Source organism: Anabaena sp. WFMT (assembly GCF_051781005.1).
Lineage (GTDB): Bacteria > Cyanobacteriota > Cyanobacteriia > Cyanobacteriales > Nostocaceae > Anabaena.
Window position 1 is genome coordinate 57,672 of record NZ_JBPWOA010000037.1, and the last position, 57,671, is coordinate 115,342.

The 57,671-nt window shown below is 38.4% G+C and carries 59 protein-coding genes and 1 tRNA gene (2 of these 60 cut by a window edge); 34 read left to right on the plus strand and 26 right to left on the minus strand.

The window, feature by feature from the left end; translation table 11 throughout:
• The 6 genes from ACSQ6I_RS23800 to glyA all read right to left on the minus strand — a co-directional run.
• A protein-coding gene (locus ACSQ6I_RS23800; RefSeq protein WP_438892716.1) for an ABC transporter permease crosses the window boundary here: on the minus strand, positions 1-490 show its 5' portion. 347 nt of this gene lie to the left of the window's left edge; the window shows 490 of its 837 coding nt (coding positions 1-490); it begins with the start codon at positions 488-490; the stop codon falls past the left edge of the window.
• Between the two features lie 54 nt (positions 491-544).
• On the minus strand, positions 545-970 hold the full coding sequence (locus ACSQ6I_RS23805) for a hypothetical protein (RefSeq protein ID WP_438892717.1): 426 nt from the start codon (positions 968-970) through the stop codon (positions 545-547).
• A gap of 191 nt (positions 971-1,161) precedes the next feature.
• Complete coding sequence (locus tag ACSQ6I_RS23810) at positions 1,162-2,589, minus strand: glycosyltransferase family 4 protein (RefSeq protein ID WP_438892718.1); 1,428 nt, start codon at positions 2,587-2,589, stop codon at positions 1,162-1,164.
• Between the two features lie 539 nt (positions 2,590-3,128).
• On the minus strand, positions 3,129-4,379 hold the full coding sequence (locus tag ACSQ6I_RS23815) for a competence/damage-inducible protein A (protein WP_438892720.1): 1,251 nt from the start codon (positions 4,377-4,379) through the stop codon (positions 3,129-3,131).
• 47 nt (positions 4,380-4,426) lie between these two features.
• Positions 4,427-5,473, minus strand: a complete 1,047-nt coding sequence (locus ACSQ6I_RS23820) for a glycosyltransferase family 4 protein (protein WP_438892721.1) — start codon at positions 5,471-5,473, stop codon at positions 4,427-4,429.
• 156 nt (positions 5,474-5,629) lie between these two features.
• Entirely contained in the window at positions 5,630-6,913 is a 1,284-nt protein-coding gene (gene glyA / locus ACSQ6I_RS23825) for a serine hydroxymethyltransferase (RefSeq protein ID WP_438892722.1), read from the minus strand.
• A gap of 325 nt (positions 6,914-7,238) precedes the next feature.
• Here glyA and ACSQ6I_RS23830 point away from each other — a divergent pair, with 325 nt between their 5' ends.
• Positions 7,239-7,436 (plus strand): hypothetical protein, encoded by a 198-nt coding sequence (locus tag ACSQ6I_RS23830; protein WP_438892723.1) that lies wholly within the window; start codon positions 7,239-7,241, stop codon positions 7,434-7,436.
• An 82-nt stretch (positions 7,437-7,518) separates the two neighbouring features.
• On the plus strand, positions 7,519-7,995 hold the full coding sequence (locus ACSQ6I_RS23835; protein ID WP_438892724.1) for a Tic20 family protein: 477 nt from the start codon (positions 7,519-7,521) through the stop codon (positions 7,993-7,995).
• A 90-nt stretch (positions 7,996-8,085) separates the two neighbouring features.
• Here the strand turns inward: ACSQ6I_RS23835 and ACSQ6I_RS23840 are convergent, their stop codons facing one another.
• Complete coding sequence (locus ACSQ6I_RS23840) at positions 8,086-8,859, minus strand: fumarylacetoacetate hydrolase family protein (protein WP_438892725.1); 774 nt, start codon at positions 8,857-8,859, stop codon at positions 8,086-8,088.
• 358 nt (positions 8,860-9,217) lie between these two features.
• On the opposite strand from ACSQ6I_RS23840, the gene rpsF reads away from it, so the two are divergent.
• Together rpsF and ACSQ6I_RS23850 are read left to right on the plus strand one after the other, a co-directional pair.
• Positions 9,218-9,544, plus strand: a complete 327-nt coding sequence (rpsF, locus tag ACSQ6I_RS23845; RefSeq protein ID WP_015215804.1) for a 30S ribosomal protein S6 — start codon at positions 9,218-9,220, stop codon at positions 9,542-9,544.
• A gap of 523 nt (positions 9,545-10,067) precedes the next feature.
• Positions 10,068-10,628, plus strand: coding sequence for an Npun_F5560 family protein (locus ACSQ6I_RS23850; protein ID WP_438892726.1), 561 nt, complete (start codon positions 10,068-10,070; stop codon positions 10,626-10,628).
• 188 nt (positions 10,629-10,816) lie between these two features.
• Here ACSQ6I_RS23850 and ACSQ6I_RS23855 read toward each other — a convergent pair whose 3' ends face one another.
• Positions 10,817-11,170 (minus strand): STAS domain-containing protein, encoded by a 354-nt coding sequence (locus tag ACSQ6I_RS23855; protein ID WP_438892727.1) that lies wholly within the window; start codon positions 11,168-11,170, stop codon positions 10,817-10,819.
• Positions 11,171-11,583: 413 nt separating this feature from the next.
• Here ACSQ6I_RS23855 and ACSQ6I_RS23860 point away from each other — a divergent pair, with 413 nt between their 5' ends.
• Positions 11,584-12,213 carry a DedA family protein gene (locus ACSQ6I_RS23860; protein ID WP_438892728.1) on the plus strand — a complete coding sequence of 210 codons (630 nt, stop codon included), beginning with the start codon at positions 11,584-11,586 and terminating at the stop codon, positions 12,211-12,213.
• Between the two features lie 65 nt (positions 12,214-12,278).
• Here the strand turns inward: ACSQ6I_RS23860 and ACSQ6I_RS23865 are convergent, their stop codons facing one another.
• The 4 genes from ACSQ6I_RS23865 to ACSQ6I_RS23880 all read right to left on the minus strand — a co-directional run bounded on the left by ACSQ6I_RS23865 (position 12,279) and on the right by ACSQ6I_RS23880 (position 19,615).
• A complete protein-coding gene (locus ACSQ6I_RS23865; RefSeq protein WP_438892729.1) occupies positions 12,279-13,478 on the minus strand; it encodes an argininosuccinate synthase in 1,200 nt (399 codons plus the stop codon).
• A 68-nt stretch (positions 13,479-13,546) separates the two neighbouring features.
• Complete coding sequence (locus ACSQ6I_RS23870; RefSeq protein ID WP_438892730.1) at positions 13,547-15,985, minus strand: hypothetical protein; 2,439 nt, start codon at positions 15,983-15,985, stop codon at positions 13,547-13,549.
• A gap of 329 nt (positions 15,986-16,314) precedes the next feature.
• On the minus strand, positions 16,315-16,737 hold the full coding sequence (locus tag ACSQ6I_RS23875; protein ID WP_438892731.1) for a hypothetical protein: 423 nt from the start codon (positions 16,735-16,737) through the stop codon (positions 16,315-16,317).
• Positions 16,738-17,413: 676 nt separating this feature from the next.
• The gene (locus ACSQ6I_RS23880; RefSeq protein WP_438892732.1) at positions 17,414-19,615 is read right to left on the minus strand and encodes a PhoX family protein; all 2,202 of its coding nucleotides are present in this window, start codon (positions 19,613-19,615) and stop codon (positions 17,414-17,416) included.
• Between the two features lie 1,037 nt (positions 19,616-20,652).
• Here ACSQ6I_RS23880 and ACSQ6I_RS23885 point away from each other — a divergent pair.
• The 12 genes from ACSQ6I_RS23885 (at position 20,653) to ACSQ6I_RS23940 (ending at position 34,931) form a co-directional block, all read left to right on the plus strand.
• The gene (locus ACSQ6I_RS23885) at positions 20,653-21,618 is read left to right on the plus strand and encodes a glycosyltransferase family 2 protein (RefSeq protein WP_438892733.1); all 966 of its coding nucleotides are present in this window, start codon (positions 20,653-20,655) and stop codon (positions 21,616-21,618) included.
• A gap of 95 nt (positions 21,619-21,713) precedes the next feature.
• The gene (locus ACSQ6I_RS23890; protein ID WP_438892734.1) at positions 21,714-23,096 is read left to right on the plus strand and encodes an AAA family ATPase; all 1,383 of its coding nucleotides are present in this window, start codon (positions 21,714-21,716) and stop codon (positions 23,094-23,096) included.
• Positions 23,086-23,643: a hypothetical protein gene (locus ACSQ6I_RS23895; protein WP_438892735.1), complete on the plus strand. Its 558-nt coding sequence runs from the start codon at positions 23,086-23,088 to the stop codon at positions 23,641-23,643. The genes ACSQ6I_RS23890 and ACSQ6I_RS23895 overlap by 11 nt, the downstream gene beginning before the upstream one ends.
• Positions 23,644-23,819: 176 nt before the next feature.
• Positions 23,820-24,614 carry a 30S ribosomal protein S2 gene (gene rpsB / locus ACSQ6I_RS23900; RefSeq protein WP_015215818.1) on the plus strand — a complete coding sequence of 265 codons (795 nt, stop codon included), beginning with the start codon at positions 23,820-23,822 and terminating at the stop codon, positions 24,612-24,614.
• A 788-nt stretch (positions 24,615-25,402) separates the two neighbouring features.
• The gene (tsf, locus tag ACSQ6I_RS23905; RefSeq protein WP_438892736.1) at positions 25,403-26,347 is read left to right on the plus strand and encodes a translation elongation factor Ts; all 945 of its coding nucleotides are present in this window, start codon (positions 25,403-25,405) and stop codon (positions 26,345-26,347) included.
• A gap of 165 nt (positions 26,348-26,512) precedes the next feature.
• Positions 26,513-27,364 (plus strand): hypothetical protein, encoded by an 852-nt coding sequence (locus ACSQ6I_RS23910; protein WP_438892737.1) that lies wholly within the window; start codon positions 26,513-26,515, stop codon positions 27,362-27,364.
• A gap of 82 nt (positions 27,365-27,446) precedes the next feature.
• Positions 27,447-29,936 (plus strand): ATP-dependent DNA helicase RecG, encoded by a 2,490-nt coding sequence (gene recG / locus ACSQ6I_RS23915; protein ID WP_438892738.1) that lies wholly within the window; start codon positions 27,447-27,449, stop codon positions 29,934-29,936.
• 115 nt (positions 29,937-30,051) lie between these two features.
• Complete coding sequence (locus tag ACSQ6I_RS23920; protein ID WP_438892739.1) at positions 30,052-30,681, plus strand: Uma2 family endonuclease; 630 nt, start codon at positions 30,052-30,054, stop codon at positions 30,679-30,681.
• A 106-nt stretch (positions 30,682-30,787) separates the two neighbouring features.
• The gene (locus tag ACSQ6I_RS23925) at positions 30,788-31,894 is read left to right on the plus strand and encodes an AAA family ATPase (protein WP_438892740.1); all 1,107 of its coding nucleotides are present in this window, start codon (positions 30,788-30,790) and stop codon (positions 31,892-31,894) included.
• Entirely contained in the window at positions 31,894-32,595 is a 702-nt protein-coding gene (locus tag ACSQ6I_RS23930; RefSeq protein ID WP_438892741.1) for a DUF4276 family protein, read from the plus strand. The genes ACSQ6I_RS23925 and ACSQ6I_RS23930 overlap by 1 nt, the downstream gene beginning before the upstream one ends.
• A gap of 46 nt (positions 32,596-32,641) precedes the next feature.
• The gene (locus tag ACSQ6I_RS23935) at positions 32,642-33,658 is read left to right on the plus strand and encodes a glycosyltransferase family 2 protein (protein WP_438892742.1); all 1,017 of its coding nucleotides are present in this window, start codon (positions 32,642-32,644) and stop codon (positions 33,656-33,658) included.
• A gap of 46 nt (positions 33,659-33,704) precedes the next feature.
• Positions 33,705-34,931 carry an MFS transporter gene (locus ACSQ6I_RS23940; protein ID WP_438892743.1) on the plus strand — a complete coding sequence of 409 codons (1,227 nt, stop codon included), beginning with the start codon at positions 33,705-33,707 and terminating at the stop codon, positions 34,929-34,931.
• A gap of 47 nt (positions 34,932-34,978) precedes the next feature.
• Here the strand turns inward: ACSQ6I_RS23940 and ACSQ6I_RS23945 are convergent.
• Positions 34,979-35,052, minus strand: a tRNA-Arg gene (locus ACSQ6I_RS23945).
• Between the two features lie 40 nt (positions 35,053-35,092).
• Between ACSQ6I_RS23945 and moaC the strand changes: the two genes are divergently transcribed.
• A complete protein-coding gene (gene moaC / locus ACSQ6I_RS23950) occupies positions 35,093-35,596 on the plus strand; it encodes a cyclic pyranopterin monophosphate synthase MoaC (RefSeq protein WP_438892744.1) in 504 nt (167 codons plus the stop codon).
• A gap of 51 nt (positions 35,597-35,647) precedes the next feature.
• Here the strand turns inward: moaC and ACSQ6I_RS23955 are convergent, their stop codons facing one another.
• Entirely contained in the window at positions 35,648-35,845 is a 198-nt protein-coding gene (locus ACSQ6I_RS23955) for a DUF2795 domain-containing protein (RefSeq protein WP_438892745.1), read from the minus strand.
• Positions 35,846-36,497: 652 nt separating this feature from the next.
• On the opposite strand from ACSQ6I_RS23955, the gene ACSQ6I_RS23960 reads away from it, so the two are divergent.
• The 3 genes from ACSQ6I_RS23960 to ACSQ6I_RS23970 all read left to right on the plus strand — a co-directional run bounded on the left by ACSQ6I_RS23960 (position 36,498) and on the right by ACSQ6I_RS23970 (position 37,502).
• Positions 36,498-36,755: a hypothetical protein gene (locus ACSQ6I_RS23960; RefSeq protein ID WP_438892746.1), complete on the plus strand. Its 258-nt coding sequence runs from the start codon at positions 36,498-36,500 to the stop codon at positions 36,753-36,755.
• Between the two features lie 121 nt (positions 36,756-36,876).
• A complete protein-coding gene (locus tag ACSQ6I_RS23965) occupies positions 36,877-37,185 on the plus strand; it encodes a DUF3181 family protein (RefSeq protein WP_438892747.1) in 309 nt (102 codons plus the stop codon).
• 98 nt (positions 37,186-37,283) lie between these two features.
• Entirely contained in the window at positions 37,284-37,502 is a 219-nt protein-coding gene (locus ACSQ6I_RS23970; RefSeq protein ID WP_438892748.1) for an acetyltransferase, read from the plus strand.
• 407 nt (positions 37,503-37,909) lie between these two features.
• Here the strand turns inward: ACSQ6I_RS23970 and ACSQ6I_RS23975 are convergent, their stop codons facing one another.
• The 5 genes from ACSQ6I_RS23975 to ACSQ6I_RS23995 all read right to left on the minus strand — a co-directional run bounded on the left by ACSQ6I_RS23975 (position 37,910) and on the right by ACSQ6I_RS23995 (position 41,398).
• On the minus strand, positions 37,910-38,374 hold the full coding sequence (locus ACSQ6I_RS23975) for an ABA4-like family protein (RefSeq protein WP_438892749.1): 465 nt from the start codon (positions 38,372-38,374) through the stop codon (positions 37,910-37,912).
• 1 nt (position 38,375) lies between these two features.
• A complete protein-coding gene (gene cobW, locus ACSQ6I_RS23980; protein ID WP_438892750.1) occupies positions 38,376-39,437 on the minus strand; it encodes a cobalamin biosynthesis protein CobW in 1,062 nt (353 codons plus the stop codon).
• Positions 39,438-39,579: 142 nt separating this feature from the next.
• On the minus strand, positions 39,580-40,566 hold the full coding sequence (locus tag ACSQ6I_RS23985) for a pentapeptide repeat-containing protein (RefSeq protein ID WP_438892751.1): 987 nt from the start codon (positions 40,564-40,566) through the stop codon (positions 39,580-39,582).
• 192 nt (positions 40,567-40,758) lie between these two features.
• Positions 40,759-41,160 carry a type II toxin-antitoxin system HicB family antitoxin gene (locus tag ACSQ6I_RS23990; RefSeq protein WP_438892752.1) on the minus strand — a complete coding sequence of 134 codons (402 nt, stop codon included), beginning with the start codon at positions 41,158-41,160 and terminating at the stop codon, positions 40,759-40,761.
• Between the two features lies 1 nt (position 41,161).
• A complete protein-coding gene (locus tag ACSQ6I_RS23995; protein WP_438892753.1) occupies positions 41,162-41,398 on the minus strand; it encodes a type II toxin-antitoxin system HicA family toxin in 237 nt (78 codons plus the stop codon).
• Between the two features lie 248 nt (positions 41,399-41,646).
• Here ACSQ6I_RS23995 and ACSQ6I_RS24000 point away from each other — a divergent pair, with 248 nt between their 5' ends.
• Complete coding sequence (locus ACSQ6I_RS24000) at positions 41,647-41,985, plus strand: XisI protein (protein ID WP_438892754.1); 339 nt, start codon at positions 41,647-41,649, stop codon at positions 41,983-41,985.
• Positions 41,986-42,112: 127 nt separating this feature from the next.
• On the opposite strand, the gene ACSQ6I_RS24005 is transcribed toward ACSQ6I_RS24000, so the two are convergent.
• From ACSQ6I_RS24005 to ACSQ6I_RS24015, 3 genes are all read right to left on the minus strand, one after another.
• On the minus strand, positions 42,113-42,514 hold the full coding sequence (locus tag ACSQ6I_RS24005) for a fasciclin domain-containing protein (protein ID WP_438892755.1): 402 nt from the start codon (positions 42,512-42,514) through the stop codon (positions 42,113-42,115).
• A gap of 343 nt (positions 42,515-42,857) precedes the next feature.
• Positions 42,858-43,166 (minus strand): hypothetical protein, encoded by a 309-nt coding sequence (locus ACSQ6I_RS24010; protein WP_438892756.1) that lies wholly within the window; start codon positions 43,164-43,166, stop codon positions 42,858-42,860.
• Positions 43,167-43,468: 302 nt separating this feature from the next.
• Positions 43,469-44,185 (minus strand): heme oxygenase (biliverdin-producing), encoded by a 717-nt coding sequence (locus ACSQ6I_RS24015; protein ID WP_438892757.1) that lies wholly within the window; start codon positions 44,183-44,185, stop codon positions 43,469-43,471.
• Between the two features lie 617 nt (positions 44,186-44,802).
• Here ACSQ6I_RS24015 and glmM point away from each other — a divergent pair.
• From glmM to ACSQ6I_RS24060, 9 genes are all read left to right on the plus strand, one after another.
• Positions 44,803-46,254, plus strand: a complete 1,452-nt coding sequence (glmM, locus tag ACSQ6I_RS24020; protein ID WP_438892758.1) for a phosphoglucosamine mutase — start codon at positions 44,803-44,805, stop codon at positions 46,252-46,254.
• Positions 46,255-46,331: 77 nt separating this feature from the next.
• Complete coding sequence (gene hpsL, locus ACSQ6I_RS24025; protein WP_438892759.1) at positions 46,332-48,005, plus strand: hormogonium polysaccharide biosynthesis protein HpsL; 1,674 nt, start codon at positions 46,332-46,334, stop codon at positions 48,003-48,005.
• A 200-nt stretch (positions 48,006-48,205) separates the two neighbouring features.
• A complete protein-coding gene (gene hpsN / locus ACSQ6I_RS24030; protein ID WP_438892760.1) occupies positions 48,206-49,186 on the plus strand; it encodes a hormogonium polysaccharide biosynthesis glycosyltransferase HpsN in 981 nt (326 codons plus the stop codon).
• Positions 49,187-49,363: 177 nt separating this feature from the next.
• Positions 49,364-50,536, plus strand: a complete 1,173-nt coding sequence (gene hpsO / locus ACSQ6I_RS24035) for a hormogonium polysaccharide biosynthesis glycosyltransferase HpsO (RefSeq protein ID WP_438892761.1) — start codon at positions 49,364-49,366, stop codon at positions 50,534-50,536.
• A gap of 55 nt (positions 50,537-50,591) precedes the next feature.
• Entirely contained in the window at positions 50,592-51,773 is a 1,182-nt protein-coding gene (gene hpsP / locus ACSQ6I_RS24040) for a hormogonium polysaccharide biosynthesis glycosyltransferase HpsP (protein WP_438892762.1), read from the plus strand.
• A 107-nt stretch (positions 51,774-51,880) separates the two neighbouring features.
• Positions 51,881-52,519: a peroxiredoxin gene (locus ACSQ6I_RS24045; RefSeq protein ID WP_190904880.1), complete on the plus strand. Its 639-nt coding sequence runs from the start codon at positions 51,881-51,883 to the stop codon at positions 52,517-52,519.
• A gap of 131 nt (positions 52,520-52,650) precedes the next feature.
• On the plus strand, positions 52,651-53,235 hold the full coding sequence (locus ACSQ6I_RS24050) for a Uma2 family endonuclease (protein WP_438892763.1): 585 nt from the start codon (positions 52,651-52,653) through the stop codon (positions 53,233-53,235).
• 25 nt (positions 53,236-53,260) lie between these two features.
• On the plus strand, positions 53,261-53,839 hold the full coding sequence (locus tag ACSQ6I_RS24055) for a Uma2 family endonuclease (RefSeq protein WP_438892764.1): 579 nt from the start codon (positions 53,261-53,263) through the stop codon (positions 53,837-53,839).
• Positions 53,840-53,864: 25 nt separating this feature from the next.
• Positions 53,865-54,131 (plus strand): hypothetical protein, encoded by a 267-nt coding sequence (locus ACSQ6I_RS24060; RefSeq protein ID WP_438892765.1) that lies wholly within the window; start codon positions 53,865-53,867, stop codon positions 54,129-54,131.
• A 17-nt stretch (positions 54,132-54,148) separates the two neighbouring features.
• Here the strand turns inward: ACSQ6I_RS24060 and ACSQ6I_RS24065 are convergent, their stop codons facing one another.
• Positions 54,149-55,726 (minus strand): tetratricopeptide repeat protein, encoded by a 1,578-nt coding sequence (locus ACSQ6I_RS24065; RefSeq protein WP_438892766.1) that lies wholly within the window; start codon positions 55,724-55,726, stop codon positions 54,149-54,151.
• Positions 55,727-55,957: 231 nt separating this feature from the next.
• Between ACSQ6I_RS24065 and ACSQ6I_RS24070 the strand changes: the two genes are divergently transcribed.
• The 3 genes from ACSQ6I_RS24070 (at position 55,958) to ACSQ6I_RS24080 (ending at position 56,976) form a co-directional block, all read left to right on the plus strand.
• Complete coding sequence (locus ACSQ6I_RS24070) at positions 55,958-56,131, plus strand: hypothetical protein (protein WP_438892767.1); 174 nt, start codon at positions 55,958-55,960, stop codon at positions 56,129-56,131.
• Between the two features lie 264 nt (positions 56,132-56,395).
• A complete protein-coding gene (locus ACSQ6I_RS24075) occupies positions 56,396-56,680 on the plus strand; it encodes a hypothetical protein (protein WP_438892768.1) in 285 nt (94 codons plus the stop codon).
• Between the two features lie 5 nt (positions 56,681-56,685).
• Positions 56,686-56,976, plus strand: coding sequence for a type II toxin-antitoxin system RelE/ParE family toxin (locus ACSQ6I_RS24080; protein WP_438892769.1), 291 nt, complete (start codon positions 56,686-56,688; stop codon positions 56,974-56,976).
• On the opposite strand, the gene ACSQ6I_RS24085 is transcribed toward ACSQ6I_RS24080, so the two are convergent.
• The 3 genes from ACSQ6I_RS24085 to ACSQ6I_RS24095 form a co-directional block, all read right to left on the minus strand.
• The gene (locus ACSQ6I_RS24085) at positions 56,969-57,151 is read right to left on the minus strand and encodes a type II toxin-antitoxin system RelE family toxin (protein ID WP_438892770.1); all 183 of its coding nucleotides are present in this window, start codon (positions 57,149-57,151) and stop codon (positions 56,969-56,971) included. The genes ACSQ6I_RS24080 and ACSQ6I_RS24085 overlap by 8 nt on opposite strands.
• The gene (locus tag ACSQ6I_RS24090; protein WP_438892771.1) at positions 57,135-57,368 is read right to left on the minus strand and encodes a type II toxin-antitoxin system RelN family antitoxin; all 234 of its coding nucleotides are present in this window, start codon (positions 57,366-57,368) and stop codon (positions 57,135-57,137) included. Before ACSQ6I_RS24090 ends, ACSQ6I_RS24085 begins: the two co-directional genes overlap by 17 nt.
• 141 nt (positions 57,369-57,509) lie before the next feature.
• Positions 57,510-57,671, minus strand: partial view of a dynamin family protein gene (locus tag ACSQ6I_RS24095; protein ID WP_438892772.1) — the end only. Its footprint extends 2,046 nt past the window's final position; only the last 162 of its 2,208 coding nucleotides appear in the window; its start codon lies off the right edge, out of view; it ends in the stop codon at positions 57,510-57,512.

Genomic DNA, 57,671 nt, shown 5'->3' on the forward strand with positions numbered 1-57,671 from the left:
ATAAGGGTAGGGTCAAAATTCTCCAACTGGGTACGAAGTTGTACCATGCCATTAATGCTAATAAAATCATTCCCGAAATCATGAAGTCTACAAAGCTCACTACTACAGCACTTGTAGGTACTACTAATCTGGGAAAATAGACTTTGGAAATTAGGTTAGAATTGGTAGTCAGACTGGTGCTGCATTCTGAGAGTGAATTGGCGAAAAACTGCCAAGGTAACATTGCAGAAAAAACAAGGATGGGATAAGGCACACCCTGAGATGGCAATTTTGCTAATCGCCCAAACACGACTGTAAACACCACCATTGTTAAAAAAGGACGAATTAAAGCCCAAGCAATACCAATGCTTGTTTGCTTGTACCGAACTAAAATATCTCGCCATGCCAGGAAATAAAATAATTCCCGATAGAGCCAGAGGTCTTTCCAGTATTGTCCTTCGCTTCTTCCGGCTTCAATTATTAATTCTGGCTGAGAAGTGGTGTCTTTCATATCATAAATTTATTTACGCATATCTCAATCTACAGGTGCAAATGCAAACAGTTTTTAGCTGATCACCCAAAAATCTTTTATATTGTTGCCACCAACGATGTGGGAATTCCTGAATGTAAATTCTCCTACTGAAGGATTTCTATGGGGATTAATTACTCCTGTTGCTTGTTGCCAAAGTTCTGCTGGTGCTAATGACAAGTGATATACAGATTCACATTTATGGACGTGATACCATTTGGTATCCTGGCAATGCTCACACCAAAATGCTTCTAACCACTCCCCTTCTAGAGAAACTGTGGTTTTGGCAGCTACTAACATTAGAGCCTCTTTTCGTCTCATTCCTCTCTGCTGTAGTTGTCCTGCGTGTTCAGCAAACAGTCCGTATTTTTGACTGACGCTATCCATGTAAGAGCCATGTAATGGACAATAGATAGCTCGACGTTTAGAACGATTCCGATTTCGGTCACACCTTCTCTGCACTTCGGCCTCCTATATCAATTTTATACAAATAGATCACAAGAAGGTTGCGTTGGCAGGACTGAGATCAAAAAGACCATCAAAGCCCAACTCCTAATTTTAAAGTTTAGTTATTCGGTTTTTGAATCTAAGTTTTGTAAACCCGTTGGATATGTTGGCAGATTTGTGATCATTGGTATAGTGCAACCAAGATACTACAAATGGGACTTTTTCAGAACTCTAAGATATTGTTCAGCTATGATTTGCGGCGTAAAATTTGACTGTAAATACTGGCGAGAGGCTTTGCCCATAAGTTCTGCTAATTTGCGATCGCTATTTAGCAGGCGAATAAATTCAGCTAAAGCAGTACTATCTCCATTTTCCACACTCACCCCACACTTGCCATCAGCAATTAGCTGTCGTAAATAAGAATACTTTGAACAAATCACTGCTACTGGTCGTCCGGTGGCTAAAGCTGGGTAAAGCTTACTAGGAGCCACAAGACTTTCCATACCAGCTTCTACACTCACTAGAGATAGATCACAAGCTGTCAAGGAGTAAGGAAGTACTTGCTTATCTTGGTAAGGGAGAAATAGAAAATTTGTTAATCCTAGTTTATTCACCGCCTCAATAAAACGCTCTCTTTTTGCTCCACTACCAATGCAAACAAATTGAATAGGTTCGTCTTGTAGTTGTTTGGCAGTTTCTAAAATAGTTTCTATATCATGGCACCTGCCCATATTACCAGAATAGAGGACGGTGAATTTATTAACTAAGTTATGTTTTTTAGCAAACCAATTATTTTCTTTGTTAATTGGCACAATCAAGTTAGGGTCTCCCCAACTATGAATTACTGATACCTTATCGGCTATCTCTGGACAGATGGCGATGATTCTCTTTTTCATATCAGGACTAAGTACAACTAGTCCTTGAGACCTCCGCCAAATCATTTTGTTCAGTTCTCTCCACAACCCTGCCAGCCAATGATTTTTGGAGACTACTCCTAGTGCGATCGCAATATCTGGATAAAGGTCATAGATTAAGCAAACGTAAGAAACTCGAAAACACAGATGCGCTAGATATGCTGCTATGGGCAAAAAGGGAGGAGCAGAAGTTACCAAAAATACATTATGCTGACGGAAATTTCTGATAATATGTAGAAAAGCACGCAATGTAAATAGGACACCATTTACGGCTTTGCCTCGAATCCGCCCTGACCAAGCTTGTGTTGAACGCGATCGCTGAATACGAATACCACCTAATTGTTCAACAGCAGGTGCATTAGCTGTTGAAAATGCATATGCTGGCTGTCCTGTAAATACCTCAATATTTACTCCTTGTTTCTCCAAGTGTTTTACCAGTTCTTCAATCAACTGTCCTGTAGCAGCATAATCAGGTGGGAAAAATTCTGTGAGTATAGATACTTTTAATAAGTTCTCATACAAATTATCATCCGCTTGAAAAGTATCTGCTAAGTCTAGGGAAGATAGTGCTGGTGTGGTAAAATTTGTATTTTTATAAAATGGCTTACTCTCCGTACTTGATTGATTCGATATATTCAGTACGTCTGTATTTTTTGTAAAATCCTGATTCTGAAATGTTGTTGGATTAGAAGTGGTTGACTTTTTCGGCCAGAATGCCATGAGTATAGTTCCCTGTAGAAAAATTTGCGGCTTACAGGCAAGATCCACAGCGATTATCCGGTAAATATTTTTTCTTAATCGCTAATTGTTCTTGATCGAGTTGGTAGTAAGTTTTATCAAATGATAATACTTTACAAGACAACAGAGTTAATACCAGTTCCGGAAAAAAAATTGGCTATTAAAAAACTAAGCAGAATCACTGTCTTAAAATTAAAGCGCAAATTTTTAAACCCACTGGAGTAGGATAGCGTAAAAGTGGTTCTTTGGTGCATTTATTTTAGTAGGCAAGATAAAAAACATGGTCAAAAAATATCTTGTGTAATCGAAATAACATAGCAAACAACTTCATTAAATTTTCATAAATTTGTTATCCATATATAACAGAACTAATACTGTTTGAGAAAGTTCCCGTGTGATTTTTGTAGAGTATCGGATGTTAATGCGAAATAAACCGTAATTTTCCTGCTACTTGTCAGTACAAATAGATAAAGTAACCCTTTAAACAAATAGCATTGCCATAAATCACAATTAATTCAAAACTAACGCATTAATAAACTACGCCGCAAATTATCTAAAGCCGCGCATACACTCAGATGACGAATAAAAGATCGATTCCGTATCGTCCCAAACTTACACTCATAACTTTTTACCTCATTTCCTGGGCCGGCTAATCCAATATATACTAACCCTACTGGTTTTGTATCAGTTCCTCCAGTGGGACCGGCAATCCCTGTCACACTTAATCCCCAAGTAGTTCCCAGACGAGTTTTCACACCAAAAGCCATTTGTTCGGCTACAGTAGCACTCACCGCCCCAAATCGATCTAAATCTTCTGGGTTAACCCCTAACAAGCCGATTTTTACCGAATTGTCATAAGAAATTACCCCGCCCCAAAAATAATTAGAACTGCCAGAAATTTCTGTCAACATTTGTCCCAGCCCTCCACCTGTACAAGATTCGGCAACTGAAAGCGTTTCTCCTGATAAATGCAACAACTTACCAACAACAGAAGCTAAAGTGTCATCATCAGCACCGTAATAATCTAAACCAGCAATTTCCCTCAGTTGTTTTTCAATTGGTGCAATTAAATCCTCTGCTGTTGTTGCATTAGATGCTTTAGCAGAAATTCGTAGCCTGACTTCTCCCTTGCCAGCGTAGGGTGCTACTGTCGGGTTAGGTAAATTCAGATAAGCAGATACTTTTTCTGCCAAAGCAGATTCACCAATACCCCAAAATTTTAAACTCCGACTGTAAATAATTTCCTTGCCCCAACCTTGGCTTTTGAGAAAAGGTACTGCTGTTTCTGACCACATTCGGTGCATTTCACTAGGAACACCAGGAAAAGTAAAAATTGTTAACCCAGGACGGGGTTGCCAAATAATACCTGGTGCTGTTCCTGTAGGGTTGGGTAAAATTTCAGCACCTTGGGGAATTAAGGCTTGTTTGCGGTTACTGTGAGACATCACCCGACTGCGTTGGGAAAATTTCTGAGTAATGTCTTCAATAATATCGACATTTTCTACCAAAGGAACGCCAAAAAAATCAGCAATGGTTTCACAGGTAAGATCATCCGGTGTAGGACCAAGCCCACCAGTGAAAATTATAATTTGCACTCTGGAAGCAGCAATTTCTATAACTTGCTTTAGTCTTTCTGGGTTATCCCCCACTACAGTTTGATAGTAATGCGGAATGCCTAGCTGTGCTAACTGCTGGGCTAGAAATTGAGCATTGCTATTGAGGATATCTCCTAGCAGCAATTCAGTACCAACACAAATAATTTCTGCACTCATGAAATTTTAGATTTTAGATTTTAGATTTTAGATTGCATCCAGAATCCTTAAGATTGTCGAGACAATTTCCACACTCGCCAAATAGCATAACTCAATAAAGAGGTAGATGCACAGGCATAAGTCATCCCACTAGGAATGCCGACAATAGCTAAGGCTAAACTACCAACCCATAGAGTTAAAGAATAAATAAACAAAACTGTTAATCTGTGGGATAAGCCAGCATTTAATAGACGGTGATGCAAATGGCGTTTATCTGCTAAAAAAGGAGATTTACCGTGTCTTAATCGCGCTAAAATAACAGCTGACATATCAACAATTGGCACTGCTAAAATCAAATAAGGCAATAATACAGCCGTGAAAACGGGAATTTTTACTAACCCAATGACACCAACAGCCGCTATAGTGAATCCCATAAAATAAGATCCGCCATCACCCATAAATATTTGTGCTGGATTGAAGTTATAACGAAGAAATCCTAATGCTGCACCAGCTAAAGCTGCTGCTATTAAGGCTGCTGCTGGTTGGTGCATAAATAGAGATACTAACAGCATGACTACGGCAGCAATTCCTGTGACACCAGCAGCTAGTCCATCTAAACCATCAATCCAGTTAATAGCATTTACCATTCCCACCAGCCAAATAACTGTAATTGGAAAACTCAGCCAATCTAGATTAACTATGCCAATGGTGGGAATGGTAATAAAATCTATACTTACACCAACTTTCCATGCAGCAGCAGCGACGATTACTTGTATCAGCAGGCGTACTAAGGGGGATAGGTTGAATAAATCGTCTGCTAAACCGATCAGAAAAAAGCCTAGACCGCCTAAAGTGACACCCCAAATTTGCCATTCTTTTTCTGGTGGCAGATTCGCAAATCCTCCCAACCACCAGACAATTAATAGGGAGATAATAGTACCTGCGAAGATAGAAACTCCTCCCAGACGTACCATAGGATGTTGATGAACTTTTCGACTATCCGGTTTATCTAAGCGTCCACTTTTGATGCCAATATTTTTGACATCTGGTGTAGTCCAGAGAACGACTACTGCGGCGATCAGAAAGGCAATCAGATGATAAATCTGAGCAGGCATCAGTATTTTTAAGAAGAGGTTGGGATGACCAAAATTGTGTGAGGGTTTTGCCCGCAATTGTTATGCAAGATTTACTATGCTTGGGGGATTGATTAAATATGAGATTTTAAATTTGAGTTGGTGATCCCAAATCTAAAATCTAGAATCTAGAATCCCTTAAGCTAGAACTGGTAAGGGAATTTCTAGGTGAGGATATAAGGGAAAGCGATCGCACAATACTGCTACTCGTCGCAGACAATCTGCGGCTACTGTCTCAGAATCAGGGGAAAGTAAGCGATCGCTAATAATATCACCAATTTCCGTAAATTCTGCCACACCCAAGCCCCTTGTCGTCATTGCCGGTGAACCCAATCTCAAACCACTAGTAACAAAAGGTGATTCTGGATCAAATGGCACTGTATTCTTATTAGCGGTAATATTTACCCCACTAACAAGCTGATCTCCTTTCTTCCCCGTCATGCCGATAGAACGTAAATCTACTAGCATTAAATGATTTTCTGTGCCATTTGAAACTAATTTAAATCCCCGTTTTTGCAATTGGGTAGCCAAAGCACGAGCATTTTCAATCACTTGCGCTGAATAAGTGGCAAATTCTGGCTTCAGTGCTTCACCAAAAGCTACAGCCTTACCAGCAATTACGTGTTCTAATGGTCCACCTTGAGTACCAGGGAAAACTGATTTATCCAGCTTTTTACCAAGTTCTGCATTGCGGGTTAAAATCAAACCACCTCTTGGTCCGCGTAAGGTTTTGTGTGTTGTTGTTGTCACCACATCACAATAGGGAAGCGGGTTGGGATGATGACCAGTAGCGACTAATCCAGCAATGTGAGCAATATCTGCCAATAAGTAAGCACCAACTTCATCAGCAATGCTGCGAAACTTTTCAAAGTCAATCACACGAGGATATGCGGAATAACCACAAATCAGCAGTTTAGGACGTTCTTTCAAAGCCAACTCGCGGATTTGGTCATAGTCAAGTTGTTCTGTTTCTTGACTAACTCCATAGTGACGCACTTGAAACCACTTACCCGACACATTCACTGGTGAACCGTGGGTGAGGTGTCCTCCGTGAGACAAATCCATCCCCATAATTGTGTCCCCTGGTTCTAAGAGGGTCAGGAACACTGCAAAATTAGCCTGTGCGCCAGAATGGGGTTGGACGTTCGCATGAGCAGCACCAAATAACTGTTTGGCGCGGTCGATCGCTATTTGCTCGATTTTGTCAACAAACTCACAACCGCCATAGTAGCGTTTACCTGGTAATCCTTCAGCGTATTTATTGGTCAGTACAGAACCTTGAGCCGCCAATACAGCCGCAGAAGTAAAGTTTTCACTCGCAATTAACTCTAAGTGATCACGCTGACGCTGTAATTCTTGGTTAATTAACTCGCTAATAGCAGGATCGGCAGATTTAAGTAAGTCTGAGCTAGTCTTATTCACGTTTACTATCCTCTTGAAAATTGGTAAAATCTCAGCTTTTGTTTTCAGTACAGCACGGTATTAATAGTGTTATAGCTGTTCATTTAATATGCTTTGAGTGTTGACTTCTTTATTATTCAATGTCTAAACAATAAATGCTTTCGCGTATTAGCTTTGATCTTCTGCCTGTAATTCACTAACCATGAAAATATATGTATTATTTTTTACCATCAAAAATAAATATCTAAAATATATAACATACAATGAATTAAGGCGCAGTTACCAAAAATTTGTTATTTTCTGAATTTATGCCTTGATGCCAAAAGGAGCGATGGAGGTATTTGTGATGTTAGTCATTTTAACGGATGATCAAATCTTTGCCCCTGAACAGGTTTGCCAATCTTGTTGGCTTGCTAATAGTAGCGGAAAACCACGCTGGGGTGGGGGTAAACTGGTTTGTGGTCAAGCAATTCGCTCATTTACTGAGCAGCAGCCTGAACAGTATGAGTGCGTGATGGGCTTCCGCATTGCCCATATAAAATAATCTAATTTTCTAGCAATATCAAGCAACTGCGTTATCCTAAGCTCAAATAGCTCTTAAAATTTCATTCACAGGAGAACGCAATATGTCTTTGCGCGGGTCTACAACGGTTCCCGACCGAATTTTCGCTTCTTTACCTTATTTGCTGCCTTTGATTGAGGTATTTGCCTTTGGTCAGTTTTTGCTGAATGATTTTCCATTTTTAGGAATTATCTTTTTACCTCTACTGCCGTTGTTAAGGATTTACTATGGTGTCCGCTATGCTGGGCTGATTATTTTCTTTGCTTTATGGTTGTTAGTAGTGAGAAATGACAAAATCAGCCATTTTATTCGTTTCAACACTATGCAAGCAATCATTTTGGATATTGTTATATTTTTATGCAGCATCTTGACTGATATTGTGAAATTAGTCCCTGGTAGTGGATTTGCCATGCAAACACTGTACACAACTATTTTTATGGGAATAGTTGCCACAGTTATTTATTCTGTTGTCCAGTCTCTGATGGGTCGCTATGCAGAAATACCAGCAATTTCTGATGCTGTTTATATGCAAGTGCGCTAGGTGTAATAGCAATTTGGGATTTTTGCTGAACAGTTTTGACAATAAGCAGTTCCTCAAGTCTTAAAAAATAGTAACTATTCCAATATGGTGTTAACGGGCTGTAACTGTATTTTCAAGGCGACCAATACCTTCGATTTCTATCCGGATGCGATCGCCTAAATTTAAGGGGCCTACCCCAAAGGGTGTGCCTGTTAGCACTATATCCCCAGGTAAAAGTGTCATCACTTGACTAATGTAAGACACTAAAAAATCTGGGGGAAAAACCATCTGATCAATACAAGCAGATTGAACTGGGTGGGGATCATCATTCAAAAAGGTCTGCAATCTCGCTCCTGGATTTAATTCTCGGACAATCCAAGGGCCTAAGGGGCAGAATGTATCAAACCCTTTGGCTCTTGTCCATTGGGAATCTTTTTTTTGTAAATCCCTGGCTGTGACATCATTGGCAATGGTATAACCCCAAATTTTGCTTTGGGCTTGTTCTGGGGTACAGTCACAAGTGCGATCGCCTATCACTAATGCCAACTCACCTTCGTAATCTACCCTCTGTGACTGTTGAGGATACTTAATTTCTCTTTCCGAGGCGATCACAGATGTAGATGGTTTAAAGAAAATTAGCGGTTCATCTGGTACGGGAGTTCCCATTTCTGCTGCATGATCTGCATAATTCTTACCTACAGCCACAATCTTAGAAGGAGAACAGGGAGCCAGAATCTCGTATTTGTCTGATTCCAAAATTAAATCAGTGGGTTGTCCATCCAACCAAGGTGGAGCATCCAGCACTTCCACATTGAGGGATAGTTGCAGCAACCCGTAGTAAATTTGTCCTTCTTGACTTTTAACTCGCACATAGCGTTGCGCCATAACAATTGATTAATATCCTTAGAGATCCAAATTCAGGCAGATTTGGCTAATGGTTTATAGCAGTCAGCAGTTAGCTTGTAAGAACGCTTGTATTATCAGGAGTCGAGAATTTGGGCTTTTCCTCATTACCCTGGCAATTGCTATAAATTGAAAACTGGTAAGATTATAGGATAAATGCTGAAAATGCCGTGACTTTGCTCCGGGAATTACCACCAGCATCAAAACTTATCTGGCTCTATGTTGTGTTATTATTAGGATTCCTTGTTGCTTCAGATGTTAATTTGTATCAGCAACGTTGAAATTTACTAGTATAAAGTAACATCAGCAGCCGTTTTGTCCATAAGGTAACTAAAGATAAATGACCACAGTTTACGAGACAATGTACATCCTGCGTCCTGACTTGGGAGATGAGCAGGTAGAGCAAGCAGTTGCCAAATATCAGAATTTGTTCATTGAACAAGGTGCTGAAAATATTGAAATTCAAAATCGTGGCAAGCGTCGTCTTGCTTATGAAATCAATAGGCATCGTGATGGTATCTACATTCAATTGAACTACACTGCACCTCCAACTGCGATCGCACCAGTCGAACGCGCCATGAGATTGAGTGAAGAAGTGATTCGCTACATGACCATTAAGCAGCAGATCCGTAAAGAAAAATCAGAACCAGAGGCTGTAACTGCCTAAAAAGATGGCTCAGTGAGGAATTTTCCACAAATTCCCCATAAAAAGATCCTAGTCATATTTTCTGTCAGGCAGGCTATATGCTTAACCTACAGAAAATTTTTTTATTGAATTACTCATTAATCAGAACTTTATAGATTAAATTGCGTATTTTAACAGTTGTCAAATTCTCTTAAATGCGATATTTTTTTCATGAAATCATACCGCACATTTTTTCCCATAACATAATTAAGGTATAGGAAAAAACATAATAGGCGAGAATGCAACTTTTTTTAAACCATGACTTCTAAGGATGGTGAGAAATAAAATTTTATACAAAAAAGCTTAAACACCTTGTTTTCTAGTATTAAAATTGCACCTCCCATCAAACAAGGCTATGAAAAAAGGCGTACAGCCTCTCAAATATATCCTTTGTTGTTTGTATTTTGCCTCGCCATAAGATAGCAAAATTCAGTATGTGATTACTTCCCCAAGTACTTGCCAAAGGTAGTATCATCGCAGTTATACCTAAGAGATGTAAGCCACTGTGAGCCAATCAGACACCCCCGACATCCAAACTCTTTCTACTGAAGTATCGCAGTTGCATCAAGAATTGCAACTTCGAGATCAATTAGTGCAACAGCTATCTCAAGAACTGTTCCGGCTTGTAAAGGGTAATACTAGTTTTATCCCTCAACGATCTGAACCTGAGTGCGATTTGAGTCAATTAGAGGCTTTAAGAGAACAACTTCAAGCTGTCGAACAGCAAGTAACGTTCTACCAAGAGCAAATTACATCTCGTGATCAAGAAATACACCAATTGCGACAATCAGTCCAAGAACTAACTGATCGTAGTCGGATGTTGGAGCAGGTAGTACAAGAATTACCCCAAATTTATCGTCGTAAATTTGAGGAAAGAATGACTCCTGTCAGAGATAAGGTCGCAATGCTACAACGAGAAAATCGTCAATTACAAGCAGAGCTACAAAGTGTAAGTTATCGGTTAGCACTAAAAACTCGCCACGCAAGTCATAGCGGTATTGATCTACCAAATTTTTCTAGTCCCATATCCGGACAAAGTAATATATCCACTCCTCAAAATGCCTAAGCTTATTAAGCTATAACTTGGTAGGGACTATTAAAGAGGGGCAATAACACCTAGAAAAGCATATTGACAGTTTGTAATTTTATAGACAAGTTTACAAAGTTAATTTTCCAGGTGTGAAACTGAATGAGATGACCACTAACCCCTCTATCCCCTCGTTTTGCTATTTTTCCCCTGAGCAAAATCGAGATTTAAGCTGCTGTCGATAGACTTTGCTCATTGACGCTAGAAAATATATCTTCGTAATTATTAACTATTTCAAACACTGAATCCAACTTAGTAAGTTCCAAAATTAACCTTACAGGTGCTTTCACGTTGCAAAGAACCAAGCGACAACCACTTTGACGTACGGCTTTTAGACCTTGCACTAGAGGGACTAAACCAGAACTATCCATAAAGTCAACTTCTGCTAGATCAATAACCCAGAGTTGGTCAGCTGAGGGGGTTACTCCAGCCATTTGTTCGCTCAAGTCAGTACCAACCTCTAGGTCTATGCTTCCTTGGGGTTTGAACAAAATTACTTGGCTTTCTTGTGTAAGAGTCATGAATTTAACCGGGTATTTGAACTGGGTTTGAAATGTTGATAATGCTGGCTTTATATCAAAATTGATTAATTCTCAACAGTGGAATTACTGTTTTTAACCGATTATTTGGGACTTAATACAATTATAGCTCATCCGAGTTGCTACAGTAATCATGTCATATAATTTTTGATACATGAGTCTAGTATAGGCATAAATGCTTGGGGATTTCAGTAGCGAACTTAACAGTTACAAAATTCTTATAATCCGTATGTAGTTTTATAACTTTTTTATAAGTAAATATTAATTTAAGTAAATATTAATTATTTATGTAAAATACAAAGCAATTGATTTCTTGTCGCGTCTTGATTGACACCCTCACCAAAAACAAGCCAATATATATTAAAAGTAAAAATTTGTAAAGTCGGCGGTGCTGGATGTCTTTTGAGCTAATTTCACTAGAAAACATCCAAGAATTTGCTCAATCTTACGGTTATTGGGCAATTTTTTTAGGAATTTTGCTCGAGAATTTGGGTCTTCCTCTTCCCGGTGAAACCGTAACTCTAGTAGGTGGTTTCTTAGCTGGCAGTGATGAACTAAATTACTGGCTAGTTCTGGGTGATGCAGTTGCAGGTGCTGTCATTGGCGGTAATTGTGGCTATTGGATTGGTAGGGTTGGTGGTTGGCCGTTCCTGCTACAAGTGGGCAAGATATTCCGCATATCTGAAGTGAGATTGCTAAGTATTAAAGAGCAATTTAGTGAAAATGCGGCTAAAGCTGTATTTTTTGGTCGCTTTTTCGCCTTATTGAGAATTTTTGCTGCACCACTTGCTGGTATCGCTGAAATGCCTTTCGGTAAATTCTTGGTATACAACTTGGCTGGGGCAACTACTTGGGCTAGTGCAATGGTGACTTTAGCTTTTTTTGCAGGCAAAATTGTTTCCCTAGAGCAATTAGTTGCTTGGGTAAGTCAGTTTGCAATTTTGGCATTACTGATTTTGGTGGCTGTGATTGTTGTTCCTATTTGGTGGGAATCTCGTCAAGTTAAACATCAGACTGGGGATTAGGGATTAGGGAATAGGTAATGGGTAATTACGTTTTATCACCTATTACCTATCACCCATTACTTTTGTTATCGGTTGCTTTGCGCCCAGATGCGAGTGGGGAGTCCCCAGACGTAGATAAAGCCTTCTGCTGCTTTATGATCAAACTTGTCATCAGCACCGTAGGTCGCTAAGTCTGGAGTGTAGAGAGAGTTATCACTCCAACGACCAACTATAGTGGCATTACCTTTGAACAATTTTAAGCGCACAACACCAGAAACTCGTTCTTGTGTTTGTTGAATAAAAGCATCTAATGCGGCTTTAAGTGGGCTGTACCACAAGCCGTTGTATACCAATTTGGTGTAGGTTTCTTCAATACCCCGTTTGTATTGACTGACATCGGCCGTTAATGTGAGGCTTTCTAAATCACGATGGGCATTAATTAACACTATCATCGCTGGTGATTCGTAGATTTCCCGCGATTTGATGCCTACTAAGCGGTTTTCAATCATATCAATCCGCCCAATACCGTGATTTCCTACTATCTGATTGAGTTGTTCGATTAACTCAACTGGGTTTTTAGATGTACCGTTGATTGTGGTAGGAAGACCTTTTTGGAAACCAATTTCTAGATATTCTGGCTCGTTAGGAGTGTCTACTATGGCTTTGGTCATTTCATAGATTTCTTCTGGTGGTTCAACAGTTGGATCTTCCAACGTACCAGCTTCAATACTGCGACCAAGCAAATTTTTGTCAATACTGTAGGGAGAAGATTTTTTTACTGGTGTAGGAATGCCAAATTGCTCACCATAGGCGATGGTTTGCTCACGGCTCATTCCCCATTCTCTCGCTGGTGCGAGTATCTTTAAATTGGGATTTAGGGCTGTACAGGAGACATCAAAACGTACTTGATCGTTACCTTTGCCAGTACAACCGTGAGCGATCGCATCAGCACCATATTTTGCAGCCGCTTCTACTAAGATTTTAGCAATCAGTGGACGAGCAAGGGCTGTTCCCAGAGGATAGCGATTTTCATAGAGGGCGTTGGCTTGAATAGCGGGAAATGCGTACTCTTTCACGAAGCTATCTTTGACATCCGCTACAAGGGATTCACTTGCACCCGATTTCAGCGCTTTTTCTCGAACTGGCTCTAATTCATCTCCCTGGCCTAAATCTGCTGCTAGGGTAATTACCTCTTCCACTCCCCACTCTTGCTTCAGGTAGGGAATGCAAACAGAAGTATCTACTCCACCAGAATATGCCAGAACAACCTTTTTGGCGCGACCCATTAGTTTCTCCACTTAGGAAAACAAACAATGAGTCATTATTATAAGATATGTAGGTGAAAAACCCCTCTTCAAAAATTACTTCTCAAAAATACGGTAAATATATTCTCGTTTATTTTCAATTCATTACCAGCCCGATCTGTTCCATAGTCATACTCATTATTTCTCCAGGATAGGTTGAGTGTAGGACTATTCTGATTTGTGCCGAGTCTCAATCGCGCTCCAGCACCATAGACAGAACGAGCAGCATTTTCATTCACAGGATTATAATATGCAGATAATGAAAAATTATTGCTAAATTGAATACCAGCACTTGTTACCAAAGTATTCTTAAGTGAATCGGGCAAAACATCCCCAAAATAGTTAGTTAAACCAAACCAAACATTACCTAAATTCACTCTAGCTCTGACTGTAATTGAATTTACAAAGTCATTGGGGCGAGTTTCTCGATCAAAAGCATAATTAACTCCAGTGGATAGCACTAAATTACTATTTCGACTGAAGGGTATACGTTTACCAACACTACTTGTTACTTGACTGTAGTAATCAACATCTGGATTAATATAACCAATCACACCCCCAGAAAAATTCCATCCATTTAAAGTATTTTTAGTAAAATCTACTCCACCATAAGCCTTAATTTCGTCTGCACCTATTACACCTGTATAATATCTCAATGCTTCCTGTGTCCCTGTGATATTTCCTGTGAAACTCAGATGTGGAGCATATTTTGTTTCTTCTCTATATCTGTTAGATGTGACATTATTAACTTCTTGATTGAGAATTGTGACATAAACCTGAGTATGGAAATCTTGTAAGTCGAGTGTAGAAACCACTTGATTGTTAATATTAGCAACAAAACTTACATTAGAACCATATCCCCCCTCCCCACCACCAGAAGATAAAACTGTCTGGGTTCCAGTTTGTTCAAAACGAGTAGTGATATCAGACCTGCGTTTGATCACAGGTGATGCACCTAACCAAATACCATTAAACGTCGCAGCAGGTACTTGTCTCAAATTTTCTGCTTTTGGTGGCACACTCTGCGCTCTACCAATTCCCCCATGATAAGCAGTAAAACTATTGGCAGGAAGTCTGACATTATTCGCAGCTAAAAACAGATTATTGTTGACATTTGAGTTAACTTTATTTTCTGAACTAGAAATATTAGGAACAATATCAGGCAACAAAATATATCCCAATTGTAAAGCCGTATTTAATAAAGTATTCTCATCATCTAAAATGAAACTAAACCCCCGTATCGTCCGACCCACTACAGCTTCACGGTCATTAGCTTTAACAATCTGTCTAACTCTAGAATAAGTTGCTACGGGTGTATTATCTATTTCTTCTCTTCTGGTTATAGACAGTTGATCTCCAGTACTATTACCAGCAAATGAACCTGTGTTAGGCATATACAAGTTTATACCAATTTCTTGACCATTAGCCCCAGATTGAAACCCCGGTTGGCGAAGTGCAAGTACTGTTTCTGGTTCTACCACATCACCGAATTTTGAAGTTTGAAAAATTCGCCTTGGCATTAAGGTATCAGGGTTAATATCAGCAGATTTTAAACCAGGAATATATGTGCATACTTGGTCTGGATGACTACCAGGTAAGATACATGAACCTGTCATGCTGAATTGGAGGTGTGTACCCAATACAGTGAGTGGTTCTTGGAAATTCACAGTAATTTCTCGGCTTCTTCTTACCGTTTGTAATTGTAAATATTCTCCTGTTTGATCTACAGTAAAAATATTATCCTTCGTCATATTTTCTTGAACTTGTCCACCGAGTTTGACAAGTCCATTAACATCAAAGATAGTATTTTGGGTATTACCGAAACTAGAACCGACGTTGAATTGTCTCGCAGTTAAATGATTTATAAAAGTTCCATTTAGTGGAATAGTAGTTGTCCGGGGATGAATTTTTTGATCATTTGCCGTTCTAGGGTGAATGATATATTCTTCTTCAGCTTGGGGTGTTGTTTCTGTTGGTAATTTTTGATCAATGTCCAATTCATCAACTCGAGGTTGAGGATCTACAGGAGGATCTATTGGCTCTAGTTGCTTGTTCCTAGATTCTGCTTGACTAATTCTATTGGGAGTACAAAACTTAACTTGATAGTTAGTTTTTGCTAAATCTGTGACTGCGGTAAATTCTGTTTGTTTAGCATTGCTAGGAATACAAGATGGAACTAGAGAATTAGTATTGATTAAATCTGTTACTTGTGTCTGCTGCATCGAATTAGATAAAGATGCTTGCAATTGATTTTCTGAATCCGACGAAATTATAAAAGATTCCAAATTAGCAATTAAGGCAGAAGTATTTTCAGATTTAGAGGTTGTTGATAATTCTGATTTATGATTGATATTATTAATTTTCTCTAGTTCTAATGTGCTTGTGGATACATCTGCATGAACTGTTTTAGTAAAGCATATTGTTACTGAACTAAATAATAATACAAGCGCGAGCTTTAAATTTTTGCGCCACAAAACTAGCATATGCATGGGTAATATACCTGCAATAAACACCCGGTCTTATTAGATTTTTTAAAATTGCTGTTCTTTATCTTAAATTCAACCCACAAATAAATCTGGGGGCTTCTAGCATCAAAGAATTATTGACCATAATTTTTGATTTCAAGGTAACGAAAGAATGTTCCAACAATTGTGGATGGTAATTCTATTGATTGACAGAATAAGGTAGAGACACGCACAAATCATGCCTCTAACAAATTAAGGAAGTGGTTAAATTCTAGATGACTGAGCTAAACACTACTAGAATTGGTTGAGAGATCATGCTCTCTATCCAATAAATGATTTAGGAGTTTGACAAACTAGAAACCAGTTTCAACAGATCCGATGGGGGTTTCTGTGAAGGTAGCGATAGAGTTAGCTTGGCTGCTTCCTAGAGCAGTATCTACACTACCTTTAAGAGTAATGTTGTTGTAAGTTTCGACTTCAGAAGCTCCATTGTCTGAGAAGGAAAAATAACCATTGTCACTGATTAATTCGATTACGCCGGCGCTTCCCAACGCAGATGCTGAGACAACGCCAAAGTTACCGGTAGCTGTAGCAGCCGCATCATTTTTACCAACAGCACCAGCAGCAGCCATTTCAGTTACTAAGCCATTAGCGTCAAGTGTAGCTGCTACTGCTCCAGCAGCACCGCCTTCACCAGCAGAAGCTACGGAACCAAAGCCAAATACACTAGCGGAAACAGCAACTAATGCGATCGCTACTTTTTTGTTCAATTTCATTGATTTATATTCCTATTATTGAAACTTTAACGTACTTACAATTTACGCTTCCTAATATCTGTGCTGCCAATAATTTCACTCTTTTTAGTTACTGTTAAAGCAAGTGACTTTATCAACACAAAATGTTGAATTCAAGATGTGATTACCATTCAGTATCTAAAGTGAAAAACGTTATGTTTCAGCACAATTAAGGTTAAGTTTAAGTTAAACTTTGTAGTGCGTAAATCTTATAACAGAGTCATATTACTTAAAACTCAATATTTAGTCAAGCCGTTAAAAACAATTTTCAGTAATTGTTTTCTTTAACTAAAATATATAAAATTTCTATTTCTGTTTTGTAACTACTTAAAATTAAGCTAAGACTAACAAAAGATAAAATTTTAGTTTTTATAGCGGTATCACTTGAATTAAATATACTCAAAATGGCTTAATTATTTGATGTTATTAGTAGGGGTTGATCATCGCGCTTTACCCCTACACGTCTAGGTTTTTTCGTAATCTTATAAAAGTTTAATGCACCAAAAAAATAGGGTACATTTTTATTCATGCACCCTAATACTTAAAATGGTTTACTTACAATTCCTGTAGAGAAATTATATAAAACCTCTCTACAATCTTTCTTGGAGATGTCTATTTATATTTAGTGACTAGTTTTAACTAGCAGTGCATCAATAGATTAAGTACCAATGATGCCACCGTCATTTTTTGTGATTACTACTGTTGCAGAACGGGGACGACCTTGTGGTCCATAACCTTGGCTATTTGGCCAGTTGCTATGAGTTGTAGGATTAGCAACAGTTCCGCTATCGCCTGGGTGCTGAATGTTAACGAACATAGTTCTGTGATCAGGTGTAGTGATCACACCAGTCACTTCACAATCTGTAGGAGCAGTTAAGAATCGTTTAATCTCTCTTGGGTCATTAGGGTTGGCACAAACCATTGAGTTACTGCCGATGTTGGCATAAGTCCCTGTACCATCACCTGCCTGATCAGTTTGAATCCACAGACGACCGTAGGAGTCGAACCAAAGACCATCTGGTGAGCCAAAGTCGTCACCATTGATATTGCCTTGACGAATTGGATCGGGGTCTTTCTTGTCGCCAGCCAAAACGTAAATATCCCAATTGAAAGTGGTAGCGGCAACACTACGTCCAGCTTCGCGCCAACGGATAACATGACCGTAAGAGTTATTAGGACGTGGGTTAGCAGCATCAACAGGGGGACGTGCAGCACCTCCTGAGGTTGTGCCGTCTGGGTTGTTCACAGAGACAGGTTGTGTTCCGCGACGAGAGTTGTTGGTCAATGTGCAGTAAACTTCAACTTCATTGAATCCACGAATGCGGGGGCGGACACCAACCCACTCTGGGCGATCCATCATTGTCGCGCCAACTCTATCCGCAGCCTGTCTGGTTTTAACCAATACTTCAGCTTGGCTGTCAAATCCATTTGCTGGTGTCAAACCACCTTGACCCCATACCAAAGGTAACCATTGACCGGTACCGTTGTCATTGAACTTAGCAACGTAGAGAGTACCGTGGTCAAGTAAATCCCGGTTAGCAGTCCGAACATTGGGATTGTATTGTCTAGAGCAAACGAACTTGTAGATATACTCGTTGACGTTGTCGTCACCCATGTAGAAAGCCAGAACATTGTTGTCGTCAACAACATATTGGGCGCTCTCGTGTCTGAAACGACCCATAGATGTGCGCTTAACTGGCATACTATCAGGATCATAAGGATCAATTTCGACCATCCAACCGAACAAATGAGGTTCCAGGGGATTGTTGTAAGCATCAAAACGTGGATCAACCACAGGCCAGCGATAACTAGACGCTGAAGGAATACCGTGCCGTCTTTGTCCGTTGAGAATATCAGCCTTTTTACTAGTTAGACCAACACTTGCGAGAGCATCGTTATTTACATCAGCAGATTGGCCAGAAGCAAATGTCTGGTTAGCAAAATAGCCTTGGAAGTTCTCTTCCGCAGTCAGGTAAGTACCCCAGGGAGTTACACCGTGAGCGCAGTTATTGAGAGTACCATAAGCGGTGTAGCCATCGTTGATGCCAATTTCAAAAGATCCATTGGGTTGAATGGAAAACTTCTTGGATTTCATCAAAGGATGACCCGCAGCAGGACCAGAAACTCGCATCTCTGTGTTACCTGTAATACGGCGACCATAGCGAGAATTGCGATCAACACTCCAGCTATTGCCAAATCTGTCTTTAGATATTTCTTGAACAGATACACCATGGGCTGCTTGAGATTTTCTTGCTTTCTCAATCGTCATGGTCTCGTTGCTTGTATTACCATCGACATGAAGGAATTGCTCTTGGGTATATTCGTGGTTAACACACAGTAGCCCACTATTATTGTAAGCATTACCTTCAACAGCTACTGGCAAACCTGCTGTCCGGTTGAGAAAGCTTCGTCCGGGTAAGGGGAAAAAGTGCATACCATCATGGTTTTCCCCGACTTGCTTTTCCTGTGCCGCAGCATTTTGGGAAGCATCTGGTAACCAGTTTGGCGCACCGGGCATAATGGGATCACCCCAAGCAGATAAAACTCTGGCTGTGTAGCCTTTAGGAACAGTAACGAGATCCTTTTGTAACAGTCCTGTTACTGGGTTGCGGAGATTTGGCTCGATGCTCTCGAAGCCAATACCAGCAAAGCCAAGTCCAGCCGGAACTGGCGCTGCTTCTACGGTTTGGAGAAAACCACCGAGGGTCATATCACCTAGCACGGTCATTACTGAAGCACCTACAGCCGTAGTGATGAAACGTCTGCGTTTGATGCTGACACGATCAATCACATCAAGGATTGATTCGTTACTAGATGGGTTAATGGTTATATCGTTTTTCGGGTGCTGATGGCCTTTCATTCTCGATTCTCTACTTTAAAGTTTACACGGTTGCGATCGCAATCCAAATCGAAACGTGAGAAAATACGGTGATAAAAAGTGTGTATTTACAAGACTTTCAGCCATTTTCTTGCTCACGAATGATTGAGGATTGCTATATTTAGTTAATTTCTCACTAGCAGGATTCAGTCTAGTAAAGAAAAACTCTACAGATTTACAGAAATTTTGCTGATATTTTCTTGACTTTTAACAGCCAGGAACCTTTAGTTAATAACAGGTTAAAATTGATAGTGAGCTTTAGTTAATAACAGGTTAAAATTGATTTTTGCTGCTCACACACGCAAAAATTATCAAGTCCATCTCAATTTAAGTAACAAGCATTAATATCAGGTTATATATTGATTAATTCTAATTTATCAATCAGTATTTTCTCAGTTGAAATACCATTTATTGTCCAACATATTATTTCTAATATACGTGTATTTTGCTGTATAAAGATTAGAGAAAATCTTTCTAACACAACTTTAGTAAGTTTCTCAGTCTGAATTTTTCTACTTAAGAAGTATTATCAATAAAAATATTTTTCAATAATAAGTTTGTTCAATAATTCCTAGAAGACTGCATATAATTTATCTAACTGTGAATTAATTCTTTCAAAAAATCTATCTTTACTTCGATGCTTTAGCGAAAATTTTAAGCTTTCATTTATCAGCAACTTAAAATTAATGAAACTAAATTTGACTCTTTGACTCTATAGTTAAGTTTAAAATTTTCATGAATGTTGTGTATTTGCTTTCTGATACAAGACTTGCGTAAAAGTCACGGAAAAACTATCCATAGAGGATACAGAGAAGTCAGTGCTATGCGAGAGTTCTCCCCGTTGTAGCAACTGACGCGATAGTTATAAATAGGAGTTTGAGCAGTTTTTCACGTAAGTCCTAATTCCAGTTACATTTGAAACCAAAGGATTTCATACTATTTTGTTACAAATCCCCTGCTCCCTATTACCAAATTTAGATCAGGAACAGTGAAAAGTACTCTGTTGTCCTATCCTGGAAATGGATAATTTTGTTGTGGGTGAAACTGTGTTTTTCAGCGTTGTTATACCAACTTACAATCGTCTGCCTATTTTAGAAAAGTGCCTCCGCGCTTTGGAGGTGCAAGATTTGAGTACATCAAGTTCTGTCACAGGTTATGAAATTGTCTTAGTAGATGATGGTTCTACTGATGGCACTTTAGAATGGTTAGCAGCACACAAAGAAGAATTTCTTCATGTACGATGTTTTCAACAAAACCACGCTGGGCCTGCTGCTGCTCGTAATTTGGGGGTAGAAAAAGCACTGGGAGATACAATTATCTTTATTGATAGCGATTTAGTGGTTTTATCTAATTTCCTACAAGCTCATACAGATGCTTTAGTGCAGGGAAGGGAGAAACTAGGAAACGACAGCTTTTTTACCTATGGTGCAGTAATTAACACTTGCAATTTTGATAACCCCACCGCAGAACCTTATAAAATCACAGATTTTTCTGCTGCTTTTTTCGCTACAGGTAATGTGGCAATTCCTAAACATTGGTTAGAGAAAGCAGGTTTATTTGATACTGGCTTTCAACTTTATGGTTGGGAAGATTTAGAGTTAGGGGTAAGGTTGAAAAATTTAGGTTTACAACTAATTAAATGTCCTGAAGCAGTTGGTTATCATTGGCATCCACCTTTTAGTTTACAGCAAATTCCTAAATTAATTGATCAGGAAATTCAACGCGGACGCATGGGAGTTTTGTTTTATCAAAAACATCCTACATGGGAAGTAAAAATGATGATTCAAATGACTTGGTTTCATCGTTTGTTATGGGGAATACTTTCTTTAAATGGTGCGTTAAATGAAAGAACGATGGCTCCGTTTTTGCAATGGTTAATTGATTTGGGTAAACCGCAGTTGGCTTTGGAAATTGCGCGGATTTTCTTGAATTGGTATAATGTTAAGGGTGTTTATGCTGCTTATGCTGAAATGCAGGGTAAATAATTTTATCACGCAGAGACGCAGAGGCGCGGAGAGAGAAATGCAAGAGGTCTAATGAGAATGTTGAGATGATCAACTAAAATTATGAGAGTGAAATTATGAATCAGTCTAATTCTAATAATGGTAATAATAAGCAAAGTCTAAAAGGAATTACAAGAATTTCTGTCAGTGGTTATAAGTCACTTTATGATGAGTGCAGTATTGAAGTACGTCCTTTAACAATTTTGGCTGGTGCTAATAGTTCGGGTAAATCAAGTATTATGCAGCCTTTATTGTTGATGAAACAAACTCTAGAAGCAACTTATGATCCTGGTGCTTTGTTACTCAGTGGAGCTAATGTTAAGTTTACCTCAGTGGAACAATTCATTTCTAAAGTACCTGGTAGAGAACGTAACGATGAGTTTACAGTTCAGATGGAAATAGATAATAATCAATCTGTAAAAAATATATTCAAAAAATTCCCTCAACAAACAGTTCAATTAATGAGAACAATAGTTAAACAAGATGAGAAAACAACTTCTCTTTCAGAGAGTATGTTACCAGAAAATGTAGTTAATATATTGCCGGAAAAATATCATGATATTTATGAACTTATTAAAGAAACAGATTCATTTAAAGATGAATTATTTTTTATAATTGATAGGAATAGATGTTTTTTTGAATTTGCACTATATGATTTAATTAACCAAAAGAAATTTACCAAGGGCAATGCCTTTTTTATTCCTACATATCCTAATAACACTGAAATTTTTGGTGGATATATTAGAGAAATAATACACCTGCCAGGACTCAGAGGTAATCCTGAACGTAACTATCAGACGACAGCTATAGGTAGCGCCTTTCCTGGTACATTTGAAAATTACGTTGCTAGTATTATCAATCACTGGCAGAAACCTAGAGATAAAAGTCTTCAAGAGTTGGCTGATGCACTGGAAACTCTTGGGCTAACTTGTAAAGTTCAGGCTAAACAACTTAATGATACACAAGTTGAGCTTCGAGTTGGTCGTCTACCACGAAACGCTGATGCTAAAGATGATATGGTCAATATTGCTGATGTTGGTTTTGGTGTTTCCCAAACTTTGCCTGTTTTAGTCGCTTTGTTAGTAGCAAAACCAGGACAGTTAGTTTACATTGAACAACCAGAAATACATTTACATCCCCGCGCTCAAGTTGCTATGGCGGAAATATTAGCTAATGCAGCAAAACGTGGAGTAAAAGTTGTTATAGAAACTCATAGTGATAGATTAATTTTAGCAATTCAATCTTTAGTTGCTGAGGGTAATTTATCGCCAGATTTAGTGAAACTTCATTGGTTTACACGCCAAGAAGATGGTATAACAAGAATCAATAGTGCTGATTTAGATGAAACTGGCGCTTTTGGTGATTGGCCAGAAGATTTTGGTGATATATCTCTACAACTAGAAAATCGTTATTTAAGTGCTGCCGAAGCTCGTTTAATGCAAGGTATACATGGGAGCTAAAGTAAATTCTAAACGTTTGGTTATTGATGCTTCCGTGGCTCGTTCTGCTGGTGATGAGGGAGCTACTTATCCAAAATCAGTTCACTGCCGTCAATTTCTCTTAGCAGTTTTAGATATCTGCCACCAAGTTGTGATGACACCAGCTATAAAAGAAGAATGGGATAAACATCAATCAAAATTTGCTCTAACTTGGCGACGACAAATGGTAGCGAAGAAAAAGTGTCACTATTTGAAAGTATCAATAAATGATAGTTTATGGACTCAAGTAGAAAGTATGGCTGCCAATGTGAGTAATAAAAGAATTGCAGAAATGACTAAAGATTTATGTTTAATTGAAGCAGCACTAGCAACAGAGAAAATTGTTATATCATTAGATGATAATACAGCTAGAAAGTTTTTTAGTGAGGCGGCTGTTAAAATCGACGAACTCAAAGATATTATATGGGTTAATCCCGATAAAATTGAAGCAGAGCAGCCGATTGAATGGCTAAGAAATGGGGCTGAAGCAGAAAGCGATCGCTTACTAATCAACTATAACCACGATTAGTAAGGTGCGTCAGTTGTGTAGATTATGATAGAAAAATCGAGGCATCCCTTCAACATACGCCACGATTGTGCTACCCTAGTAAAGTTAATTAAAAATTCCGCACATCCGGGGATTCGGGTGTTTCCGTTATGGAAATGCGCCTGGGTGGAGGTTTAACCCGAATAGGAGTTACAAAAATGCCTGTTGTTTCATTGGCTCAAATGATGGAGTCGGGGGTTCACTTTGGACACCAAACACGACGTTGGAACCCAAAGATGTCTCCCTACATCTACACTTCTCGCAATGGTGTACATATCATTGACTTGGTACAAACTGCCCAGTTGATGGATAATGCCTACAACTATATGCGATCGCAGTCTGAGCAAGGGAAGAAATTCCTGTTTGTGGGTACAAAGCGCCAAGCAGCAGGAATTATTGCTCAAGAAGCTGCTCGTTGCGGTTCTCACTACATTAACCAACGTTGGTTAGGTGGAATGCTCACCAACTGGGCGACAATCAAAACCAGAGCAGATAGGCTCAAAGATTTAGAACGTCGAGAAGAAAATGGCGCACTAGATTTATTACCCAAGAAAGAAGCTTCAATGCTGCGTCGGGAAATGACCAAGCTGCAAAAGTACTTGGGTGGGATTAAAAATATGCGGAAAGTACCTGATGTTGTGATCATTGTTGACCAACGACGGGAGTATAACGCAGTTCAAGAATGCGAAAAATTGGGTATTCCTATTGTCTCCATGTTGGATACAAACTGTGACCCAGATGTAGTAGACATTCCTATCCCAGCTAATGATGACGCGATTAGATCAATTAAGTTGATTGTCGGCAAATTAGCAGATGCTATCTATGAAGGTCGTCACGGTCAGCTAGAAGCGGAAGGCGATTATGACGATTATGAAGGCGCTGAGGGCGATTACGACTATGACGAAAGTGAGTACACTGACGCAGTAATTCCCGACGAAGAAGAGGAAGAATAAGCCAATGAAGGATGAGATGAAAACTAAAAAAATTAATTTCATCCTTCATAACTCATCTTTAATCCTTTGAATTGTCATAAAATATTTACTAGCGAGCGATAAACTAGACAAAGCTAGTCAATAACCTTATAAAAAAAATTGACTACTCTTGATCTTCTCTTGGCATACCCTCAATTACATCACTCAAGCTATTAGCTTTCAACTCTATCTGCTTTTTTCTAACCACAAAATATCTGTTTGGAGTCAGCGTCATCGTGAATCTACGTTTCTCTTCTGAGTAAATTTTCTTTTTACTTATGTAAAAAAACTACGAAAAAATAGTAGCAGAAGATTTAAGCGTTTCTGGGATGCTAAAAACGAAAAACTAGCTAAAGTAATAGCTGACTGTGGATTTAATGAGTTTAAACGTCAGTTAGAATATAAAGCTGAAAAAGTTTGGTAGTGAAATAATAATTGCCGATAGATAGTATCTCTCTAGTAAAACTTGTTCTAAATTGTGGATACAAGCAAGAAAAACTTTCTTGATTCCAAAGGACTTACTAGCGTGAGAACTGCGGTTTTGAAATAGATAGGGTTTTTTCCAGTAATTAACCTTATGACTCCTACATCTTCACGCTACGTTATTGCGTCTAGATAAGGCGTAAAAGCTTAATGTAGCTTGCTTACCGCAGGGTGGGATAACCGTTCCCATGCTAGGCTCCTGTTAAAGTAAGAAGTAAAGTCTAGATTTATCTAGGTTTTACATAGCAACAAATACAACTCAAGGTCAAGTTAGGAATTGAGGCAACATGGCGGAAATATCTGCAAAACTCGTCCAAGAGCTACGCCAAAAAACCGGTGCTGGCATGATGGACTGCAAAAAGGCTTTGAAAGAAACTGAAGGCAATATAGAAGAAGCCGTAGACTGGCTCCGTAAAAAAGGTATTGCGTCAGCGGGTAAAAAAAGCGATCGCATTGCTGCTGAAGGTCTAGTAGACACCTACATTCAGTCCGGTGGTCAGGTTGGTGTACTTATAGAAGTCAACTGCCAAACAGACTTTGTTGCCCGTAACGATGCTTTTAAATCTTTAGTTAAAACCCTGGCCAAACAAGCAGCAACTGCTGATAGTGTGGAGTCCTTGCTGGCTCAACCCTATCTGGAAAAATCCAGTGTTAGCGTTGACGAATTCATTAAAGAAACAATTGCTACCTTGGGTGAAAATATCCAAGTACGGCGCTTTGTCAATTTTGCCCTACCAGCAGGCACACCAGGTGTAGTAGATAGCTACATTCACACTGGAGGCCGAGTTGGGGTGTTAGTTGAACTGAACGCCCAAACTGAGTCAGCAGCTGGTAATGAAGATTTCCAAAACTTGGCTAAGAATGCGGCAATGCAAGTTGCGGCTTGTCCTAATGTCGAGTATGTCACCATAGACCAAATCCCTGCCGAATTTGTCCAAAAAGAAAAAGACATCGAAATGGGCAAGGATGACTTGGGTAACAAACCAGAGAACATCAAAGAAAAGATTGTTCAAGGACGGATTGACAAACGCCTGAAAGAAATCACTTTGCTAGATCAACCTTACATCCGTGACCAAAGTATCTCGGTAGAAGAATTGGTGAAGCAAGTTAAGTCTAAAGTAGGTGAAGAGATTAAAGTCAATCGCTTTGTCCGCTATGTTCTAGGTGAAGGCATTGACAAGCAAGAAATGAGCTTTGCTGACGAAGTAGCGGCTCAAATGGGCGCTAAGTAACTTAGTCATTAGTTAGTTGTTTATTTGCTTAATAACTACTGAAAATACAGGTCTAGCAAACTTTGCTGACCTGTATTTTATTGGAATTCAGTACACTGGAGGTAGTAGAAAAGCTCAAATCCTGTGTTTGTGAATTTGTTAGAAAATGGAAAATAACGAGAAGATATGGCCAGAGCAATTGAGCGAATAGAACAAGATATGACGATGCTAAAAGAGGCGATTAGAGCGATCGCAACAGAACTCCATAGCAGTTATGTTAGTTATTTAACTATTTTGGGGGCAGCTTTACAAAAACAGTTAATTTTGGCTGTTTATCACCTTTGCACCCAGGGATATTCTGACAACTTTCTCCAATTGTCCCTAAATCAGCGGCAACAATTGCAACAAGGTATCCGCAAATTGGGTCAAAAAGCAGCTGTGCAGCTACTCGATTATCTTAAAGCTGAAGAATCTGGAGTTGCAGAGGTTGAAGAAGCTGAAGAAGTTGAAGAATCTGAGGAATCTGAGGAAGTTGAAAAAAATGAAAGCAATTCCCAATCGCAAATCCCAAATACAAAATACTTAGACCCTTCCAACCCGATAGAACTGGTTCAATGGCATGAGGATATAGAGGAAGCGATTCAGGATACGCTGAAAAAAGTCTCCCATGATGCTAACTTTTTGATTCAAAAAGCTGGGATTTTACCCAAAAAACTACCAGAACCGATTTTAGCTGCCGCAGCGGCAGCATCAGAAGCATCTGCTGAAGTTATACCTGGGCCACCCAACCTATTAAACTTAGTAATTGAAATAGGTAATGAGGAAGAACCAGAGGATTCTAGTGTGACGCAGCTAATAACTATTAACTTGCGACTAGGAGAAATTGAATTTGCTGATACCACACTGTTGTCAGGGCGCAAACAAATTCGTAATATTTTAGTACAGCTAAATAAGGCAGGGAGAGAGTATCAAAAAAAGCAACGGGAACTCAAAATTTCTGAAGCTGAAGCTGCATGGCGTGCTAGTTGGTTTGAATAGAGTACCGGGTACTGAGTACCTAGTACAGAGTGTGGATAGGAATCAATTTCAATTAACTTCAATGACCAATGATCAATGACCAATGACTAATGACATACCCGATTGGATAAGATTGCATAAAGCCTTGGCAGTAGAGGCCGAACATGGTTTTACGGATTTGGTGGGTAAGCAATACCGCTTCAGTGAATTTCTCAGTTTGACTTTTGGAAAATTCCCCCAAGCTTTACCACCAAAAGAGCGATCGCGCTGGCATCAAATAGCCATGCAATTTGCTGAATATCCAACTTGGGGTGTACAAGTCAGACAGCATTTAGTAGCAGAAGTCAGAAGATACCTCTACCAATTACAGCAAGAACTGGAAGAGGGGGAACAGGGGAGCAAGGGAGCAGAGGAGCAGGGGAGAATATATCCAAACAAAACTCTCAATCCTACAACCCCAATTGTGGCCGAAGTCAGTCGGGGATTAGCACCAAAAATTGACCAAAAACTCAGTGAATTACCAGAAATTGGCCTGAGAAAAGCTGAAAATTTGGCGCGTTTAGATTTGTATACTGTGCGTGATTTGCTGTTTTATTATCCCCGTGATCATATTGATTATGCGCGTCAAGTGAATATTCAAGAATTACAGGGGGGTGAAACAGTAACGATAATAGCGACTGTGAAGCGTTGTAATTGTTTTACTAGCCCTAAAAATAAGAAATTATCAATTTTAGAATTGATGCTCAAAGATAATACAGGGCAAATTAAAGTTGGGCGCTTTTATGCTGGGGCGCGGTTTAGTAGTCGTGCTTGGCAGGAAACTTTAAAACGCCGTTATGCTGTGGGTAGTGTGTTGGCAGCTTGTGGGTTGGTAAAAGCTGGTAAATATGGTGTAACGCTGGATAACCCAGAACTGGAAGTTTTAGCAAATCCCGGAGATGCGATTGATTCGCTGACTATTGGCAGGGTTGTGCCTATTTATGCTTTAACTGAAGGAGTTGTAGCGAATACGGTACGTCAAGCAGTAATTACAGCCTTACCTGCTACAGTGAATTTGAAAGACCCCTTACCTAGTGGTTTGCGGCAAAAATATGGTTTGATGGAATTGAAAGATGCGATCGCAAATATTCATTTCCCTGAAGATAGCGATACCTTAAAAATAGCCCGTCGCCGTCTAGTATTTGATGAATTTTTCTACCTCCAATTAGGCTTGCTACAACGTCAGAAAAAAGCTAAAGAAATTCAAACTAGCGCCATTCTTGCCCCCAAAGGACAACTATTAGAAAATTTTCACAAAATACTACCTTTTCAACTCACCGGCGCACAACAAAGAGTTATTAACGATATTCTCAACGACTTGCAAAAATCTACACCCATGAATCGGTTAGTTCAGGGTGATGTCGGTTCAGGTAAAACAGTGGTTGCAGTTGTGGCTATTGTGGCAGCAATTCAATCAGGTTATCAAGCGGCTTTGATGGCTCCGACAGAAGTATTAGCAGAACAACATTATCGCAAATTAGTTAGTTGGTTTAACTTGCTACATTTGCCAGTTGAATTATTAACAGGTTCGACGAAAATAGCCAAAAGGAGAGAAATTCATTCTCAATTAGAAACAGGTGAATTACCTTTATTAGTAGGAACTCATGCCTTAATTCAAGATAAAGTCAATTTTCAACGTTTAGGTTTAGTTGTAATTGATGAACAGCATCGTTTTGGGGTAGAACAACGAGCGAGATTACAACAAAAAGGCGAACAACCCCACGTATTAACCATGACTGCAACTCCTATCCCCCGGACTTTGGCACTAACAGTACATGGAGATTTAGATGTTAGTCAAATTGATGAATTACCACCGGGAAGACAACAAATTAAAACCACAATGTTAAGTGGTCAACAACGACAACAAGCTTATGATTTGATGCGTCGAGAAGTTGCCCAAGGTAGACAAATATATGTGGTTTTACCGTTGGTAGAAGAATCAGAAAAATTAGATTTGCGTTCTGCTGTAGATGAACATCAAAAGTTACAAGAAAGCATTTTTCCTGACTTTCAAGTGGGACTTTTACATGGTCGTATGACTTCAGCAGAAAAAGACGAAGCTATTACCAAATTCCGCGATAATGAAACGCAGATTTTAGTTTCTACCACTGTGGTTGAAGTGGGTGTAGACGTGCCTAATGCCACGGTGATGCTCATTGAACACGCGGAAAGATTTGGTTTATCACAGTTGCATCAATTACGGGGACGCGTTGGACGGGGTGCAGCGCAGTCTTATTGTTTATTAATGAGTAGTTCGAGAAGTCCTGATGCTCAACAACGCTTGAAGGTGTTGGAACAGTCTCAAGATGGGTTTTTTATCTCGGAAATGGATATGCGTTTTCGAGGCCCTGGGGAAGTGATGGGAACTCGTCAATCAGGTGTAGCAGATTTTACTTTAGCTAGTTTAGTGGAAGATGAGGAAGTTTTGTTGTTAGCGCGACAAGCAGCAGAGAAAGTAATTGATATGGATGTGGATTTAGAGCGTTGGCCGTTAATGAAGGATGAGTTGAAATATAGGTATGCGCGGTTAATGGGTGGGGCGATTTTGACGTAATAATACTTAGTTTCTTAGCTTTTTTTGGTACTAGCGATCGCCTTTCGGTTGGGTTAATCTTCTGTATTTAGGTGATAATCGTCTCAGGTCTAATTATTCTAGGAGGTGCGATCGCATGGTTATTGCTCAAACCAACCCGCCAAATGCCCCAGAGGTGACAAAAACTGAATTTACTCCAGATGAGTATAGAGCAATGGAGGAAACCGCCACAGAGCGCCACGAATACCGCAATGGAGAGATTATTGCTATGCCTGGAGGTTCAGAAGTTCATAGTGCGATAGCTTTGCTCGCCGCAGGCATCGCTAGTAATATATTAATTTACTTGGGATTTTTACTCAGAGATACTGATTTTCGTTTTTATGGTAGTGATTTGCGGGTTTGGATTCCTGATTTTAATCATGGAACTTATGCAGATGTTCTGGTGATTAATAGTGAACCCGAATTTAACGGCAGTCGGACTGATGAAGTTCTCAATCCTTTATTGATTATTGAAGTTCTTTCAACTTCTACTGAAGGTTATGATAGAGGAGAAAAATTTAGAAAATATCGCTCTCTTTCTAGCTTTTGTGAATATGTACTCGTGAGTCAAACTGAACCTTATATTGAGCATTATTATAAACGGGAAGATCAAAATAATAATCTGTGGCAATTGCAAGCTTATGAGCAGATTGAAAAGTCAGTTTTTCTGCACAGTTTAAATGTAGAACTTCCTATGAATGAAATTTATCGCCGGATTAAATTTTAAAACAATCTTCTTACAATTGCTTGTTTGAATAATGAACATCTATATAATAAATAGCTAGACATAGACGTTATATAGAAAAATACTGCATTAATACTAATTCTTGACCATGCTGCAACGAGTAATTCTCAACGGTTTCAAGTCCATTAAAACAATGGATATTGAGTTGCGTCCCTTAAATATCTTGATTGGCGCTAATGGAGCAGGTAAAAGCAATTTCATCTCTTTTTTCAAGATGCTGAATGAGATGATGGCTGGACGGCTTCAACAATATATTGGCATATCCGGTTACGCTCAATCTCTGTTACATTTTGGAGCGAAGATAACACCACAAATAGAGGCAGAACTAGAGTTTGAGTTTGAGAGTGGAATCTATACATATAATTTGCGGTTGTTTCATGCAGCAGGGGATACGCTGATTTTTGCTGAAGAAATTTCGAGCTTAAAAACAATGATCACGTGGGAAAGACGCATCCTGCGTCCCACAAAAGACTCATTGGGTGCAGGACATCAAGAAACAAAAATTATTGCAGCAGCAAAGGGAGGTATGCAAACATCCCAGGTGCTTGAATTTCTGCTCGAATGCTGCCGTGTTTACCACTTTCACGATACTTCTTCTACTGCGCGAGTTCGTCAATTTTGTTATGTTGGTGATAATCGCTGGTTGATGCCTGATGCGGGAAATCTAGCCGCATTACTTCTAAGATTCCGCGAAGATCATAATATAGCTTATCAACGTATTATTAAAACTACCCGTTTAATTGCCCCATTCTTTGATGATTTTGTGCTTGAACCTAGAGGGAATAATGTTATTCTCAATTGGCGAGAAAAAGGATCAGATCAAGTATTTGGACCACACCAATTTTCTGACGGTACATTGCGTGCTATTTGTCTGACTACATTGCTTTTACAGCCAGAAGATGAACTTCCAAAATTAATTATTGTTGATGAACCGGAACTTGGTTTGCATCCTTATGCTCTTAACATAGTAGCTGCGATGTTTGGTAAGGCTTCCTATCATACACAAATTCTTATCAGCACTCAATCTAGTTCTTTTTTAGATAACTTTAATCCTGAAGATGTAATTGCGGTAGATAGAGTGGGTAAGGAGTCGCAATTTAAACGGTTAAATCCCGAAGAATTAGAAGCTTGGTTAGAAGAATATAGTTTGGGAGAAATTTGGGAAAAAAATATCATTGGTGGAGGTCCACACTAATGATACGCCTCTATTTATTTGCTGAAGGACAAACTGAGCAGACATTTGCTGATAATATACTAAAACAACACCTTTATCAATATGATGTTTTTCTAGACAAGATTATACTGATAGCTCATGCAAGAAAAAAGGGAATTGTTCATCGTGGTGGTGGTCGAAAATACGAGCCAATGAAGGACGATATTTTGCGTTTTCTCAAACAAGAGAAAGGCTCTAATGTATTCTTTACAACGATGATTGATTTATATGCGATCGCTCCTGAATTTCCAGGATTAAATGAGTCTGAAAAATTTCGCCAAAATCCTGCACAACGGGTAAATTTTTTAGAAAAAAGCTTCGTCGAGGACATCGGTGATCGGCGATTTATACCCTACATTCAATTGCACGAATACGAAGCTTACCTTTTTTCTGATCCTACTTGTTTTGAGTCCTTTTATGATAATTGCTCAGATAAGGTTGCAATTCTCAAGACTATTTCTGATAGCTATGAAACCCCTGAATTGATTAATGATAGCAAGGAAACAGCCCCCAGTAAACGTATTATTGCCCAATTTACTGATTATGAAAGAGCAAAATCTACTGTTGGTCCATTATTGGCTGAATCAATTGGGATAGAAACAATTAGGAGTAAGTGTCCTCACTTTAATTCATGGCTATCACGACTCGAATCATTAAACGGAGAAGTAAGAATAGTTAATTGATTAAAATTATTGTTTTAATATCTCTATAACCAATCATCAATCATCAATGATTAATCACCAATCACCGATTACCAATCATCAATTACCAATCACCAATCATCAATTACCAATTATAGATGTATCCATAGTTGTACCAATTAAAGATGAAGTCGAAAGTTTACCTTTGTTGCTAGAGGCGATCGCATCTACTCTGGAGAAAAGTGAGGTGAGTTATGAAATCATCTGTGTGGATGATGGTTCCACTGATGGTTCGGCGGAATTTCTCAAAGAACAAGCCCAATTACGCCCTGATTTAAAAGCGGTAATTTTGCGGCGTAACTACGGACAAACTGCGGCTATGGCGGCAGGGTTTAATTATGCCACAGGGAAAGCGATTGTCACTTTAGATGCTGATTTGCAAAATGACCCGGCTGATATACCAATGTTATTGGCCAAGTTGGATGAAGGTTATGATTTGGTGAGTGGCTGGCGCAAAAATCGCCAAGATGGGGCGGTAAATCGGTTGCTGCCTTCTAAAATCGCTAATTGGTTAATTCGCCGTAGTACTAGCGTGTATATTCACGACTATGGTTGTTCTCTCAAAGCCTATCGTAGCGAATTAGTTGCAGATATGAACCTTTATGGGGAACTACACCGATTTTTACCTGCTTTGGCTTACATTGAAGGAGCGAGAATTACAGAATTGCCTGTGCGTCATCATGCACGGCGCTTTGGTCAAAGTAAGTATGGGATTTCCCGGACTTTTCGGGTGTTGATGGATTTATTGACTATTTTGTTTATGAAAAAATTCCTCACCAGGCCTATGCACGTTTTTGGGCTTTTGGGTTTAATTTCCATGGTTTCTGGAGTGGGAATCGGCATTTACCTGACTTTCGTTAAATTGGCTTTCCGTGCGGATATCGGTAATCGTCCTTTGCTAATTTTGGCAGTTTTATTGTTAGTAGCTGGAGTGCAGTTATTTTGCTTCGGTCTTTTGGCAGAGTTATTAATGCGTACTTATCATGAATCTCAAGGAAGACCGATATATCGAGTGCGGGAAGTAGTGGCAAAAAATGTTAAGTAACGTAACAATAGAAAGACAAATTACTCAGCATTAAATTGCATTTGCCGTGAAAGCTTTTGATAATTTTGACCCTGGTCTGCGGCGAAACCTGCTGATATTATTTGCGGCGGGTTTATTTTTCTGGTCAAGTCTAGCTTCGTTGTTGCCGACTTTACCTTTGTATATTGAGTCTATTGGGGCTACAAAGCAAGAAATTGGGATTGTGATGGGTAGCTTTGCGATTGGGATGTTGGTATTTCGTCCCCAAGTGGGAGTATTAGCAGATCGTCGGGGCAGAAAGATTGTGCTGCTGATTGGGATGGCAGTAGCTGCGATCGCACCTTTGGGTTATTTAGTAGTAAAATCACTTCTGCCCTTAATGCTCATTCGTGCCTTTCATGGTATCAGTATTGCCGCCTTTGCCACAGGTTACATTGCCTTAGTTGGAGACTTAGCACCAGAACACCGTCGTGGTGAAGTCATCGGTTATATGAGTTTAGTTAACCCTCTCGGTGTGGCACTTGGCCCCGCTTTGGGTGGATATTTACAAGCAACAGCAGGTTATACGCCATTATTTATTTCCTCTGCTGTTTTAGGATTTTTGGGTTTACTTTGTATCTTACCTATTGTTAATCCACCTATTTTTGAACAACCTCCAAAGACTAATGATGATCGATTTTGGCAATTGCTAATTAGCCCCCGTGTGCGTGTACCTGCGATCGTACTTTTACTCGTTGGTTTGGCTTTAGGTAGTGTACATACATTTATAGCTTTGTACATCAAATCAACAGGAGTAGATTTAAATGCCGGATTATTTTTTACAGCCGCTGCTATATCCAGTTTTACTATTAGATTAGTTGCCGGTCGGGCTTCTGATAAATATGGACGTGGTTTATTTGTAACTTTTAGCTTGGTTGCATATACTCTGGCAATGATCTTTATTTGGCAAGCCAACAGCGCCTTAACTTTCTTATTAGGAGCATTTATTGAAGGTGCTGCTTCTGGTACTGCTATTCCCATGATTTCTGCCATGATGACAGATAGAGCCTTACCCCATGAACGAGGGCGGATATTTGGCGTATCTTTAATGGGATTTGATGTTGGTCTAGTTATAGCCGGCCCAGTTGTAGGTTTTGTTGCTGAACAAATCGGCTATCGCAGTACGTTTGGTTTTGCTACTGGTTTAACTGTCCTTGCCATCTTGATTTTCATCACCCAGTCCAGTCGTAACTTACCAAACTCTCTCCGCTTTGCCCTTGGTCAAGGTGAAGATTTTTATGCCTTGAAAAAATAAACTGCACAAACCCTATGATTACAGTTTGTGCAATTATTTTTATTTAACGGGCGAGGAGGGATTCGAACCCCCGACACCGTGGTCCGTAGCCACGTGCTCTAGTCCACTGAGCTACACGCCCTTAACCAACGAATCTAATAGTAACATGAACTTTGCCAATCATGCAAGATAATTTTTTAAATTCTTCTCAACTCACCCATCTTAACCCCCAGGGAGAGGCTCAAATGGTTGATGTATCGGGAAAAATTGCCACCGTGAGGGAAGCTGTCGCTAGGGGTCAGGTGCGGATGCTGCCAGCTACGTTTGCAGCCATTGAAGCAGGAAACAGTCCCAAAGGTGATGTTTTGGCAACTGCCAAGTTAGCGGGGATTATGGCTGCTAAACAAACATCAAATTTAATTCCCCTCTGTCACCCCTTACCTTTGCAAAAAATTACTGTTGAAGTCACACCAGATATCGAACTACCTGGTTATCAAATTTATGCCACAGTCAAAACTAAAGCTGAGACTGGTGTAGAGATGGAAGCTTTAACTGCCGTTTCTATTGCGGCACTGACTTTGTACGATATGGCAAAAGCGTTAGAAAAGTCGATTCAAATTGAATCAATTAGTTTGGTCAGTAAGACTGGTGGAAAATCAGAAGATTATACTAATTTTGAATTTTAGATTTTAGTTTGGGTAATTGGTGATTAGAAAATCCATTACCCATTACCTAACCTACTGAATCTCACCTATAGCTTTGTTCAGTTCTGTTGGACTTTCATACTCCTCATCTTCTGGCAATTGTTCCAGTAATGAGAGGAGTTTTTTATCGGCTCCTTGCTCTCTAGCGTGTTCAATTAATTCATCCTTACCAGCAGGATAATCAACACCTTTCAAATGTTTTTGGAGTTCAACTGGATTTGCTTTAGTCATTTTTATCCACCGCTTCAGGTTTTTTACATCTTCACAAGTGAATTGCTTAACTCCCTCTATCAAAAAGATGAATAAATGTTAATAGAAAAAATAAAAATTCATCCAGTTGATTCATCCACTTGGTTGATGTAAAAATTGGTAGATAAAATCTCAATTTTCATCTATTTTAATTTGCTTTCTAGGCGGTATGTCTAAAAATCTCACTCATCAACTAGGGTTGTCATAGCTGTGAAGACATGATCAAAATAATTGAGAATACTTTATAATATAAGAACTAAAAAAACACAGAACTTACCCACAAACAGTATTTGTTTTGACAGGGTGTAGAGCTTAGTGAAAAGCTAAGAGGAGGTTTGAAAAGTGGTGGCTAATATATTAAAAACTTTTAATTTATTTATCTTCACATACACGCAATCGCTTACACCCTAACTAAACTATTGATTTTTGCTCTCTGTAAGTTCTAAGTAATATTTCTCAACCCAATGACGTGAAAGCTATGTCCTATGATATTCCCAAGTTACTGGAAACTATAGAGTCAACTTACGAAAACTCAATTACTTTAATGTAGGTATGTGAGCCAATGACACCTAAAACCCTTAAAATAGGTAAAGTGTATTAACTTCTGTAACAAATTCACAAACATTTATTATTTATGCCTCCTCGTTGGCCTCGCAAACCTGATCGCCAAGATCCAGATTTCCGCAAATTAGATGACCGGATGAATTTTGCTTTTCATGTAGCTGTTGCTGCTACTGTCAATTCTGGGTTGTGGTTTTTCCACATCTTGAAAGCCACATCCTGGGAGTGGTTAACGCCTTTAACAGTAGGCTGGGTAGGGATAGTGCTGCTGCATTTCATTTATATTAGTGCGATCGCTAATTACGATCAAACACCACCCAAATCAACCTGAAGAGTTACGGCTCATGCTGGGGCAATTGTAACCTGTGGTAGTAGATATAGCCTAGCTAATTGCGCGATAATGGGAAATAAGCTGAGAGTTCGCGCTCTTTTTCCATCACGAGGTAATATTTATGGCTCCAACCAACACCACAGAACTACTAGAAGCCCTAGCATCAGAAATTGGCGAAAACGTCTACCTAGATATTGCCAAATGGCATCTTTATTTATCTAATGCCAAAATGCATACCATTATTGCCGAACAATTGTATCCCTTAATCACTTCCAAAACCGTTAGTGAAGACCGAGTTCTGCAATTATTAGCATCCATACCCGTAAAAATTGGCGGTGGTAGAAAAGAAATCCCTTTAATTGATTTATTACCACTCCAATGTCAAGTAACCCTAGTAGATATTCTGGAAAAATACCAAAGAGAAATCTAAACTCCCTCTTCACCTCTTCCTCTGTGTACCTCTGCGCTAACCTCCGCTTACCTCTGCGTTTAAAATTCACACATAATAATTAATGGAGGGGTTTGTATATGTTTTTACAACTCAAAAATAGCAGCGATTTAGTGAAAATAATGGATCTTCAAGAATTGATAGATCCCAACAGTGACATTATTCACGCCAAAGATCAAGAAGGTGAAGAAGAACAAGAAACTGACACCTATAAAAAGGAAAATTTAGTTTTTCCATCTGGTGAAGACCTACCACGTTGTTGGTTAGATGCTAACTATAGATTAGCTCATGCTGCATAATTGAATTAACTATAATATCAGACATTGTAGGGGTTTAGCAGTGCTAAACCCTTACGGGTTTCTCTCGTTCCCATACTCTGTATGGTAATGGATTCTAGAAGGTTCTGCCTGCCATTAAAGTCGAGGCAGAGCCTCTGTGATAGAATTCCCAGTCAGAGACTAGGAACGAGATATGGTAAAGATTTGAGTTTAATTTGACACTCATGAGCATTGCGCTTTACCCTTAAGGGATACTTAAGAGTAAGCCACAAAATAAATGATCCTGTTTTGTCATGCTGAGTGTAGCAAAGCGAAACGAAGCATCTCGGAGGATTCTTCACTACACTTCGTTCCGTATGGCTAACGCCACACTTTGTGAACAGAATGACATTGGGCATTTCTTTTTGTGGAGTTCTCTAATGGTGAATCTAATTAACAGCAGCTTTTTCTTCTGCTATCACACCTTCAGAACCTTTAGAAAAGGCTTTAGTAATCCAATAGGTGAAAATATGAGAAAGCACACCTAAAGGGCCTGCAAATAAACATAAAGCCAAAGAGTGAATTGTCCAAATCCCGGTTTTTTGCCCTTCCCAATAAATCCACCTACCTACAAATAAATCCATTACTAAAAAGTGAATCCACCCCGTAGCAGCAGCTGTTTCATCACTGAAAAACTTAGCTATATCTGCTAATTGAGGATTTGATAAAGCTGCGGCGTTTTCTGGAGTAATGCTGGTGATAAATAAATACAAATATGCAGCAGCTAAAACCACAAAAGGCAGATATGATTCCATTACCTTGCGGGTAACATTCCAGTTGGGTAACAAAATCATTAAAGCCCAAAAAGGCAAAACAAACAAATTGGCAACATTAAATAAATCTGTGATATTCATATTACAAAGCTACTAATTGAGATTCTATTTCTGAAGATTGTAAATCACGACCAATAAAAACTAAACTAGTTTGTTTTGCTTCTTCTGGTTTCCAAAGACGGTCATAAAATTTATCAAATCTTGTGCCGACACCTTGCATAACTAACCGCATGGGTTTATTAGCAACAGCCACAAAACCTTTAATGCGGTAAATTTCTTGTTCTTGTACCAGTTTTTCCAATCTTGCTTGTAGCTTTTCTGGGTCAAAAGTTCGGTCTAAAATGACGTGAGTTGAGTTAATTTCATCATCATGATCATGGTCTTCTTCGGTATCATGATGACTAGGACGAGAATCTAAATTATCTTCAACTGCGGCTTCAAATCCTAATAATATAGATGCGTCTAATTTGCCATAATCACTAGAGACAATTTTCACAACTCTAGGTAATTCTTTTTTAACTAATTCTAGGACTTGTGTTTGAGTTTCACTATCAACTAAATCAGTTTTATTCAAAATCACTAAATCAGCACAAGCAAGTTGATCTTCAAACAATTCTTGTAATGGTGTTTCATGTTCTAGACTATCATCTTCTTGGCGTTGTGCAGCTATGGCTTCTAAATCACTGGCAAATGTTCCCGCTGCAACTGCGGCACAATCTACGACTGTAATTACTGCATCTACTGTAGCAGCATTGCGGATTTCTTGCCAACGAAAAGCTTTAACTAAGGGTTTTGGTAATGCTAAACCAGAGGTTTCAATAATAATACAATCAATACTATCTCGGCGTTTAATTAATTCCCGCATTGTCGGGTAAAATTCTTCTTGAACGGTGCAGCATAAACAGCCATTTGTCAGTTCAAATATATTGTTATTATTTTGGGTTTCTGGATTTGCTTCTGTCTCATCTTCGGAGCAAATTTGACAAGATTTCAACAATTCACCATCTATTCCCAGTTCGCCAAATTCGTTGACTAATACTGCTATGCGTCTTCCTTGGTTGTTTTGGAGTAAGTGACGGATCAGGCTGGTTTTACCGCTTCCTAAAAAGCCGGTGATGACGGTAACGGGGATTTTTGTAGCCATGTTTTGTGTGTGGTTTTGAATTCAATTTTACACTATTTCCGTTGTGATGGAAGAATATAGAGTAAATGAACCACGAAGGGACAAAGTACACGTTCGCGAAGCGTCCCGAAGGGATAGGAAGAAAGGAAGAAGGAAGGAAGTATTAAGAATATCCAATTTCTATCATTTTGAAAAATTCCTGGACTACTTCATCAGGATTGTTATAACATCTTTCAGAATCAAATCTTTCTACTACTTTGATACCGTTTTTCTTAAAAATGCGTTCTCTTTCTTGTTCTTCAACTCTACGTTCTGCGGTGTGATGTGGTCCATCAACTTCCAAAACTCCCCATTTACCGTTATAACAAATGAGAAAATCAGCTTCTTTATTTTCTCTCCCTTTGGATGTGTTGAGTCGTGCTAAGGAGTTGGGTACAAATAAAACTCCAGTTCTGTCTAATGCTTCAGCAATTTTAATTTCTGTTTTTGATCGGAAGCGTAGTTTCTGCCAAGTGTGAATTGTTGAGTTTGAATAAAATTGAATGCCTTGGTTATTAATATTATTATCATTTTCGGGAGTTTTGCGTAAAATTAAATCTGTATTTTCCAGAATATTTTTATATAAACTGGCAAATTCTCCAGGTGCAAAATTACCATTTATAGGTCGTCTTTTGGATTCGTACTCTCCAAAATAAAAAATATCCTCAAGATAAATATATTCACAAATTACACCATCCAGGTTTGTTTCACTGTTAATTTGCCAATCTTTGATACAAGCACCTGTTAACGTTGCTCGATTAAAATTTGTAGATATTACCTGAGATTGAAATAAATTAGCATTAGTAAGATCAGCATCACTGAGGTTAGCAACATTGAGATCAGCCCATCTCAGATCAGTCTTTATGAGGTTAGTCCATCTCAGATCAGCCCCACACAGATCAGCCCCAATCAGTTCAGCACCAATCAGGTCAGCCTTTCTCAGGTCAGCCTCACTCAGGTTAGCCCCAACTAGTTCAGCCCCTCTGAGGTTAGCACCTCTCATATCCGCTTTATACAGATCAGGTATTACATCCCTCCTATTTTCGTCTATCCATTTATTCCAAATCCCTACCCCCTGCTTCAGTATTGCTAAATGCTCTGGATTTGCCATAATCTAGTTTTTATACCTAAAATTGCCAATATTCGGATTTTAACCTAATTTCATTAAGTTCAAAAGAGAATAAACAAAGTTTAATCAAAATAGCGATCGCTTTGTTTTCACAAAAATGCGATCGCCTTTAGCATTGACCAGATTTTTGAAAGTAAATGTTAAATCCTGGTTTTAACTTAGATCAAAACATTTCTACTTAGCATTTACCATGCTTAGAGACTTAATAGCATTTCTTTCACTTAACAAAAACACAAGATATTGATTAAGACTAACTCCTTCTTTCTCTGCATTTTCTGTTAATCTCTCATGCAATGATCGAGGTATACGTAATAAAACTTTACCACTGTATTGAACTTGAGTTGAGGGTACGGGAATTTCATCCCCATATTCATAGGCTGTTTCTATCCATAAACTACGTGCTTCTTCAATATTAAATAAGGTTTCATCTGTTGTTTCTCCCTGAGTCATACATCCAGGAAGGTCTTTAATTTCTGCTACATATCCCCCATCAGGCTCAGGGTAAAGTGTAACTGGATATTTCAAATTTAAGTAAAACTCCAGTGACTCACGTTCAGTTTTATTTTTCTTAGACATACTACTCCTCTAATCTGAGCAGTTTTACAATCTGCTTAATATAAATTCCTTTTACTTTTTGCCCCTCTTTCTTGGGTACAACTTGTATCCGTCCATCCTCATGACGGAAAGTGTGATGACTTCCTTTGGATCGGACTTCTTCAAAACCGAATGCTATTAAAATACGTCTTACTTCTTCAAATCTTACTTCAACAGGGTGAGAGAGAAATAACTGAATTAGTTTGTCTAACTGAGTCATAAATTAATTTCCTTGTTATTTTCATATTTTGTTTACCTCTCTGTTTATTTTGCTTATAAATATGATATCATATATAGTATCAATGTCAATATAGAATATTTTTAATAGTCACAATGAATGTAACTATTAGAACATTAATAGCTTTAAATTAACTACAAATTATTACGGTGTATAATTAACGTATTATTTTTTACTCAATATTTTGACTATCAGATTGTATTTGATGATAAAAATGAGGAGATAGTACAATGGATACCAAATTAAAATATCAAGAAATTATCAAAAGCATATTAACAGAAACCGCCGAATATCGCGCTTCTATACCTGATGGTTATAACTCCCAAGTTTTATTTGATGATGAACATGGACGTTATCTAGTTTTAGATATTGGTTGGAGTGATGATCAATATCTACATACCACACCAATTCATGTAGATTTGATTGATCATAAAATTTGGATTCAATATGATGACACAGAAGAAGGTATTGCTAATGATTTTATAGCAGCAGGTGTTCCTGTACAGGATATTGTACTTGCTTTTCGTCATCCTAAAATCAGACAATATACAAACTTTGCTGTTAGTTAATACATCATTTTTGCCTTTAGTTTTAGATATCGGTTGGAATGATAATAAATATCCATATATAACAATATAGGGCAGCGACTATAGTTAATCACTGCCCCATAATTGTGTTCTCTATCTAAAGGCTTACTTACGCAGGAATCAAAACTGTATCAATGACATGAATAACACCGTTATCAGCAGCAACATCTGGTGTTGCAACATTAGCATCATTTATTTTGACACCATGAGAAGCGTCAATTTTTACGTCTGAACCCTCTACGGTAGTAGCTGACTTGAGCTTAACTACATCTGCTGCTAACACCTTACCTGAAACAACATGATAAGTCAGGATTTTCTTGAGCTTGGGAATGTCTTTAAGTAAAGCATCTACGGTACCTGCTGGGAGTTTAGCAAATGCCTCATCAGTAGGTGCAAAAACTGTAAATGGTCCTGGACCTTTGAGAGTATCAGCTAACCCAGCAGCCTTAACCGCAGCAACTAAGGTGTTAAAAGATCCAGCGTTTTCAGCAGTATCAACAATGTCAGCCATGTTGTTTCACTAATTTCTTTACATTTCTAGACAAATCTAAACTTTTTTATGGTGGATTATATCTATCCTTAGATATGTGCCTAAACTCAATTTGTTGATGACAATGTTGAGTTGATAAAATGTAACTTTTTATTCACCAAATAGTTGAGCTAAAAACTCAAACAATAGTCTTTATCTGCTTTAGGAACACTTTAAATTCTAGCCGATACCAAATTAACAATAAACATTCATGATAGTATGTGATACTAAATACTTAGTAAAAATACTAAACATACGACTCCTGCTAGTATCTTAGGTAAGAATTTGGGATTTCCTGAGAATAGATATAGCTTTTAACTATGGTTTATTCCCTAATAAAATCTATATGAGCCGCTACAAGCATTTGTGCTTGCCTTAAAACGTTGCTAAATAAATAAGTAGGTATCTGCCAAGCTGCGACTGTTCTTTCTTTAGTAATATCCTGTACGCTAATTGCTATTAATTCATACTCTGATGGCTCTTCTTCAACTGTACTAGACCAAGTAAAAGCTAATAAAAAATCGTCGTATCCAGGTAAGGATGCAATCAAGCACTCTTCTGGGGCTGCTTGACAATTAATACCGTGTTCATTTGCAAGTGTTACTAATTTCTGGAACTTCTTTGAATTCATCATTGATCTTGTGCTTTGCATCAACAGCAGCTATGGCAATCCAAATTCAGAGATGAGAAAATACGGAAGTTAAAAGTACTCGTTTATAAGTGTTTCGCGTGTCTTCTCTCTTAAGAAGGATTTCAAATTGCTATATTATCAAATTTCCTTGCGGAGTGTGTAAGAATTTCAGCGTCGGCTTAATAAAAAATTTAGGGGTGACATCCCTCCGGTTGCTTTCATGAATACAAAAGCAATCACAAGGCTGTTACCCCTATATATTTTGAGCTTTGAGCTTTTTCTCGACACTCAGCACTAAGCACTCATTATTCAGCAGTCACCAATTCAGTGCTGCCTTTTGTGCGTTTCCGGGTTAAGGTGTTGAAAACCATGATACCGATCGCTTTAATTAAGTTACCTTCTAACTCTTGGAACATCTTCATGTTCACGCCAAAAGCGGCATTTGCTTCTTCTACAATGCGATCGCCTGTGGCATCATCAATAGGCATAGCATCCAAATTTTGGCGATACTCAGCCTTAAATGCTTTTTCATCGGTAATATCTGCAAATTCATAAAAGGCAGTACCTTCACCTTCACCCAACTTCATCGCTGTTTGGGCAATACCTTTGAGAATTTGTCCACCCGATAAATCACCTAAATAACGGGTATAAGAATGAGCAATTAATAACTCTGGTTCGGTGGCAGAAATTTCCCGAATCCGGTTTACATACGCCTCACCTGCGGAGGATAATTTGATTTGCTCCCGCCAGTTGTAACCGTAGTAGTAAGTTAAGTCTTGCTCTAAGGTATGTTTGCGGTTGAGTTGGGGAAAATAAATTTTGCCGACAATGGGGTGATTGCGGTGCTTTTCCATCTCCTCTTCCATTGCCGAGTAGATGAAATAAAAGTTAGCAACTAATTTGCGGTAGGAATTTTTCTCTACCACTCCTTTCAAAAAGCACTTGACAAAACCCACGTTTTCTGCCATTGTGTGGGCTTTTTTTGTACCTATACGTAATTTGCTGGCTAAATTGCTGCTCATACTAAAATTTATTAACCTTAATAAAGTCAACTGGCGAAGTTCTGATTTATCAATGGCTAAAAAACGCCATTAAAACGTTACATTAAAACTATTTGATGAGAATTTACATTAAAATTCTTTAAGCCAGGAATATTCTGTGCTAAATTATACAGAGATTCTTCGCATTCATAAACTTACAGCAGATTGCAGATTAATGAGGCTTCGCCGTGAGTTTCGACTTGTCTTCGACACACTACGTGAACGCTCAACTACCGCGTCAGCGTTCGACTGAGCGCTCACGCCGAAGTCCGATAGCTTGCGTGGCGTAGCCATACGGTACAGACTCAAAATTGAAACCTAGACACCAAGCTAGTTTTACTCCTGAATTCTGACTCCTTGCCCTGAGCGAAGCCGAAGGGCTGACTCCTGAATTCTGCTGTAAGCAACTATGATTTACGAAAGATTCATCATTAAACATCCATGACTTTATGTAATTTTACGTAAAATGAGAGTGTTATAATTAATTGTCATTAAGAAAAACAATTACAGGTGTACTGTTTAAAAGCTATTTCGTCAGAATTGTTGAACAAAGTGTAACGTGTTATTCTCCGGTGTGATTGTGTGGAGTGTTTAAAAATATGGTTTCCTCTATAACTCGAACTCAAGGCTGGATTTCTGAGGGTTCTAATTCCAAAATTGAACAGAGTTGTGCGCTGAATTTAATTCCCCTACCTGCAAGTCCCCTATTTGGTACAGATGGTATTCGTGGCAAAGTTGGAGAATTACTAAATGCGCCTTTAGCATTGCAAGTGGGTTTTTGGGCGGGGATTGTTTTGCATAATCATGCGGCTGAAGTTGGCCCTGTGATTGTGGGACAGGATTCTAGAAATTCTAGCGATATGTTAGCCATGGCCTTGAGTGCAGGTTTAACAGCAGCAGGGCTAGAAGTTTGGTATTTAGGGTTATGTCCTACTCCCTGTGTGGCCTATCTTGCCAGCATGAGTGATGCTATCGGCGGGATCATGATTTCTGCCAGCCACAACCCACCAGAAGATAATGGCATTAAAATTTTTGGTGCAAATGGTGCGAAGTTATCTCCAAGATTACAGGCGGAAATTGAATCAGGATTACGGGGGAAAATATCTTTTGAGGCGGTTGTGGATAAATGCGGACGGCATCATTCACGGAAAGAGTTAATAGGACAATATCGTGAGGCGTTGCAACAACCTTTACAACCTACGATGAATCTTCAAGGGATGAAGATTGTTTTAGATTTGGCTTGGGGGGCAGCAGTTGGGTTAGCACCATCGGTATTTGCGGAAATGGGTGCAGAGGTGATTTGTCTGCATAATGAAGCTGATGGCGATCGCATTAATGTTAATTGTGGTTCGACTCATTTAGATATTCTCCAAGCAACAGTTATACAACATCACGCCGACATTGGTTTTGCCTTTGATGGTGATGCAGACAGGGTTTTAGCTGTAGATAATACTGGTCGAGAAATTAATGGCGATTACATTCTCTATCTTTGGGGTAGCCACCTGCAACAAAAGCAACAGTTACCAGATAATCTAATTATTTCTACTGTTATGGCTAACTTAGGCTTTGAAAAAGCTTGGCAGCAATTAGGTGGTAACTTAATTCGGACAGCCGTAGGTGATCAATATGTGCAAGCCGAAATGCTAAAAACTGGGGGAATGCTAGGTGGTGAACAATCAGGCCACATTCTCTGTCGTCATTATGGTATTACTGGTGATGGCTTGTTAACAGCTTTGCATATAGCTGCTGTCGTCAAAGAAGCGGGTATTTCTCTGAGTGAAATGGTAGATCAAAGTTTTCAGACCTACCCCCAATTATTACGTAATGTGCGAGTATTAGATCGTGAGCGCCGTTTAGGATGGCAAGATTGTCAACCTGTACAAAATGCGATCGCCCAAGCCGAAGCCGCAATGGGTGATGATGGCAGAATTTTAGTCCGCGCATCCGGTACAGAACCAGTCATCCGCGTCATGGTTGAAGCAGCCCATGCTGAACTTGCCAACTATTGGACAAGTGAATTAGTCTCACAAGTCCAACAATATTTAGGATAAGGATACTGAGTGCGAAAGTACTGGGTACTCTCCTTGTTACTCGGTACTAAGTACTCGGTACTCGGTACTCAAATCTTATGGCAAAAACCAAAAAATCCCGCAAAGCAAAAAAGCAGTCGTCAGCTGACAAACCCACTCTCAGTCTTAAAGAACAATTAGCCCAGAAACGACAAGCTACCCTAGCTCGCAAAGAATTTATCAGCTTACTAACTACTGCTGGAGGTACTGGTTTATTCTTAGGATTAATGATTTTTTTTGTAGGGGGAATTAAACTAGCAATTCCCGCTGTATTAGGGATTTTAATACTGTCATTTTCTTATAAATACCCGCGCCACGCTATATACGCCTTTATCATCTACTTACCTTTTGCAGGGACAATTATTTACTACATTGGCAATAATCCCGTCATGCAATTAGCTAAAGATGCTTTTTATGTCCCCGCTGCGATCGCACTTTGGCAAACTTGCAGCCGGAAAAAGCAACCCTTTATTATTCCCCAAGCCATTAAAACCCCATTATGGATTCTCTTTGGCTGCACTATGCTAACACTGGTGTTCATCAATGGAGGACAGCAGTTCAACCCACCTATGAGCAATGGAGTTCTAACCCCACCTTCTGGTGACGTACCCCTAGGAGTGGGAATTCTCGGCTTAAAAGTATTTTTGGGCTATTTACCCTTAATTAGTTGTGCCTACTATTTAATTCGCGATCAGAAAGATTTTTTGCTGTTATCGCGTACTCAGATTGTGCTGATCCTAGTTTGCTGTCTCTTAGGAATCATGCAATATTTCCTACTCACAATAGGGGTATGCAAAGGGACTGTAGGTGTTGAAGGAGATGCCTTATTTAAAGCCACACTCGAAGCTCGTTGTTATGTGGGTGGAGCGCTATTATATACTCCTGAACAAGGGGTAATTCGATTGCCAGGAACATTTGTAGCCCCTTGGCAGTGGGCCTGGTTCTTAATTTCTAGTACATTTTTTACCTTTGCTACTAGTTTTAGCGATCGCTCTATTATTTGGCGGATCATTGGCTTAGTAACTCTAGCATTAGTCTTTATGAATGCGGTTGTTTCAGGGCAGAGAATTGCCTTAGCTTTAGTACCAACCTGCTTCGTGCTTTTGTTATTCTTGACTGGTCAAATTGGCAACCTCAAACGGTTTATCCCGATAGGAGGAGCGATCGTTTTAATTTTGGGAATTGCCATGGCAGCTAACCCTGTTGTTGTCCAAGATAGAATAGATAGCTTTACAAGTCGTTGGAATGCGTCACCACCTCAAGCATTTATTGTGGAACAATTTGAAGATAATTGGAAAAGTGTCAAAACCCCCATTGGTTCTGGTTTAGGAAGAGCTACCAACTCGGCTCGCGCCTTGGGTTCAACCAAGTTGGTGGAAACTTACTACCCTAAGGTGTTGTATGAAGTGGGAATTGTTGGAGTACTAGCTTTTCTAGGCCTTGTTACCAGTATAACAATTGCTACTTTTAAAGTATATCGCTCCATAAAAGACCGTAACTTACGGACATATGCTGCTAGTATGTGGGTGTTTATACTAGCCATTAGTTATAATACTTATTACTATCCTCTAGATGTCGATCCCGTATGTGTCTATTATTGGTTGAGTATAGGAATATTACTCAAATTGCAATTGCTGGATCAACAACTGAGTCCAGAAGAGAGGCTAATTAACCAAAAAGGTCAGAAAAAACGTCCATTTAAAAATAATCTCAAGAGTCAACCATCTATCTAAAATAAATATTCCCAATCACACAAAAACTATTTTTTATTAAATGTTAATATTTTATAGACATGAATTTTTTAGAGGTAAAATATGTTGATGTAAATATATTTAGTTTTTGGAATAGTAGCTTTTAGAAAAAATGGCAAGTATTTGACAATCAGAACTTAAATTGTGAAGCTTAATTAATACAATTTAAATCATCAAAACTTATGGATAAATACCCTTTGATTTCAGTTGTTATCCCTACCTATAGAAGGGAAAAACTTTTGCAAGATAGCATTGTTGATGTTTTAAGGCAAGACTATCCGCATTTTGAAGTTTTAGTAGTAGATCAAACTCAAACTCACGAACCAGAAACTCAAGCTTTTTTGGAAGAAATGTCAGCAGCAGGTAAAATCAAATTGTTGCGTTTGGATTGGGCGAGTTTACCAGGGGCGCGGAATTATGCAGTCAGAAGATCACAGGGTGAAATCATCTTATTTATTGATGATGATGTAGAGTTAGAACCTGGATTTTTAAGCGCCCATGTCAAAAATTATTTGCAAAATCCAGAAATAGGGGCTGTTGCGGGGCGAGTATTTGACAGAATGAAATTAGGTGACTCTGGGGGAAAATTGGAGATTGAATATTTACCCCCGGAAGCAATGGACCCTGGAATTGCTTGGTATCATATTGATTTAGTCCATACTACCAAACCCCAACAGGTACTCACAGCACGGGGTTGTAATATGTCTTTTCGCAGCGAAATTTTTACTAAGTATGGACTGAAGTTTGATGAGAGGTTTCGCGGTAGTGCGGTGCGGGAAGAGTCAGATTTCTGTTTGCGGGTGAGAAAGACGGGATATAAGATTTGGTATGATCCGGAGGCACATTTGGTACATTTAGGGGAAGAAACGGGAGGCTGTCATGATATTAGTATGCGATCGCTCAATTATCAAGTCACTTTCTATCACAACCATTTTTTATTGGGGTTGAAAAATCTCACTTTTACCCAAGCTTTACGTCTTTACGGACGTTTGTTTGATTGTCACGTTCTGGGAAATCCGCCTTGTTATAAAAGTGGTTCTCCAATTAAAGTTGCAACTCGCGGGGTTTTCTATGTTTTGGGTTTTCTGAAAGCTGTGGGTAGTATGATTCAATCAATCTGGAATGATGGGCAAGTTTACAGTCGGTTAGATCAACAGATTTAGATTATATCATCACAAGATAACTATTGTGGGTGGGCATTTTGCTCACCAATATGGATTAAATGAACCGCGAAGGCGCGAAGAGCGCGAAGGAAGAAGGAAGAAGATAAATGTTATTCTGCTGGGGAAGGATTAGGTTTTTCTTTATTTCAATGTTGTCAATTATATTCAAAATTTATCATGAGAATTTTAGTTGCTAGTCATACCTATATTGTAGATTTGAACTGCGAGAAATTACGCGCTTTATCACAACTACAACCGGGAATTGAAGTTACTGTTGTAGTTCCTAAGCGTTGGAAACCGGGAGGTGTACAAAACAAGATTATTGAATCTGAATATCGTGATGAAGGTGCATTTAAAATAGTACCAATATCTAATTTTAGTCAAAATCATCAAGGACTGCTTACTTTTGGTGCTGATTTAATCACTCTGTTGCGGAAATTCCGTCCCCAAATTATTCATGTAGAACAAGGTTCTAGGGGTTTGGCTTACACCCAAATGATTATTTTAAATCAGCTATTAGGACTTAAAGCTAAGAATATATTTTTTACTTGGTGGAATTTACCTTATGAATTAAAATTACCAGTTGCTTTATTAGAAAAATTTAACCTTAATAATAGTGACGGAATTATTTCTGGTAATCAAGATGGTGCAGAAATTTTACGTCAAAGAGGATATAACGGAGCAATTAAAGTTATGCCGCAGTTAGGTATAGATGAAACTCTTTTTACTCCTCAAACACAACCAGAATTAGCTGCTAAATTAGGTATCAATAAAGGGGATTTTGTTGTTGGTTTTGTCGGTCGATTTGTACCAGAGAAGGGTTTATTAACTCTATTGCAAGCATTGGTATCTTTAAAAAATAAATCTTGGAAATTATTACTATTAGGACGCGGAGAGTTAAAAGATGAATTAATTAAAATATCAGCAGAAAATAATATCCAAGATAGACTAATTATGGTAGAAAGTGTTCCCCATGATGAAGTCGCTAAATATATCAATTTAATGAGTACTTTAGTTTTGCCTTCAGAAACTACTTACAAGTTTAAAACCCTGACTGCTGTAGGTTGGAAGGAACAATTTGGCCATGTTTTAATTGAAGCTATGGCTTGCAAAGTTCCTGTAATTGGTTCTGATTCTGGGGAAATTCCTTATGTAATTGGTGATGCTGGTTTGATTTTTCCTGAAGGTGATGTTCAAGCTTTAGCTAATTGCTTGTTGCAATTAATGGAAAAACCTGATTTGGCTGAAAATTTGGGTAGATTAGGTTATCAAAAATCTATTTTTCAATATACAAATAAGGCTTTAGCACAGCAACAGTTTGAGTTTTATCAAGAATTAGTTAGTTCTTAGTAGAAGGAATTATTTTAACTAACCGCAGAGACGCAGAGGACGCTGAGAGAAGAAAATGAAAATATTGCATATTGTTCCGTCGATTTCCTTAATTTATGGCGGTCCTAGTCAAATGGTATTGGGGTTAGCCCCAGCGTTAACAAAGGCAGGTGAAGAGGTTACAGTTATCACTACAGATAGTAATGGCGATTTTGGTCAAAAACCTCTTGATGTGCCTTTAAATCGCCCTATAAAGCAAGATGGTTATGACATTATTTACTTTCGTTGTGCGCCGTTTCGTAGATATAAGTTTTCTCTTGATTTATTAAAATGGTTAAAAAGTCACTCTAAAGAGTTTGATATTGCCCATATTCATGCTTTATTTTCTCCTGTTAGTAGTGCTTCAGCTTTAATTTGTCGTCAACAAAATTTACCTTATATTTTACGTCCTTTGGGAACTCTTGATCCTGCTGATTTACGTAAAAAGAAAAAATTAAAACAGCTTTATGTAAAAATTTTAGAAGGTGGTAATTTAGCAGGTGCAGCAGCAGTTCATTTCACTAGCGAACAAGAAGCAAAAATATCAGCAAGATTTGGCGTAAAAACAAAAGATTTAGTGATTCCTTTGGGTGTAATTCCTCCCGTGGAAGATGGGAAAAATTCAGTTATTAAGCAATGGGGTATTCCTGGTAATCAACCTGTGGTTTTATTTATGTCCCGCATTGACCCCAAAAAGGGTTTAGATTTATTACTTCCTGCATTAGAAAAATTATTAAATGATGGTTTTAAATTTCACTTTATTTTAGCGGGAACAAATCCCCAAGATCCAATTTATGAACAAAAAATTAAATCTGAAATTGAAAATTCATCATTAAATGCACACACAACAATTACTGGCTTTGTTACGGGTGAAGCGAAACAAAGTTTATTAAAAGCTGCGGATTTATTTGTTTTACCTTCTTACTATGAAAATTTTGGCATTGCGGTAGCGGAGGCAATGGTTGCAGGAAAACCAGTGGTTATTTCTGACCAAGTGCATATATATCAGCAGGTTGTAGATAGTGAGTCTGGTTGGGTGGGGAAAACTGATGTAAAATCACTGGTGGATTTATTAAGAGAGGCTTTGTCAAATCCCCAAGAATGCCAGCGACGGGGAGTAAATGCCGAAAAATATGCCTTAGAGAATTTTAGCTGGGATGCGATCGCACAACAAGTAATTCGAGCTTATCAGGAAATTGTGGCAGACCAAAAAGTTTAGAAATTTAAAATTTTGTTGCAACCGGTGGAATGTTGATGGGATAATTTACCGTTCTGTGTCATGATAACACAGTAAAAATATGCCTTCTTAATTACAGGGAATCTCGCATGACTCTCCGTCTTGGTGATACAGTACCCAACTTTACTCAAGCCTCAACACACGGTGATATTGATTTTTACGCATGGGCCGGTGATAGCTGGGTAGTGCTATTCTCCCACCCTGCTGACTTTACACCAGTTTGCACAACCGAATTAGGTACAGTAGCTAAACTGAAACCAGAATTTGATAAACGCAACGTAAAAGCGATCGCACTCAGCGTCGATGATGTAGACTCCCATAATGGTTGGGTGGGAGATATCGAAGAAACTCAAGGAACCGCCCTCAACTATCCCATTCTCGCAGACGCAGACAAAAAGGTTTCCGACCTTTATGACATGATTCACCCCAACGCAGCTGCAAACATCACAGTGCGTTCCGTTTTCGTTATTGACCCCAACAAAAAACTGCGTCTTAGCTTCACCTACCCCCCCAGCACAGGACGCAACTTTGATGAACTATTGCGAGTAATTGACTCTCTGCAATTAACTGATAATTACAGCGTCGCTACCCCCGCTGACTGGAAAGATGGAGAAGACTGCGTAATTGTTCCATCATTAAAAGATCCCGAAGTTCTCAAAGAGAAATTCCCCAAAGGTTACAAAGAAATCAAACCTTATTTACGCATGACACCCCAACCTAACAAATAATTTCCAGTAACATAAATATTCTTCGTAGGGTGGGTTAGCGACAGCGTAACCCACCTTTTTTATTATAATTGAAACCATTTAGTAGCGATATAATAAAGTCATTTCAGTAAGCAAATATGGAGGAAATCACCATGCTATCATCCCCCTTAATGTTGCAAATGCCATCTTCAATGCCAATGACAGACGAACAATTTTTTGAATTCTGTCAAGTAAACCGTGATTTACGCATTGAAAGAAATAGATTTGGAGAAATATCAATCATGTCACCGACAGGTTCAGAAACAGGAAACCGAGAAGGTAATATATTTGGACAATTGTGGGTATGGTCAGAAAAAGATGGTACAGGTATCACTTTTACTTCCAGCACAGGTTTTAAACTCTCCACAGGTGCAGACCGTTCTCCTGATGCTGCTTGGATAAAATTAGAAAGATGGAATACACTCACACCAGAACAACAGAAAAAATTTGCACCCATATGTCCTGATTTTGTCATCGAATTAAGATCAGATTCTGATAACCTGCAACCATTAAAAGACAAAATGAACGAATATATGCAGGAACCAGGAATACAATTAGGCTTATTAATTGACCGCAAAAATCGCCGAGTTTATATTTATCGTTCTGGACAAACAGAAGAATGTTTAGAAAATCCTAATACTGTTAACTGCGAACCTATTTTACCGGGATTTGTTTTGAATATGAGTAAAATTTGGTAAATAAAATAACTAAAAGGAAATCACTATGCTTTCATCTCCCTTAATGTTGCAAATGCCGTCATCAATGACAGACGAACAATTCTTTGAATTCTGTCAACTAAACCGTGATTTACGCATAGAGAGGAATAAATTTGGAGAAATATCAATTATGCCACCTACAGGTTCAGAAACAGGAAACCGTAATTTCAACTTAGCTGTACAGCTAGGAGTTTGGACTGAAAAAGATGGTACAGGAATTGGTTTTGATTCCAGTACAGGGTTTAAACTCTCCACAGGTGCAGACCGTTCTCCTGATGCTTCCTGGATAAAATCAGAAAGATGGAATAAACTCACACCAGAACAACAAAAAAAGTTTGCACCCATTTGTCCTGATTTTGTCATCGAATTAAGGTCAGCTTCTGATAACCTGCAACCATTAAAAGACAAAATGACCGAATATATGCAGGAACCAGGAATACAATTATGCTTATTAATTGACCGTAAAAATCGCCGAGTTTATATTTATCGTCCTGGACAAACAGAGGAATGTTTAGAAAATCCTGATACTGTTAGTTGTGAACCTGTTTTATCTGGGTTTGTTTTGAATATGAGTAAAATTTGGTAGTCAGAAAATCAATAACAATTCATCAATGCACGTTATTAGTTTTAGAATATTAAGAGAATATACAGAAAATCACGCAGATTCTCAGGAAGCACTAAGAGAACTGCACAAAAAGAAATGCCCAATGTTATTTCTTTTGGAGGAGTCTGGGAAAACAAAAGCCGATTTACAATATTTTTTAGATTCAGAAAGCTTGATTGATGACATTTTAAATGGAACGCAGAAAATAACTTTAGAATTAGCAGAAAAGTTGGGAGATTTTTTTCATATAGAAGCTAGTTTATTTCATGAATAGGATTGAGGTGCATTTGGTTAAGAGATATTTCCTCTTTTCGCTTTTTCCACTTTCTCAACTTGCTTGGGTGCTTCCATTTCATTGAATAGTCGGATAGCTTCATTAAAGTTGGTGTTGCTGTTTCCGGTTTCTTCCATTTTTTGATATGTTAAACCTATTTGGTAGTATGCTTCTGCTAAATCACATTTAGCACCGATTTTATCTAATAGTTCTATTGATTCTGAATGATGGGAAAGTGCTTTTTCAAAATCATTTTGTATTCGATATAGTTCTGCTAAACCAGTTAAGGCTTTTGCTTTAACGTGACTGGAGTGACTTTCCTCTGCATAACACATTGCTTGGCTGTACATTGCAAAAGACTTATCTATATCTGTCAAATTTTTATATGTTAAACTTAGAAATAATAGTGAATGTCCTTGAGTCCATGTAGTACCTTTAGTTAAAGCAAATTGATTGTGAGTTTTTTCTGCAAAATAAAATGCTTTATCTTTAAGTCCTAAACATGAATTTATAAAAGCTAACAAAAACCACGATTCTAAAATAAAATGGTTGTCAATATCGAGGTTATTAGAAATGAATAGACAACCATCTTCAAGAATTTTAATAGCATCTTCTAGTTCTCCTAAATCTATTAAACAACACGCTATATTAACAAAGAAAGCAGATTTTACTTCCTGAAATCCTAGCATATTGATATCTTGAATATTTACTTGAGAAAGCGAGGTTAAATATTTATCTGCTAATCTGTATGACTCTTTGTGATATTCAATTGACTTTCTTATAAGACCTATTAAGTTGTATGTATATCCGAGCGACAGATAGAGTTCACTTAGACAATAAATATCATTTACATAATTAATTATACGACTTATTGAAAAGCTTGATTGTTGCAATAAACCTAGTCTCCAAAATGACGTTCCTAGAGATTCTCGTTGATCCCACTTATTTTCTCTATCGTAGTTATCGATTAATACTCCTATTTTGCGGGTTTGCAGTTGTAATTTTAATCTGTCTAAAGTAATTCCAAATTCCCTTCCTGGTTCTTCTTGAAAATGTTGCTTTAGCCATTCTTCAACTACACTTTCAACAGCGGTAATATTCTCCTTATCTTTCGCCATTTCTAGTGGTAATACCAACTCAAATCCTTGAGTATTTAGATATTGCTTGGCTAAAGTTGACTTACCAACTCCCCCAGATGCTTGAATAACGATGATTTTTTCACCTTCATTAATAAGGTCATTGATATCATTAATTGCTGTGTCTCGTCCGACAAAATCACGTAATTCATCATTACATTTGGGTGAACTTTCAGAATCAGATATTTTCTGTTTTTCAGTAGACAAATGTTGTTTTATTACATTACTGAGATTATTTTTGGTAACTTTTACACCCAAAACCTCAGATAGTATTTTCCACAAGTTAGAACCAATTTCTTTACTGTAATCTTCACTAAAGTTATATAAATTGTCTATTTCTCTATAAAGTTTACCTTCTAAACAACCTCTCAATACAGTCATCTGTGAATCATTGAGAGGTTTTTTAGTGTGGTTTTCAATTAGACTTTGAGTAAATTTTAAAGCATCATCAGTATTCATTAGATAGCAGAATTTAAGTTGATTTTTAGTGGATATTCAGTAAATTTAGCATTTTTTACCCACAAAACCAACGAAAACCTACTTTCCCCCACCATTTTTTATACAAATTACCTACTTTTTCTTACTGACAAGGCTTTGAGGTTCAAGTACAGTCTTGGTATGGGTTGAGAACCCAGTAAAAAATCTGAGTAATCAATTCATTTTTATTCATTTCAACAAAGGAACATGAGGATGAAAGTAGAACTTTTGACTAAACCTGAATCTCCAACAATACCCTCACAAGAGGACGTTGTAACTTCTCCCAGTGCTTCTACCTGTACTTGGTGTGGTAAAAATATGTTCTTGGGTGGTCATTGTAAAACTCGTGAAGAGGCTGCTAACTGTGGTTACTATAAAAAACGTTAGGTCTTGAGCAATACCTTTAGAGTATTCCAACTAAAGAAATTCCCAATTATCATTGCTTAGGTGTAGCCTTTCCGCAGGGTAATCACAGATTTTGGATCATTTATTTTTTGGAAGACTCTTAGACAATTAAAGATGCTAAATTAGCGATCGCCCTCTAGTCTCTAGCTACGTTGACTTCATAAGAGCGATCGCTTTCCTGTATCTATGGAAAACAAAGAACAATAACAGTATTATATAATATAAATAGCTTTACCCCTGATTTCTATGACATTAGCAGAAATTTTACCCTCACTGCAAAAATTATCTCATCAAGAAAAAATCAAAGCCATTCAATTTTTAGCCACAGAATTAGCTCAAGAAGAGCAAGATTTAGGAGCAGAATCACTTGATTATAGTCAAATAGATACAGAATTAAATTTTCAGTCTCTTAGTGAAAAAGACATGATTGAGCAAAGCAAATCTGCTTTAGAAAGCTACCTTCATACAGGTTCAGGAGTCAAACATGAAGAAGTCCAGAAATGGGCAAATAGTTTAATAATTCAACAATAAAACTAATGTCTGAGATAGTTTGGACAGAAACTGCTATTAATGATTTAAATCGTCATTATGATTTTATAGCACTTAGTAATGCTGACGCAGCAGCCCGCGCAATACAAGCAATTGTTTCTTTAGGGGGAAGTCTAGAACAAAATCCGCGTCGTGGTGCGATTATAGATGAAATAGCAGGATTACGAAAACTTGTAGTTTCTTTTGGTAAGTATGGTTTTATAATTCACTACATTATTCTTGAGGATGATGTGCTTATTTTACGTATATATCATGGACGAGAGAATAGACCTATTTAGTTAATTGCAAGATTGAAAGCGTTAGCTTACCATCGCCTATTATTTCTCCTTCCTGCAACTGCAAAATAACAGGTTCAATATCATCACGAATTTTCCGATATCGTTTTGATAGTTTATATAATTGTTTTTCAAATTCAGGAGAAAATTTAACTGAGATATCATCTATACCATTCACTTTCAATTCTCTTCCATAATTCAGAAATAGGTCTAGCCTTACCAGATTTTACTTCTTCAAAAGCCCTAGTTAAACTCTCTTTTACTTCTTCAATAGGAATATCATCAAGATCATAATCATCCGCTTCTGGTAAAAGAATAATTACTTTGACAGCATTAAAATTATCAATTTCTAAAGGATAATCTAAGGTTAATTGTCCTTCTTGTATCTCACTCAACCGAAAACCGCTATATACACTTTCTTATCTTACTCCTAAACTCTACTTTGATATGTAATTAAAATAAAGTATCAATAAATAATCCTGTAAATCCTTTAATCTTGAAAATCCTGATTCGCTTTTTATTGTAAAATTAATATATTATAATTCTGCTAAAATATTATAAGCCTCATTCACCAACCGGATCTTTTCTTGTACCTGTTTTTGCATTTGTGGCTGATTCACAAATAAATCAGGATGCCATTTTTTCACCAATGTCTTATAAGCTTGTTTCACTTCAACAAAAGAAGCAGTAGATTGTAA

Coding starts and splice junctions, on each gene's coding strand:
- ACSQ6I_RS23810 (WP_438892718.1), bottom strand. CDS start 2,589: ATGGCATTCTGGCCGAAAAAGTCAACCACTTCTAATCCAACAACATTT.
- ACSQ6I_RS23815 (WP_438892720.1), bottom strand. CDS start 4,379: ATGAGTGCAGAAATTATTTGTGTTGGTACTGAATTGCTGCTAGGAGAT.
- ACSQ6I_RS23820 (WP_438892721.1), bottom strand. CDS start 5,473: ATGCCTGCTCAGATTTATCATCTGATTGCCTTTCTGATCGCCGCAGTA.
- ACSQ6I_RS23830 (WP_438892723.1), top strand. CDS start 7,239: ATGTTAGTCATTTTAACGGATGATCAAATCTTTGCCCCTGAACAGGTT.
- ACSQ6I_RS23835 (WP_438892724.1), top strand. CDS start 7,519: ATGTCTTTGCGCGGGTCTACAACGGTTCCCGACCGAATTTTCGCTTCT.
- ACSQ6I_RS23840 (WP_438892725.1), bottom strand. CDS start 8,859: ATGGCGCAACGCTATGTGCGAGTTAAAAGTCAAGAAGGACAAATTTAC.
- rpsF (WP_015215804.1), top strand. CDS start 9,218: ATGACCACAGTTTACGAGACAATGTACATCCTGCGTCCTGACTTGGGA.
- ACSQ6I_RS23855 (WP_438892727.1), bottom strand. CDS start 11,170: ATGACTCTTACACAAGAAAGCCAAGTAATTTTGTTCAAACCCCAAGGA.
- ACSQ6I_RS23860 (WP_438892728.1), top strand. CDS start 11,584: ATGTCTTTTGAGCTAATTTCACTAGAAAACATCCAAGAATTTGCTCAA.
- ACSQ6I_RS23865 (WP_438892729.1), bottom strand. CDS start 13,478: ATGGGTCGCGCCAAAAAGGTTGTTCTGGCATATTCTGGTGGAGTAGAT.
- ACSQ6I_RS23870 (WP_438892730.1), bottom strand. CDS start 15,985: ATGCATATGCTAGTTTTGTGGCGCAAAAATTTAAAGCTCGCGCTTGTA.
- ACSQ6I_RS23875 (WP_438892731.1), bottom strand. CDS start 16,737: ATGAAATTGAACAAAAAAGTAGCGATCGCATTAGTTGCTGTTTCCGCT.
- ACSQ6I_RS23880 (WP_438892732.1), bottom strand. CDS start 19,615: ATGAAAGGCCATCAGCACCCGAAAAACGATATAACCATTAACCCATCT.
- ACSQ6I_RS23885 (WP_438892733.1), top strand. CDS start 20,653: ATGGATAATTTTGTTGTGGGTGAAACTGTGTTTTTCAGCGTTGTTATA.
- ACSQ6I_RS23890 (WP_438892734.1), top strand. CDS start 21,714: ATGAATCAGTCTAATTCTAATAATGGTAATAATAAGCAAAGTCTAAAA.
- ACSQ6I_RS23895 (WP_438892735.1), top strand. CDS start 23,086: ATGGGAGCTAAAGTAAATTCTAAACGTTTGGTTATTGATGCTTCCGTG.
- rpsB (WP_015215818.1), top strand. CDS start 23,820: ATGCCTGTTGTTTCATTGGCTCAAATGATGGAGTCGGGGGTTCACTTT.
- tsf (WP_438892736.1), top strand. CDS start 25,403: ATGGCGGAAATATCTGCAAAACTCGTCCAAGAGCTACGCCAAAAAACC.
- ACSQ6I_RS23910 (WP_438892737.1), top strand. CDS start 26,513: ATGGCCAGAGCAATTGAGCGAATAGAACAAGATATGACGATGCTAAAA.
- recG (WP_438892738.1), top strand. CDS start 27,447: ATGACTAATGACATACCCGATTGGATAAGATTGCATAAAGCCTTGGCA.
- ACSQ6I_RS23920 (WP_438892739.1), top strand. CDS start 30,052: ATGGTTATTGCTCAAACCAACCCGCCAAATGCCCCAGAGGTGACAAAA.
- ACSQ6I_RS23925 (WP_438892740.1), top strand. CDS start 30,788: ATGCTGCAACGAGTAATTCTCAACGGTTTCAAGTCCATTAAAACAATG.
- ACSQ6I_RS23930 (WP_438892741.1), top strand. CDS start 31,894: ATGATACGCCTCTATTTATTTGCTGAAGGACAAACTGAGCAGACATTT.
- ACSQ6I_RS23935 (WP_438892742.1), top strand. CDS start 32,642: ATGATTAATCACCAATCACCGATTACCAATCATCAATTACCAATCACC.
- moaC (WP_438892744.1), top strand. CDS start 35,093: ATGCAAGATAATTTTTTAAATTCTTCTCAACTCACCCATCTTAACCCC.
- ACSQ6I_RS23955 (WP_438892745.1), bottom strand. CDS start 35,845: ATGACTAAAGCAAATCCAGTTGAACTCCAAAAACATTTGAAAGGTGTT.
- ACSQ6I_RS23960 (WP_438892746.1), top strand. CDS start 36,498: ATGCCTCCTCGTTGGCCTCGCAAACCTGATCGCCAAGATCCAGATTTC.
- ACSQ6I_RS23965 (WP_438892747.1), top strand. CDS start 36,877: ATGGCTCCAACCAACACCACAGAACTACTAGAAGCCCTAGCATCAGAA.
- ACSQ6I_RS23970 (WP_438892748.1), top strand. CDS start 37,284: ATGTTTTTACAACTCAAAAATAGCAGCGATTTAGTGAAAATAATGGAT.
- ACSQ6I_RS23975 (WP_438892749.1), bottom strand. CDS start 38,374: ATGAATATCACAGATTTATTTAATGTTGCCAATTTGTTTGTTTTGCCT.
- cobW (WP_438892750.1), bottom strand. CDS start 39,437: ATGGCTACAAAAATCCCCGTTACCGTCATCACCGGCTTTTTAGGAAGC.
- ACSQ6I_RS23985 (WP_438892751.1), bottom strand. CDS start 40,566: ATGGCAAATCCAGAGCATTTAGCAATACTGAAGCAGGGGGTAGGGATT.
- ACSQ6I_RS23990 (WP_438892752.1), bottom strand. CDS start 41,160: ATGTCTAAGAAAAATAAAACTGAACGTGAGTCACTGGAGTTTTACTTA.
- ACSQ6I_RS23995 (WP_438892753.1), bottom strand. CDS start 41,398: ATGACTCAGTTAGACAAACTAATTCAGTTATTTCTCTCTCACCCTGTT.
- ACSQ6I_RS24000 (WP_438892754.1), top strand. CDS start 41,647: ATGGATACCAAATTAAAATATCAAGAAATTATCAAAAGCATATTAACA.
- ACSQ6I_RS24005 (WP_438892755.1), bottom strand. CDS start 42,514: ATGGCTGACATTGTTGATACTGCTGAAAACGCTGGATCTTTTAACACC.
- ACSQ6I_RS24010 (WP_438892756.1), bottom strand. CDS start 43,166: ATGATGAATTCAAAGAAGTTCCAGAAATTAGTAACACTTGCAAATGAA.
- ACSQ6I_RS24015 (WP_438892757.1), bottom strand. CDS start 44,185: ATGAGCAGCAATTTAGCCAGCAAATTACGTATAGGTACAAAAAAAGCC.
- glmM (WP_438892758.1), top strand. CDS start 44,803: ATGGTTTCCTCTATAACTCGAACTCAAGGCTGGATTTCTGAGGGTTCT.
- hpsL (WP_438892759.1), top strand. CDS start 46,332: ATGGCAAAAACCAAAAAATCCCGCAAAGCAAAAAAGCAGTCGTCAGCT.
- hpsN (WP_438892760.1), top strand. CDS start 48,206: ATGGATAAATACCCTTTGATTTCAGTTGTTATCCCTACCTATAGAAGG.
- hpsO (WP_438892761.1), top strand. CDS start 49,364: ATGAGAATTTTAGTTGCTAGTCATACCTATATTGTAGATTTGAACTGC.
- hpsP (WP_438892762.1), top strand. CDS start 50,592: ATGAAAATATTGCATATTGTTCCGTCGATTTCCTTAATTTATGGCGGT.
- ACSQ6I_RS24045 (WP_190904880.1), top strand. CDS start 51,881: ATGACTCTCCGTCTTGGTGATACAGTACCCAACTTTACTCAAGCCTCA.
- ACSQ6I_RS24050 (WP_438892763.1), top strand. CDS start 52,651: ATGCTATCATCCCCCTTAATGTTGCAAATGCCATCTTCAATGCCAATG.
- ACSQ6I_RS24055 (WP_438892764.1), top strand. CDS start 53,261: ATGCTTTCATCTCCCTTAATGTTGCAAATGCCGTCATCAATGACAGAC.
- ACSQ6I_RS24060 (WP_438892765.1), top strand. CDS start 53,865: ATGCACGTTATTAGTTTTAGAATATTAAGAGAATATACAGAAAATCAC.
- ACSQ6I_RS24065 (WP_438892766.1), bottom strand. CDS start 55,726: ATGAATACTGATGATGCTTTAAAATTTACTCAAAGTCTAATTGAAAAC.
- ACSQ6I_RS24070 (WP_438892767.1), top strand. CDS start 55,958: ATGAAAGTAGAACTTTTGACTAAACCTGAATCTCCAACAATACCCTCA.
- ACSQ6I_RS24075 (WP_438892768.1), top strand. CDS start 56,396: ATGACATTAGCAGAAATTTTACCCTCACTGCAAAAATTATCTCATCAA.
- ACSQ6I_RS24080 (WP_438892769.1), top strand. CDS start 56,686: ATGTCTGAGATAGTTTGGACAGAAACTGCTATTAATGATTTAAATCGT.